General features: G+C 75.2%; 49 protein-coding genes, 3 tRNA genes and 2 pseudogenes (1 of these 54 only partly in view). 40 read left to right on the forward strand and 14 right to left on the reverse strand.

From position 1 onward, the window contains the following. The 3 genes in view from gatB to AB0J00_RS05215 are tightly spaced (at most 33 nt apart) and all read left to right on the forward strand, a layout consistent with a single transcriptional unit that may run on beyond the window. On the forward strand, positions 1 to 1315 hold the 3' portion of the coding sequence (gene gatB, locus AB0J00_RS05205) for an Asp-tRNA(Asn)/Glu-tRNA(Gln) amidotransferase subunit GatB (protein WP_357741139.1). 191 nt of this gene lie to the left of the window's left edge; 1315 of the gene's 1506 nt are visible here — the last part of the coding sequence; its start codon lies off the left edge, out of view; its stop codon occupies positions 1313 to 1315. Between the two features lie 33 nt (positions 1316 to 1348). Further along, a complete protein-coding gene (locus AB0J00_RS05210) occupies positions 1349 to 1930 on the forward strand; it encodes a GNAT family N-acetyltransferase (RefSeq protein ID WP_357741142.1) in 582 nt (193 codons plus the stop codon). Positions 1931 to 1962: 32 nt separating this feature from the next. Next, entirely contained in the window at positions 1963 to 2418 is a 456-nt protein-coding gene (locus AB0J00_RS05215; protein WP_357741145.1) for an SRPBCC family protein, read from the forward strand. Here the strand turns inward: AB0J00_RS05215 and AB0J00_RS05220 are convergent. Beyond that, entirely contained in the window at positions 2407 to 3579 is a 1173-nt protein-coding gene (locus AB0J00_RS05220) for a PQQ-dependent sugar dehydrogenase (protein ID WP_357741148.1), read from the reverse strand. The two genes, AB0J00_RS05215 and AB0J00_RS05220, sit on opposite strands and share 12 nt — an antisense overlap. Before the next feature lie 43 nt (positions 3580 to 3622). Between AB0J00_RS05220 and AB0J00_RS05225 the strand changes: the two genes are divergently transcribed. Then, complete coding sequence (locus AB0J00_RS05225; protein ID WP_357741150.1) at positions 3623 to 4576, forward strand: 2-hydroxyacid dehydrogenase; 954 nt, start codon at positions 3623 to 3625, stop codon at positions 4574 to 4576. A gap of 71 nt (positions 4577 to 4647) precedes the next feature. Here AB0J00_RS05225 and AB0J00_RS05230 read toward each other — a convergent pair whose 3' ends face one another. Continuing rightward, the gene (locus AB0J00_RS05230) at positions 4648 to 5484 is read right to left on the reverse strand and encodes a PaaX family transcriptional regulator C-terminal domain-containing protein (protein WP_357741153.1); all 837 of its coding nucleotides are present in this window, start codon (positions 5482 to 5484) and stop codon (positions 4648 to 4650) included. Positions 5485 to 5651: 167 nt separating this feature from the next. Here AB0J00_RS05230 and AB0J00_RS05235 point away from each other — a divergent pair, with 167 nt between their 5' ends. The 6 genes and pseudogenes from AB0J00_RS05235 (at position 5652) to AB0J00_RS05260 (ending at position 10602) form a co-directional block, all read left to right on the forward strand. Beyond that, positions 5652 to 6911 carry an ABC transporter substrate-binding protein gene (locus AB0J00_RS05235; RefSeq protein WP_357741156.1) on the forward strand — a complete coding sequence of 420 codons (1260 nt, stop codon included), beginning with the start codon at positions 5652 to 5654 and terminating at the stop codon, positions 6909 to 6911. Between the two features lie 85 nt (positions 6912 to 6996). Beyond that, positions 6997 to 7725 (forward strand): annotated as a pseudogene (locus AB0J00_RS05240) (ABC transporter ATP-binding protein); the annotation flags it as partial. A 144-nt stretch (positions 7726 to 7869) separates the two neighbouring features. Further along, positions 7870 to 8331 (forward strand): annotated as a pseudogene (locus AB0J00_RS05245) (ATP-binding cassette domain-containing protein); the annotation flags it as partial. 117 nt (positions 8332 to 8448) lie between these two features. Continuing rightward, complete coding sequence (locus AB0J00_RS05250) at positions 8449 to 8571, forward strand: hypothetical protein (RefSeq protein ID WP_357741372.1); 123 nt, start codon at positions 8449 to 8451, stop codon at positions 8569 to 8571. Further along, positions 8568 to 9458, forward strand: coding sequence for a branched-chain amino acid ABC transporter permease (locus tag AB0J00_RS05255; RefSeq protein ID WP_357741159.1), 891 nt, complete (start codon positions 8568 to 8570; stop codon positions 9456 to 9458). The genes AB0J00_RS05250 and AB0J00_RS05255 overlap by 4 nt, the downstream gene beginning before the upstream one ends. Next, positions 9451 to 10602: a branched-chain amino acid ABC transporter permease gene (locus tag AB0J00_RS05260; RefSeq protein WP_357741162.1), complete on the forward strand. Its 1152-nt coding sequence runs from the start codon at positions 9451 to 9453 to the stop codon at positions 10600 to 10602. The genes AB0J00_RS05255 and AB0J00_RS05260 overlap by 8 nt, the downstream gene beginning before the upstream one ends. Positions 10603 to 10615: 13 nt before the next feature. On the opposite strand, the gene AB0J00_RS05265 is transcribed toward AB0J00_RS05260, so the two are convergent. Next, entirely contained in the window at positions 10616 to 10990 is a 375-nt protein-coding gene (locus tag AB0J00_RS05265) for a PH domain-containing protein (protein WP_357741165.1), read from the reverse strand. A gap of 96 nt (positions 10991 to 11086) precedes the next feature. Between AB0J00_RS05265 and ilvD the strand changes: the two genes are divergently transcribed. From ilvD to ilvC, 6 genes are all read left to right on the forward strand, one after another. Next, positions 11087 to 12811, forward strand: coding sequence for a dihydroxy-acid dehydratase (ilvD, locus tag AB0J00_RS05270; RefSeq protein ID WP_357741168.1), 1725 nt, complete (start codon positions 11087 to 11089; stop codon positions 12809 to 12811). An 87-nt stretch (positions 12812 to 12898) separates the two neighbouring features. Further along, on the forward strand, positions 12899 to 15520 hold the full coding sequence (locus AB0J00_RS05275; RefSeq protein ID WP_357741170.1) for an EAL domain-containing protein: 2622 nt from the start codon (positions 12899 to 12901) through the stop codon (positions 15518 to 15520). Further along, positions 15517 to 18252, forward strand: a complete 2736-nt coding sequence (locus AB0J00_RS05280; protein WP_357741173.1) for an EAL domain-containing protein — start codon at positions 15517 to 15519, stop codon at positions 18250 to 18252. The genes AB0J00_RS05275 and AB0J00_RS05280 overlap by 4 nt, the downstream gene beginning before the upstream one ends. A gap of 288 nt (positions 18253 to 18540) precedes the next feature. Beyond that, positions 18541 to 20457 (forward strand): acetolactate synthase large subunit, encoded by a 1917-nt coding sequence (locus AB0J00_RS05285; protein ID WP_357741175.1) that lies wholly within the window; start codon positions 18541 to 18543, stop codon positions 20455 to 20457. Between the two features lie 4 nt (positions 20458 to 20461). Then, positions 20462 to 20989 carry an acetolactate synthase small subunit gene (gene ilvN, locus AB0J00_RS05290; protein ID WP_357741178.1) on the forward strand — a complete coding sequence of 176 codons (528 nt, stop codon included), beginning with the start codon at positions 20462 to 20464 and terminating at the stop codon, positions 20987 to 20989. A gap of 64 nt (positions 20990 to 21053) precedes the next feature. Then, a complete protein-coding gene (gene ilvC / locus AB0J00_RS05295) occupies positions 21054 to 22079 on the forward strand; it encodes a ketol-acid reductoisomerase (protein WP_357741181.1) in 1026 nt (341 codons plus the stop codon). Positions 22080 to 22136: 57 nt separating this feature from the next. On the opposite strand, the gene AB0J00_RS05300 is transcribed toward ilvC, so the two are convergent. Further along, positions 22137 to 22769 carry a hypothetical protein gene (locus AB0J00_RS05300; RefSeq protein WP_357741184.1) on the reverse strand — a complete coding sequence of 211 codons (633 nt, stop codon included), beginning with the start codon at positions 22767 to 22769 and terminating at the stop codon, positions 22137 to 22139. Positions 22770 to 22971: 202 nt separating this feature from the next. Here AB0J00_RS05300 and serA point away from each other — a divergent pair, with 202 nt between their 5' ends. The 4 genes from serA to AB0J00_RS05320 all read left to right on the forward strand — a co-directional run bounded on the left by serA (position 22972) and on the right by AB0J00_RS05320 (position 30126). Next, on the forward strand, positions 22972 to 24573 hold the full coding sequence (gene serA / locus AB0J00_RS05305) for a phosphoglycerate dehydrogenase (RefSeq protein WP_357741187.1): 1602 nt from the start codon (positions 22972 to 22974) through the stop codon (positions 24571 to 24573). 444 nt (positions 24574 to 25017) lie between these two features. Further along, on the forward strand, positions 25018 to 28398 hold the full coding sequence (locus AB0J00_RS05310; protein WP_357741189.1) for a S8 family serine peptidase: 3381 nt from the start codon (positions 25018 to 25020) through the stop codon (positions 28396 to 28398). A 94-nt stretch (positions 28399 to 28492) separates the two neighbouring features. Then, entirely contained in the window at positions 28493 to 29515 is a 1023-nt protein-coding gene (locus AB0J00_RS05315; protein ID WP_357741192.1) for a 3-isopropylmalate dehydrogenase, read from the forward strand. Then, entirely contained in the window at positions 29515 to 30126 is a 612-nt protein-coding gene (locus tag AB0J00_RS05320; RefSeq protein WP_357741195.1) for a maleylpyruvate isomerase N-terminal domain-containing protein, read from the forward strand. The genes AB0J00_RS05315 and AB0J00_RS05320 overlap by 1 nt, the downstream gene beginning before the upstream one ends. A gap of 14 nt (positions 30127 to 30140) precedes the next feature. On the opposite strand, the gene AB0J00_RS05325 is transcribed toward AB0J00_RS05320, so the two are convergent. Then, on the reverse strand, positions 30141 to 30536 hold the full coding sequence (locus AB0J00_RS05325; protein WP_357741198.1) for a hypothetical protein: 396 nt from the start codon (positions 30534 to 30536) through the stop codon (positions 30141 to 30143). A 245-nt stretch (positions 30537 to 30781) separates the two neighbouring features. On the opposite strand from AB0J00_RS05325, the gene cimA reads away from it, so the two are divergent. Then, the gene (gene cimA / locus AB0J00_RS05330) at positions 30782 to 32356 is read left to right on the forward strand and encodes a citramalate synthase (protein WP_357741201.1); all 1575 of its coding nucleotides are present in this window, start codon (positions 30782 to 30784) and stop codon (positions 32354 to 32356) included. A 33-nt stretch (positions 32357 to 32389) separates the two neighbouring features. On the opposite strand, the gene AB0J00_RS05335 is transcribed toward cimA, so the two are convergent. After that, entirely contained in the window at positions 32390 to 32767 is a 378-nt protein-coding gene (locus AB0J00_RS05335; protein ID WP_357741204.1) for a VOC family protein, read from the reverse strand. Between the two features lie 8 nt (positions 32768 to 32775). Further along, positions 32776 to 33459 carry a hypothetical protein gene (locus AB0J00_RS05340; RefSeq protein ID WP_357741206.1) on the reverse strand — a complete coding sequence of 228 codons (684 nt, stop codon included), beginning with the start codon at positions 33457 to 33459 and terminating at the stop codon, positions 32776 to 32778. Between the two features lie 121 nt (positions 33460 to 33580). Here AB0J00_RS05340 and AB0J00_RS05345 point away from each other — a divergent pair, with 121 nt between their 5' ends. The 8 genes from AB0J00_RS05345 (at position 33581) to AB0J00_RS05380 (ending at position 39962) form a co-directional block, all read left to right on the forward strand. Further along, a complete protein-coding gene (locus AB0J00_RS05345) occupies positions 33581 to 34393 on the forward strand; it encodes a fumarylacetoacetate hydrolase family protein (RefSeq protein ID WP_357741209.1) in 813 nt (270 codons plus the stop codon). Beyond that, on the forward strand, positions 34390 to 35892 hold the full coding sequence (gene gltX, locus AB0J00_RS05350; RefSeq protein ID WP_357741212.1) for a glutamate--tRNA ligase: 1503 nt from the start codon (positions 34390 to 34392) through the stop codon (positions 35890 to 35892). Before AB0J00_RS05345 ends, gltX begins: the two co-directional genes overlap by 4 nt. 13 nt (positions 35893 to 35905) lie before the next feature. Continuing rightward, a complete protein-coding gene (locus AB0J00_RS05355; RefSeq protein ID WP_357741215.1) occupies positions 35906 to 37213 on the forward strand; it encodes a type II CAAX endopeptidase family protein in 1308 nt (435 codons plus the stop codon). Between the two features lie 95 nt (positions 37214 to 37308). Then, positions 37309 to 37380 (forward strand) — tRNA-Gln (locus AB0J00_RS05360). Positions 37381 to 37417: 37 nt separating this feature from the next. Beyond that, positions 37418 to 37490 (forward strand) — tRNA-Glu (locus tag AB0J00_RS05365). Positions 37491 to 37612: 122 nt separating this feature from the next. After that, a tRNA-Glu gene (locus AB0J00_RS05370) sits at positions 37613 to 37685 on the forward strand. 245 nt (positions 37686 to 37930) lie between these two features. After that, positions 37931 to 39634: a sodium:solute symporter family protein gene (locus AB0J00_RS05375; RefSeq protein ID WP_357741218.1), complete on the forward strand. Its 1704-nt coding sequence runs from the start codon at positions 37931 to 37933 to the stop codon at positions 39632 to 39634. 25 nt (positions 39635 to 39659) lie between these two features. Beyond that, positions 39660 to 39962, forward strand: coding sequence for a hypothetical protein (locus AB0J00_RS05380; protein ID WP_357741221.1), 303 nt, complete (start codon positions 39660 to 39662; stop codon positions 39960 to 39962). 76 nt (positions 39963 to 40038) lie between these two features. Here the strand turns inward: AB0J00_RS05380 and AB0J00_RS05385 are convergent, their stop codons facing one another. Continuing rightward, complete coding sequence (locus AB0J00_RS05385) at positions 40039 to 40740, reverse strand: IclR family transcriptional regulator (protein WP_357741222.1); 702 nt, start codon at positions 40738 to 40740, stop codon at positions 40039 to 40041. 85 nt (positions 40741 to 40825) lie between these two features. On the opposite strand from AB0J00_RS05385, the gene leuC reads away from it, so the two are divergent. Both leuC and leuD read left to right on the forward strand, forming a co-directional pair. Next, positions 40826 to 42250, forward strand: a complete 1425-nt coding sequence (gene leuC, locus AB0J00_RS05390; RefSeq protein WP_357741225.1) for a 3-isopropylmalate dehydratase large subunit — start codon at positions 40826 to 40828, stop codon at positions 42248 to 42250. A 5-nt stretch (positions 42251 to 42255) separates the two neighbouring features. Next, the gene (gene leuD / locus AB0J00_RS05395) at positions 42256 to 42855 is read left to right on the forward strand and encodes a 3-isopropylmalate dehydratase small subunit (RefSeq protein ID WP_357741228.1); all 600 of its coding nucleotides are present in this window, start codon (positions 42256 to 42258) and stop codon (positions 42853 to 42855) included. 105 nt (positions 42856 to 42960) lie between these two features. On the opposite strand, the gene AB0J00_RS05400 is transcribed toward leuD, so the two are convergent. The 4 genes from AB0J00_RS05400 to cofC are packed head-to-tail and all read right to left on the reverse strand — an operon-like array spanning position 42961 to position 47985. After that, positions 42961 to 43884 carry an NUDIX domain-containing protein gene (locus AB0J00_RS05400; protein ID WP_357741231.1) on the reverse strand — a complete coding sequence of 308 codons (924 nt, stop codon included), beginning with the start codon at positions 43882 to 43884 and terminating at the stop codon, positions 42961 to 42963. Then, entirely contained in the window at positions 43868 to 45940 is a 2073-nt protein-coding gene (locus AB0J00_RS05405) for an RNA degradosome polyphosphate kinase (RefSeq protein ID WP_357741234.1), read from the reverse strand. The genes AB0J00_RS05400 and AB0J00_RS05405 overlap by 17 nt, the downstream gene beginning before the upstream one ends. 36 nt (positions 45941 to 45976) lie before the next feature. Next, positions 45977 to 47365 carry an MFS transporter gene (locus AB0J00_RS05410; protein WP_357741236.1) on the reverse strand — a complete coding sequence of 463 codons (1389 nt, stop codon included), beginning with the start codon at positions 47363 to 47365 and terminating at the stop codon, positions 45977 to 45979. After that, on the reverse strand, positions 47362 to 47985 hold the full coding sequence (cofC, locus tag AB0J00_RS05415) for a 2-phospho-L-lactate guanylyltransferase (RefSeq protein WP_357741239.1): 624 nt from the start codon (positions 47983 to 47985) through the stop codon (positions 47362 to 47364). The genes AB0J00_RS05410 and cofC overlap by 4 nt, the downstream gene beginning before the upstream one ends. A 69-nt stretch (positions 47986 to 48054) precedes the next feature. Here cofC and AB0J00_RS05420 point away from each other — a divergent pair, with 69 nt between their 5' ends. From AB0J00_RS05420 to AB0J00_RS05445, 6 genes are all read left to right on the forward strand, one after another. Then, a complete protein-coding gene (locus AB0J00_RS05420; RefSeq protein WP_357741242.1) occupies positions 48055 to 49476 on the forward strand; it encodes a serine hydrolase domain-containing protein in 1422 nt (473 codons plus the stop codon). 176 nt (positions 49477 to 49652) lie between these two features. Then, positions 49653 to 50429: a lysophospholipid acyltransferase family protein gene (locus tag AB0J00_RS05425; RefSeq protein WP_357741245.1), complete on the forward strand. Its 777-nt coding sequence runs from the start codon at positions 49653 to 49655 to the stop codon at positions 50427 to 50429. Further along, positions 50426 to 51421, forward strand: coding sequence for an NAD(P)H-dependent glycerol-3-phosphate dehydrogenase (locus AB0J00_RS05430; protein ID WP_357741247.1), 996 nt, complete (start codon positions 50426 to 50428; stop codon positions 51419 to 51421). Before AB0J00_RS05425 ends, AB0J00_RS05430 begins: the two co-directional genes overlap by 4 nt. A gap of 42 nt (positions 51422 to 51463) precedes the next feature. Continuing rightward, positions 51464 to 52642, forward strand: a complete 1179-nt coding sequence (locus tag AB0J00_RS05435) for a cystathionine gamma-lyase (RefSeq protein WP_357741250.1) — start codon at positions 51464 to 51466, stop codon at positions 52640 to 52642. 31 nt (positions 52643 to 52673) lie between these two features. Continuing rightward, entirely contained in the window at positions 52674 to 53834 is a 1161-nt protein-coding gene (locus tag AB0J00_RS05440) for a D-alanine--D-alanine ligase family protein (RefSeq protein WP_357741252.1), read from the forward strand. After that, the gene (locus tag AB0J00_RS05445; protein ID WP_357741255.1) at positions 53831 to 54472 is read left to right on the forward strand and encodes a hypothetical protein; all 642 of its coding nucleotides are present in this window, start codon (positions 53831 to 53833) and stop codon (positions 54470 to 54472) included. The genes AB0J00_RS05440 and AB0J00_RS05445 overlap by 4 nt, the downstream gene beginning before the upstream one ends. 7 nt (positions 54473 to 54479) lie before the next feature. Here the strand turns inward: AB0J00_RS05445 and AB0J00_RS05450 are convergent, their stop codons facing one another. Then, positions 54480 to 55133 carry a DUF3515 domain-containing protein gene (locus AB0J00_RS05450; protein WP_357741258.1) on the reverse strand — a complete coding sequence of 218 codons (654 nt, stop codon included), beginning with the start codon at positions 55131 to 55133 and terminating at the stop codon, positions 54480 to 54482. A gap of 5 nt (positions 55134 to 55138) precedes the next feature. Further along, positions 55139 to 55372 (reverse strand): Lrp/AsnC ligand binding domain-containing protein, encoded by a 234-nt coding sequence (locus tag AB0J00_RS05455; RefSeq protein ID WP_357741261.1) that lies wholly within the window; start codon positions 55370 to 55372, stop codon positions 55139 to 55141. A gap of 107 nt (positions 55373 to 55479) precedes the next feature. On the opposite strand from AB0J00_RS05455, the gene AB0J00_RS05460 reads away from it, so the two are divergent. Genes AB0J00_RS05460 through AB0J00_RS05470 form a run of 3 tightly spaced genes read left to right on the forward strand, consistent with a single transcriptional unit; the run spans position 55480 to position 57639 of the window. Beyond that, a complete protein-coding gene (locus AB0J00_RS05460) occupies positions 55480 to 56517 on the forward strand; it encodes a thiamine-phosphate kinase (protein ID WP_357741264.1) in 1038 nt (345 codons plus the stop codon). Then, positions 56501 to 57028, forward strand: a complete 528-nt coding sequence (locus AB0J00_RS05465) for a GNAT family N-acetyltransferase (protein WP_357741267.1) — start codon at positions 56501 to 56503, stop codon at positions 57026 to 57028. Before AB0J00_RS05460 ends, AB0J00_RS05465 begins: the two co-directional genes overlap by 17 nt. After that, positions 57016 to 57639 (forward strand): cytidylate kinase-like family protein, encoded by a 624-nt coding sequence (locus tag AB0J00_RS05470; RefSeq protein WP_357741270.1) that lies wholly within the window; start codon positions 57016 to 57018, stop codon positions 57637 to 57639. The genes AB0J00_RS05465 and AB0J00_RS05470 overlap by 13 nt, the downstream gene beginning before the upstream one ends. The last annotated feature ends 32 nt before the right edge of the window (positions 57640 to 57671 follow it).

A 57671-nucleotide genomic window follows, 5' to 3' on the forward strand; every position in this document is an offset into this window, starting at 1 on the left:
GGCCAACGCCGCCGCGATCGAGGCGACCATCCGGATCGGCCTCGCGCTGGGCTGCCGGATCGCCAGCTGGTGCCGCTTCGCCCGGAAGAACTACTTCTACCCGGACATCCCCAAGGGCTTCCAGACCAGCCAGTACGACGAGCCGCTGTGCACCGCCGGGCACCTGGACGTCGAGGTCGACGGCGAGACCTACCGCGTGGAGATCGAGCGGGTGCACCTGGAGGAGGACACCGGCAAGAACCTGCACGTCGGTGGCTCGACCGGGCGCATCCAGGGCGCCGACCACTCGCTGGTCGACTACAACCGCGCCGGCATCCCGCTGGTGGAGATCGTCACCCGGCCCATCCCGGGCACCGGCGCGAAGGCCCCCGAGGTCGCCCGCGCGTACGTCACCGAGCTGCGGGAGATCCTGCTCGCGCTGGGGGTCTCCGAGGTGCGGATGGAGCAGGGCAACCTGCGCAGCGACGTCAACACCTCGCTGATGCCGGTCGGCAGCCTCGAGTGGGGCACCCGCACCGAGACCAAGAACGTCAACTCGCTGCGGTCGGTGGAGCGCGCCGTCCGGTACGAGATGCGCCGGCAGGCCGCCCTCCTCGACGAGGGCACGCGGATCCTGCAGGAGACCCGGCACTTCCACGAGGACACCGGGTCGACCGCCCCCGGTCGCAGCAAGGAGGAGGCGACCGACTACCGGTACTTCCCCGAGCCCGACCTGGTGCCGCTCGCGCCCGACGCCGACTGGGTGGAGGAGCTGCGCGCCGGGCTGCCCGAGCTGCCCGCCGCCCGCCGGGTGCGGCTGACCGAGGAGTGGGGCATCTCGGCCACCGAGATGCAGTGGCTGGCCAACGCCGGCGCCCTCGGCCTGGTCGAGCAGACCGTCGCCGCGGGTGCCACCCCCGCCGACGCCCGCAAGTGGTGGCTGGGTGACCTCGCCCGCCGCGCCAACGAGTCGGGCGCCGAGCTGACCGAGCTCGCCATCACCCCGGCGCAGGTCGCCGAGCTGGCCGGGCTCGTCACCGCCGGCACGATCAACGACAAGCTGGCCCGGCAAGTCCTGGACGGCGTGCTGGCCGGTGAGGGCGACCCGGCGAAGGTGGTCGAGGTCCGCGGGCTGGCCGTGCTGGGCGAGTCCGACGAGCTGGTCGCCGCCGTCGACGCGGCGATCGCCGGGGCGCCCGACGTCGTGGAGAAGGTCCGCGGCGGCAAGGTGCAGGCCCTGGGCGCCCTGGTCGGGGCGGTCATGAAGACCACCCGGGGCAAGGCCGACGCCGGCACCGTGAAGCGGATGCTCGAGGAGCGCGTGCTCGGCAGCTGACCCGGCGGCGCCGCGGGCCCCTACCGTGGGCCCGTGGCGCTGCCGCCGGTCGAACTCCGCCCGCTCACCCGGGCCGACCTCCCGCTCGTCTCGCGCTGGCTGGCCGAGCCCCTGGTGGCCCGGTGGTGGCACGACGACCCGTCGCCGGCGGCGGTCGAGGCGCAGTTCGGCCCGAGCATCGACGGCACCGACCCGACCCGGGTGTACCTGGGGGTGCGGGACGGCGAGCCGTTCGGGCTGGTGCAGGTGTACCGCTTCGCCGACGAGCCGGGGTACACCGCCGAGCTGGCCACCGTGTGCCCGGTGCCCGACGGCGCGTTGAGCATCGACTACCTGGTCGGCGAGCCCGGCGCCCGGGGCCGCGGGCTCGGGACGGCGATGATCGCCGCCGCCGTCGCCCGCGGGTTCGCCGACCACCCGGACGCGCAGGACGTGCTGGTGCCGGTGGCGCTGGGCAACGAGCGGTCCTGGCGGGCGCTGGAGCGGGCCGGGGCGACCCGGTACGCCGTCGGCGAGCTGGTGCCCGACAACCCGGTCGACCCCCGCGACCACGTCGTCCACCGGTTCACCCGTGCCCGCGGGGACGCCGCTGCAGCGCCGGCCGTGCCAGATTGAGCGGACCACCCGAGCGCAGGGGAGCGTGCCGCATGAGCGAGCCGTCGTCCATCGACCACCAGGCGCCGGTGCTGGCGCACCACGAGATCGACGTCGCGGCGCCGCTGGACGTCGTGTGGAGCCTGCACACCGACGTCAACGCCTGGCCCGGCTGGCAGACCGACATCACCGAGGCCCACCTCGAGGGCCCGCTGGAACGCGGGACGTCGTTCGCCTGGAGCAGCTCCGGGCTCCGGGTGACCTCCACCGTCTACGCGCTCACCGACCGCGCGCGGGTGCTGTGGGGCGGCACGGCGAACGGCATCACGGGCATCCACGAATGGCTGTTCGAGGAGACCCCCGCGGGCACGCACGTGGTGACGAACGAGTCGTTCAGCGGCGGCCTGGTGTCGGCGAACCCCCAGATGGCGCAGCAGATGCTCGACGCCTCGCTGGCGGGCTGGCTCGACTCCCTCAAGCGGGCCGCCGAGGCCCGGTCACAACGGTGAGCCGGAGCCCGCGTTCGGGGGCAGGATCCGCAGCACCTTGTCGTCGCGCTCGAGGGGCGTCCCGATGCCGTCGCGGTTCGAGGTGGTGATCCACAGCGCCCCGGCCTGGTCGACGGCGACGCTGCGCAGCCGGCCGTAGCGGTCGGCCACCAGCGACGTCGGGTCGCCGTCCGGCGCTCCCTGCGGGTCGAGCTCGACGGCGGTGACCCGTTTGCCGTCCAGCGCGCCGAGGAACACCGACGGGCCGCCGACCGCGCAGCCGCCGAGCCCGGCCTCGGCATCGGCCAGCTCGACGAGCGGGCGGGTGCCGCCGGGGGAGTAGTCGCGGCCGCTGGTGAGCGCGTCGAGCTCGTCGGGTCCCGAGCGGACCGCGTCGCTGGCGTACACCTGGTTGCTCGCGCCGACGCAGAGCCCGGTGACGTCGGAGTGCCCGCGGGTGAACACCGGCGACGGCCCGGCGGGGGTGCCGAACGCGTCGACGGCCAGCACCTTGCCGGCGAGCGACGCGGGGTCGGCGGCCAGCGCCGCGTCGCCGGTGTCGCCGGTGCCGATGTACAGCGTGCCGCCGGGGCCGAACAGCAGCCCGCCGCCGTTGCCCACCTCGCCGCGCGGGATGCCGGTGAACACCGGGTTCGGGGTGCCGCCGACCGGGAAGCGGACCACCCGGTTGTCGGTGGCGGTGGAGATGTAGGCGTAGACCAGCCGGTCCTCGACGTAGGTGGGCGAGACGGCCAGCCCGAGCAGGCCGCCGTCGCCCGCGGTGTCGATCCCGGGCACGGTCATGAGCACCCGGGCCGGGGAGCGGTCGGGGAACACCTGCAGCAGCCGGCCGGTGTCGCGCTCGCCGACGATCGCGGTGCCGTCGGGGAGCACCGCGATGCCGGTCGGCACCTCGAGGTCGGTGGCCAGCACGTTCGGGTCGTCGTCGCCCTGCTCCTGCTCGGAGCCCGGCGTCGACGGCTGGGTCGGCACCGGCGCCGGCGCGCTGGGCGCCGGGGGCGCCACCTGCGGCGGCTGGCCCTGCGGGACGTCGCGGAACGGGCCGGCGGGGGAGTAGCCGCCCCCGCACGCGGTCACCAGCGCCGCGACCGGCACCAGCGCCGCGAGCGCCGCCCGGCGCGCACGGCGGTGCGGACGCTGTGCCGCGGCCCGACGTCCCACCCCGACCACAGTACGGGGGCCGCGCGCCCTAGGGTCGGGAGCCGTGCCCGACGCAACCCCCGCCCCCGTGCTCCCGCTCGGCCCCGACGACACGCTCTCCGTGCTGGTGCCCTCCCGGGCCATCGCCGCGGCGGTCGAGGCGCTGTCGCCCCGGGTCCGCGCGCACCGCCTGGACCGGGAGACCGGCCTGCCCTCCGGCGACGCCACCGGGGCCCAGGTGCTGGTGCCCGCGGGCCCGCCGGCCGACGGGCTGTTCGACGCGCTGCCCGAGCTCCGGCTGGTGCAGCTGCTCAGCGCCGGCGCCGAGCAGTACGTCGGCAAGCTGCCCGAGCGGGTGACGCTGTGCAACGCCCGCGGCGCGCACACGCCGGCCACCGCGGAGTGGGCCGTGACCGCGCTGCTGGCGGCGCAGCGGGGCATCCCGTACTTCGTCCGCGAGCAGGACGCCGGCCGCTGGTCGCCGCGGACCGAGCACAGCCTGGCCGGCGCGCGGGTGCTCGTGGTGGGTGCCGGGGACATCGGGCAGGCCATCGGCCGGATGCTCGGCGGGTTCGGCTGCGAGCTCACCTGGGTCGCCCGCACCGCGCGGGACGGCGTGCACGGCACCGACGAGCTGCCCGCGCTGCTGCCGCACGCCGACGTGGTGGTGCTCATCCTGCCGGTCACCCCGGAGACCACCGGCCTGGTCGACGCCGCGTTCCTGGCCGCGATGAAGGACGACGCGCTGCTGGTGAACGCCGCCCGCGGGGTGGTCGTGGACACCGACGCGCTGGTGGCCGAGCTGCAGTCGGGCCGGCTGCGGGCCGCGCTGGACGTGACCGAGCCCGAGCCGCTGCCGGAGGGCCACCCGCTCTGGTCGGCGCCGGGCGTCCTCATCACCCCGCACGTGGGCGGCGCGGTGCCGGCCACCCAGGAGCGGGCGACCGCGGCGGTCACCGACCAGCTGCGCCGGGTGCTCGCCGGTGAGCCGCTGCAGAACGTCGTCCACGACTACTAGGAGGACCCCCTCGCCCCCACCGCTCGCAGGCTCGCGGCGGGCCCCTGCGAGCGGGCCGTGCCAGCACGTCCCTAGCCGAGCTCCGCGTCGAGCTGGCGCCGGGCGGCGGGCAGCAGGGCGGCCGCGCAGCGCTGGTAGGCGGCCGTGCTGCGGGTCGCCGGCCAGTCCGCGGGCAGGTGCGCCGCCGGGAGCCCCGGATCGGCCCGCAGCACCTGCAGCCAGTCGGCGCCCAGCAGGGTCATCTGGCTGAGCGCGTCGGCCTCCCCGGGGCCGGCCGCCCAGCGGCGGATGAACGCCTCGTGCTGCTCGCGGATCCGGTCGACCGGCCAGGCGCGGTGCACCAGCGCCGCCATGTCCACCCCGGGCAGCGGTGCGGCCAGGAACCACTCGGCCAGGCCGGCCACCTCGGTCAGCCCGGCGTCGGCGAACACGGCGGCGACGTCCACCGTCCCGGGCGCGATCCACAGCCCGTCGCGCACCCCGCCGAACCCGGCCCAGGTGAGCGCGGCACGCAGCTGGTGCCGCAGGTCCCGGCGGCTCTCCGGCATCGAGTAGCTGAGCAGCGTCCACTCCCCGCCGGGGTGGTCGAACGGCGTCCCGGCGTTGACCCGCGCCCCGGCCTTCGCCAGCAGCGTCTCGGCGGCCGGGGTCAGCGTGTAGGCGACGGTCCGGCCGGTCGGCGTCCGCGCCAGCAGGCCCTTGCGGGACATCCGGCTCAGCGTGGCGCGGGCCGCCGCCTCGGCCACGCCCAGGCTGCCGAGCAGCCGGAGCAGCACCGCGGCCGGCACCGGCGGGAGGTCGCGGCCCTCCACCAGCCCGCCCAGGAACGACAGCAGGAGCGCCTGCGGCCGGTGCCCGGCGGAGGCGTGGCCGGCCGGGGCCTGCTCGAGGTCGGGACCTGCGGTCACGCTGCCTCCTCCCGCCTGCCGGAACTGCTCGCGGTCACGGATGTGCCACGACGATGGACAGAGTCTTGACGCTCGTCACAGCTACTTCTACGTTGCGCGTGACCAGGCTCACAACCCCTTCCCGCCTCCTCTCGGGACCTTCTGTCATCGACGACAAGGAGCTCGCCATGAAGCACCGGACCAGGACCGCGCTGGCCGTCGCCGGCTGCGCCGCCCTGCTGGCGGCCTGCAGCACCCAGGCGCCGGAATCGAGCAGCGGCAGCGGTGGGGGTGCGGACGACGTCCGCACCGGCAACGGCGTCACCGACGACACCATCAACGTCGGCATCCTCACCGACCTCTCCGGCCCGTTCGCGGTGAGCGCGCCGCTGCACGTCACCCAGATCCAGGCCTACTGGGACCAGGTCAACAAGGACGGCGGGGTCTGCGGCCGCGACGTGAAGGTGCAGGTGCAGGACCACCAGTACGACCCGCAGCGGGCGGTCGCGCTGTACCGGAGCATGGCGCCGAACGTCGCGGCGCTGCAGCAGGTGCTCGGCTCGCCCGTGGTCGCGGCCCTGCTGCCGCTGGCCCAGGAGGACGACCTCTACGTCGGCGGCATGGGCTGGTCGAGCGTCGCGCTGAAGTACCCGAACGCGCAGATCCCCGGCTCGACCTACAGCATCGAGAGCGCCAACGGCATCGACTACCTCGTCGACGAGCTGGGCCTGAAGAAGGGCGACAAGGTCGGCGTCGTCTACTACGAGGGCGACCTCGGCGGGGACTCGCTGGCCGGCGCCGAGTACGCGGCCAAGCAGCGCGGCCTGGAGATCGTTCCCCAGCAGATCACCCCGCGGGACACCGACCTGTCCGCCCAGGCCTCGGCGCTGAAGCAGGCCGGCGTCTCGGCGGTGATCCTCGGTGCGGCGCCCGCGCAGCTGGCCTCGCTCGCCGGCGTCCTGGTGTCCCAGGGGCTCGACGTCCCGCTGCTGGGCAACTCGCCCACCTACGCGCCGTCGCTGCTGCAGGGCCCGTCCGGCCCGGCGATCCTGAAGAACTTCTACTTCCTGTCCAGCATCGCGCCCTACAGCGGTGACGAGCCGGGCGTGAAGGAGGCCGCCGCGCTGCACGAGGCGGCCGCGCCCGACAAGCCCAAGGGCTGGGAGATCCCGGCCGGCTCGGCCGAGGCGCTGCTGCTGAAGACCGCGATGGACAACGCCTGCAAGGACGGCGACCTCACGCCCGCGGGCATCGTGGCCGGGATCAAGAAGACCAAGGACCTCGACACCAAGGGCATCATCTCGGCGCCGCTGGACTACAGCAAGGAGGGCCAGCCGGCGACGCGGTCGATCTACCTGCTCCGCCCCGACGCCCAGGCCCCCGGCGGCCTGCGCATGGAGGCCACCCTCGAGGGCCCCAGCGCGAAGAGCTACACCTTCGGCGGCTGACGCCCGCTGCCCCGGCCCGGGCGCCCGCCCGGGCCGGGGCACCGCCGTGCCCGCCCGCCCCCGACCCCATCGCAGAGAGGCCCTCGTGCCCGATCCCCTCCTGACGGTCGACGACCTCGCCGTCAGCTACGGCGGCGCCGTCCAGGCGCTGCGCGGCGTCTCGCTGCACGTCGACGCCGGCTCCGTCGTCGCCGTGCTGGGCAGCAACGGCGCCGGCAAGACGACCCTGCTCCGCGCGGTGTCCCGGTCCCTGGCCAGCGTCGGCGGCGCGGTGACCGGCGGCCGGATCCGCTTCGACGGCGACGACCTCGCCCGCCGCGACGCCTCGTGGGCCGTGCGCGCCGGGCTCGTGCAGGTGCCCGAGGGGCGGCGCATCTTCCGCGACCTCACCGTCGAGGAGAACCTGCAGGCCGGCGGCTACACCGTCCGCGACGCCCGGGCCCGCCAGCAGGCGCACGACCGGGTGCTGGAGCTGTTCCCGGTGCTCGCCCGCCGCCGCAGCCAGCGCGGCGGCCTGCTGTCCGGCGGTGAGCAGCAGATGCTCGCCATGGGCCGGGCGCTGATGACCGCGCCCAAGCTGCTGCTGCTCGACGAGCCCTCGCTGGGGCTCGCGCCGCAGCTGGTCGAGCAGATCGGCGACATCATCACCCAGATCCACGCCCAGGGGACGTCGGTGCTGCTCATCGAGCAGAACGCGGCGATGGGCCTGCGGGTCGCCGACCGCGCCTACGTGCTGGAGACCGGCGCGGTCACCGCCTCCGGCCCGGCCGACGAGCTCGCGACCACCGACGAGATCCGCAGCCGCTACCTCGGCGTGGCCGAGTCGCCGCCGGTCGCCGGCGACCAGCGCGCCGCGGTCGTCGCCGGCGGCGCCGGCACCGGGAGGGGCACCGCGCGGCAGCTGACCATCGACGGGCTGACCGTCCGCTTCGGCGGGATCACCGCGCTGTCCGACGTCTCGTTCACCGTGGAGGCCGGCACCGTCCAGGCGCTGATCGGGCCCAACGGGGCGGGCAAGTCGACCTGCATCAACGTGCTGGGCGGCGCCTACCGGGCGACCAGCGGCACGGTCCGGTACGGCGACGTGGAGATCACCTCGAGCCCGCCGCACCGGCTGGCCGGGCTCGGCGTCGCCCGCACCTTCCAGAACATCTCGCTGGCGCTCGAGCAGACCGTCGAGGAGAACCTGCTCGTCGGCCGGCACCACCTGATGCGCTCCGGCGCGGTGTCCGACGCGCTGCGGCTGCCCCGCGCGCGCCGGGAGGAGCGGGAGCACCGGGAGGTGGTGCACCGGACGGCGGAGCTGCTGGGCATCGAGCGGCTGCTGCAGCGCGAGGTGCACACGCTGTCCTACGGCGACCGCAAGCGCGTGGAGCTCGGCCGGGCGCTGACCGCCGAGCCGAGCCTGCTGCTGCTGGACGAGCCGGTCGCCGGCATGACCCACGGGGAGTCGGTGGACATGGCCGCCGCGATCAAGGCGGTGCAGCAGGAGCTGCGGCTGTCGGTGCTGCTCGTCGAGCACGACATGCCCTTCGTGATGGGCCTGGCCGACCGGGTCACGGTCCTGGACTTCGGCAAGCGCATCGCCGACGGCACCCCGCAGGAGGTCCAGCAGGACCCCGAGGTGCTGCGCGCCTACCTCGGGACGGAGGCGGCATGAGCTACTTCCTCACGCAGCTGGCCAACGGCATCTCCTACGGGCTGATCCTCGGCCTGATCGCCGTCGGCTTCGTCATCGTGTTCACCGCGACCGGGGTGCTGAACTTCGCCCACGGCTCGGTGCTGCTGACCGGCGCCTACCTGGTCGCGGTGCTCAAGGACCCGATCGGGTTCTGGCCCGCGGTCGTCGTCGGCGTGGCCGGTGCCGCACTGCTCGCGGTGCTGGTCAACGCCCTGCTGGTGCGCCACCTCGCCGAACCCGACCCGGGGACGGCGGCGATCCTCACCCTCGCCGTCGAGGTGCTCGTGCTGACCGAGCTGACCCGGCGGATCGGCAACCGGGTGCTCAGCATCGACGCCCCGTGGGGCGCGGACACGGTGAGCATCGGGCCGGTCAGCCTGCCCACCAGCCGCGCCGTCGCCGCCGGGGTGGCCGTGGTCGCGTTCGCCCTGCTGTGGTTCCTGTTCGCCCGCACCCGGGCCGGCGTGGGCATGCGCGCGGCGGCCGCCGACGGCGACACCGCCTCGCTGATGGGCATCCGGCTCTCCCGCACCGGTGCGACCGGCTGGGCGCTGGCCGGCGCGCTCGCCGCGCTGGCCGGCATCTTCCTCACCTCGTTCCCCGCGCCCGGGGTGGCCCCGAGCGTCGCGCTCACCGCGCTGGCCGCCATCCCGGCCTGGGTGCTGGGTGGCTTCGACTCCGTGGTCGGGGCGATCGTCGGCGGCCTGGTCATCGGCATCGCGGTGGCCATGGTGGTCGGCTACGAGTCGCACCTGGACTTCCTCGGCCGGGGCCTCGGCGAGGTCGTGCCGTACGTGGTGATGATCCTCGTCCTGCTCATCCGGCCCCAGGGGCTCTTCGGCCGCAAGGAGGCCGTCCGTGTCTGACCTCGTCCGGCGGGTCCCGGTGCTGCTCGCGCTGCTGCTCGCGCTGGCCTGCCCGCTGTTCTTCAACGACTTCTGGCTGCAGACCGGGCTGTTCTCGATGGCGGCGATCGTCGCGGCGATCGGCCTGACGCTGCTGGTCGGCACCGCCGGTCAGCTGTCGCTGGGGCACGCGGCGTTCGCCGCGGTCGGCGCCTACACCTACGCGTGGGCGGCCGGCCCCAGCGACGGCGAGGCGGCCGGGGCCGGGCTGCCCCCGCTGCTCGCGCTGGTCCTGGCCGGCCTCGTCGCCGCGGCGGCCGGTGCGCTGTTCAGCCCCATCTCGGGTCGGCTGCGCGGCATCTACCTGGGCCTGGCCACCCTGGGCCTGGTCTTCATCGCCCGGCACCTGATGCTCAACGCCGAGGACCTCACCGGCGGCTTCAACGGCCGCAGCGTCGAGCCGCTCGCCGTCCCGGGGTTCAGCTTCAGCAACCACGACCCCGACTACCTGGCGGTGGCCGGCGTGCAGTTCTCCGGGCTGCACCGGCTCTGGTACGTCTTCCTCGTCATCGCGGTGGCCGCGGCGTGGATCGGCCGCAACCTGCGGGCCAGCCGCACCGGCCGCGCGTGGGCCAACGTCCGCGACAGCGAGACGGCGGCCGCGGCGATGGGCGTGCACGTCGCCCGGTCCAAGGCCACCGCGTTCGTCGTCTCGTCGGCCTACGCCGGCATCGGCGGGGCGCTGATGGCGCTGGCCTACGGCCGGATCGCGCCGGACGTGTTCACCTTCCAGCTCTCGATCGACTTCCTCATCATGATCGTGCTCGGGGGGCTGGGCACCATCACCGGCGCGGCCATCGGCGCGGTGTTCGTCGTGACCCTGCCGCTGGTGCTGGTGCAGTACAGCGGCGAGCTGCCGTTCCTGGCGCTGCCCGGCTCCGGCGGGGTCGACGCGGCCACCCTGGCCCGCTTCCTCTACGCCGGCGCGATCATCGCCGTCCTGCTGTTCCTCCGCGGTGGGCTGATGGGCGGTCTGCGCCGGCTGCGGCGCCGCCCGGCGCCGCCGGGGGCGGGGCTGCCGCCGGTGGCCGGGCCGGCCACCGGGGCCGACGCTGCTCCCGAGCCGGTGCGGCCGGGGGTGCCCACGGCGTCGGAGTCCGGCTGAGCGGGGGAGGGGGTCAGGGAGCGGGGATCCGCCCGCCGGACACCGAGCTGAGCAGCGGCAGGTCCCGCACCCGCAGCGAGGGCAGCCGCAGCTCGGTGCCGGCGGTGGTGACCAGCCACAACTCCGAGCGCCGGCCGACCCGCAGGCCGGCCACCCGGTCCCAGGGCACGGTGCGCGTACCGGCCAGCGACCGGGCGGTCACCCCGGCGTCGTCGACGTCCACGCCGGTGCGCAGCACGCCGGCCGCCAGGACGGCCGGGACCACGAGCACGAGCAGCAGCCACGGGGTGGCCGCCGACAGCGGCAGCAGGCAGACGGCGAACGCCCAGACCGGCAGCAGCCAGGTGCGGTTCATCCGCAACCGGGCGGGCGTGCTCGGCGGGGTCACGCGACCATCCTCCCAGAGTCCCGCGGTCTCCCACTGGATGGGACGCCCGTACCAGTTCCGGGACCCGGACGCGACCGCGGCATAGCATCGCCCGACGTGACGACCGTCGAGAACCGACCCGACAGCTCCGCCTCCGGTGCCGCCCCCGGCGTGGACATCAAGCCGCGCAGCCGGGACGTGACCGACGGCGACGCCAAGGCGCCCGCCCGGGCCATGCTCCGCGCGGTGGGCCTCGGCGACGACGACTTCGCCAAGCCGCAGATCGGCGTCGCGTCGTCCTGGAACGAGATCACCCCCTGCAACCTCTCGCTGGACCGGCTGGCCAAGCGGGCCAAGGAGGGCGTGTTCGCCGCCGGCGGCTACCCGCTGGAGTTCGGCACCATCTCGGTGTCCGACGGCATCTCCATGGGCCACGAGGGCATGCGCGCCTCGCTGGTCTCCCGCGAGGTCATCGCCGACTCGGTCGAGACGGTCATGTTCGCCGAGCGGCTGGACGGCTCGGTGCTGCTGGCCGGCTGCGACAAGTCGCTGCCCGGCATGCTCATGGCCGCCGCCCGGCTGGACCTGGCCAGCGTCTTCCTCTACTCCGGCTCCACGCTGCCGGGGAAGCTCGGCGACAAGGACCTCACGCTCATCGACGTGTTCGAGGGCGTCGGCGCGTGCGCCGCCGGGAAGATCACCCGCGACGAGCTCACCGCGATCGAGAAGAACGCCTGCCCGGGCATGGGCTCCTGCGGTGGCATGTACACCGCCAACACGATGGCCAGCGTCGCCGAGGCGCTGGGCATGAGCCTGCCCGGCAGCGCCGCCCCGCCGGCGCCCGACCGCCGCCGCGACGAGTACGCGGTGAAGTCCGGCGAGGCCGTCGTGGAGCTGCTCCGCCGCGGGATCACCGCCCGGCAGATCATGACCAAGGAGGCGTTCGAGAACGCCATCACCATCGTCATGGCGCTGGGCGGCTCGACCAACGCGGTGCTGCACCTGCTGGCCATCGCCCACGAGGCGGAGGTCGAGCTGACCCTCGACGACTTCAACCGGATCGGCGACCGCACGCCGCACCTGGCCGACGTCAAGCCGTTCGGCCGGTTCGTGATGACCGACGTCGACCGGGTCGGCGGCGTCCCGGTCGTGCTGCGGGCGCTGCTGGACGCCGGCCTGCTGCACGGCGACACGCTCACCGTGACCGGGAAGACGATGGCCGAGAACCTGGCCGACATCGCCCCGCCGGACCTCGACGGCACGATCATCCACGCGATGAACGACCCGATCCACCGCACCGGCGGGCTGACCATCCTGCGCGGCTCGCTGGCCCCCGAGGGCGCGGTCGTGAAGAGCGCCGGGTTCGACACCGACGTCTTCGAGGGCACCGCCCGGGTCTTCGACGGCGAGCAGGGCGCGATGGACGCCGTCACGGAGGGCACGCTGGAGGCCGGCGACGTGGTGGTCATCCGCTACGAGGGCCCCAAGGGCGGGCCGGGCATGCGCGAGATGCTCGCCGTCACCGGTGCCATCAAGGGTGCCGGGCTGGGCAAGGACGTCCTGCTGCTCACCGACGGCCGGTTCTCCGGCGGCACCACCGGCCTGTGCGTCGGCCACGTGGCCCCCGAGGCCACCGACGGCGGCCCGATCGCGTTCGTGCGGGACGGCGACCGCATCCGGCTGGACCTCGCCGCCCGCACCATGGACCTGCTGGTCGACGACGACGAGCTCGCCCGCCGCAAGGAGGGCTGGACGCCGCCGCCGCCGCGCTACACCAAGGGCGTGCTGGCGAAGTACGCCAAGCTGGTGAGCTCCGCGGCCACCGGCGCCGTCTGCGGCTGACCCCCGCCACCGCGCCGTACCGCCCTTCCGGGTGAGGTGCGGCGCGGTGGCCTGCGGTCGGGGGCCCCGGCGGCCGACATCTCCGGGGTGGAGCAGAGACGCCGGTACGCCGCCGCGGGGTGGTTGCCGGCCGCACCGGCGCTGACCGGGGCGGCCGGTGGCACCAGCCCGCTCGCCGCCGACCTCCTGCTGCTGCTCGCCGCCGTGCTCACCGCCGGCGTCCTCTGGCGCCGCGGCCGCCGGGTCTGCCGCGGTCTGCGCGGGTGGACGCTGCTGGCCGTCGCGGTGGTCGTCGGCGTGCTGTCCCACGCCCTCGCCCAGTGGCTGTGGCCCGGGCCGAGCGGCGTGCTGCTGGCCCCCGCCCGGCTGCTGGTGCCCCTGCCGGCGCTGCTGCTCGCCCTCGCCGGCGTGCTGACCCTGCCCAGCGGGGCCGCCCTCCGCCGCGCCGGCGGCCGGCTGCTCACCGGCACCGCGCTCTTCGGCAGCGCCACCGTCGTCCTCGGCCAGGTGCTGGTCGTCGGCCCCGCGCTGCACGGCGACGGCTCCCCGCCCGTCTCCCGCCTCGCCCTCGAGCTCTCCTGCGGCGCCACTGCCGTGCTGCTGACCGCCGTGCTGGTGGTGGTCACCGTGTCCGCCGGACCCCGGCGGACCTCCGGTGCGCTGCTGCTGGCCGCGGCCGGCGCCGAGGCCACCGCGCACGGGCTGGCCGTGGTCGGCGCGCAGCGCGACGTGCCCGGCCTCGCCGTCCTCGTCCCCGCCGCCCAGCTGGCGGCGCTTCTCCTGCTGTCCCTGGCCGCGCGGCGCGACCCGGGCCGGGCGGCCGTCACCCGGCGGACCGGGCCGGGTCTGGCCGGCCAGCTGCTGCCGCACCTGGTGATGGCGGCCGCGGTGCTGCTCTACGCCGGCGCCGCGCTGCTCGGGGCCGCCCCCACCGGGGTCGCCGCGCTGGCGGCGTCCGCCGCCGTCGTGCTCACCGCCGTGCACCGGGTGCTCAGCGCCCGGCACGAGGCCCGGGTCGCGACCCGGCTGCGCAGCAGCGAGGCCTACTTCCGCTCGCTGGTGCGCGCCAGCACCGACGCGGTGCTCATCCTCGACCCCGACCTGACCGTCACCTGGGCCCCGCCGTCGCTGGCGGGCGGCCCGGCGCTCACCGGCGCCCCGCTGCCGGACGCCGTCCACCCGGACGACGCCGCCGCGGTGCGCGACTGGCTGACCGGCGCGGCCCCCACCGGGCTGCGCACCTTCCGGCTCCCCGGCGGCACCGGCTCCTGGCGCGTGCTCGAGGCGGGGGTGACCGACCTGCGCGACGACGCCGACGTGCGCGCCCTGGTGCTGCACTGCCGCGACGTCACCGCCCGGCTGCACCGCGAGGGCGAGCTGCGGTCCCTGGCCTTCACCGACCCGCTGACCGGGCTGCCCAACCGCGCCGCGCAGACCGCGGCGCTGACCGCCCGGCTCGCGCAGCCGGCGCCCGCCGCCGGCGGCGGGCTGCTGGTGCTCGAGCTGTGCGGCCTGCGCGAGGCGCAGGCCGACGCCGGCCGCGACGTCGGCGAGGTGGCCCTGACCGAGGTGGCCCGGCGGCTGCGCGCGACCGTGCGCGGCGACGACCAGGTCGCCCGGGTCGGCACCGAGCTGTTCGGCGTGCTGGCGGAGGGGGCCGACGACGAGCTCGACCGGCTGGCCGCCCGCTGCCTGTCGGCCATCGAGCAGCCGCTGGTCACCGAGCTGGGCCTGCTGGACCTCACCGCCGTCGTCGGCCTCGTGCCGCTGACCGCCGGGCTGACCGCCGCGGACGCCGTCGACCGCGCCGAGCTCGCCGTCGCCGACGCCCGCACGGCCGGGCCGGGGGCGGTGCGCCGCTGGCGCCTGGAGCTCGGCGCCGCCCGCGACCGCCGCGAGGCGCTGCGGCGCGACCTGGTCGGCGCCCGCGAGCGCGGCGAGCTGAGCGTCGTCTGGCAGCCCGTGGTCGCGCTCGCCGACTCCCGGGTGACCGGGGTCGAGGCGCTGCTGCGCTGGCAGCACCCCACCCTGGGCGAGGTGCTGCCCGAGGAGTTCCTCCCGGTCGCCGAGCAGGCGGGCCTCGTGCTCGACCTGCAGCGCTGGGTGTTCGCCGAGACCACCCGCGACGCGCTGACCCTCCCGGAGGTCGAGGGCCCGCTGACGCTGGCCGTCAACGTCTCCGTGCGGCACCTGGCCGCCGGCACCCTCGTCGGCGACGTCGGCGCCGCGCTGCGGGCGAGCGGCCTGCCCGCGCAGCGGCTGCAGATCGAGATCACCGAGTCGGCGCTGCTGACCGAGGGCGCCGCCGCCGACGCGGTCGCCGCCGACGTCGCCGCGCTGCGGCTGATGGGCGTGCGGGTCGCGCTCGACGACCTGGGCCGCGGCTGGGCCGCGCTGCCGCAGCTCGCCCGGGTACCGGTCGACGTGGTGAAGCTCGACCCCGGTTTCCTGGCCCGGATCGACCGGGACGCCGTGGTGCGCGCGCTGTGCGAGTCGGTGGTCCGGCTGGCCGACGGGCTCGGCATGGACGTCGTCGCCGAGGGCATCGAGTCGACCAGCCAGCTGGCCGCCGTCCAGGCCGCCGGCTGCACCGCCGCCCAGGGCTTCCTGCTGGCCCGGCCGCTGCCGCTGCCGGCGCTGCGCACGCTGCTGGTCGACAACGCCGGGCTGCTGTGGCCCGGCCTGGCCGGCCGGGTCGGCGCCCGGTGACCGGCACCGCCCAGGGCCCCGACGACGACGCGCGCTGGCGGACCGGGCGGCTGACCGCCGGCCTGGCCGCGCTGGCCGGGGCCGGGGGTGCCGCGGTCCTGCTGGTGCCCGGCTGGTCGGCGCACGGCGGGCCGGTCGTGCTCAGCGGGGCCACCGCGGCCGTCGCCGTCCTGGCCGCCCGGCACGCCCGCCGGCTGGACGCCGCGGCGCGGCCCGTGTGGCGTTCCTCCGTCGTCGTCCTCGGCATGCTGGCGCTCGGCCAGCTGGTCCGGGGCCTGCTCGGCGCCGGGGTCGACCCGGTCGCTACCGGCCCTGCCGACCTGGTGCTGGCCGCCACCGGCCCGGCCACCGTGCTGCTGTGCGCCCAGCTGGTCCGGGGCAGCGGCGGCCGGCTGCGCGCCCCGGTGGTGCTGGACGCGACCGTCGCGCTGCTCGCGCTCGGCGTGCTCGTCGAGTTCCTCGTGCCCGCCGCGCCGGCGACCGATCCGCTGCTGACCGTCGGCTACCCGGCCGTGACCGCCGTGCTGCTGGCCGTCGGGCTGGTGACCTTCGCCGGCGTCGGGCCGGCCCGCCGGGCCTCGGCCGGCTGGCTGCTGCTGTGCTTCGCCGCGCTGGCCGTCGTCCTCGCCAGCGGCTCGCTGGCTGCGGTGCACCCGGCGCCGGTGCTGGACCTGGTGACCTCGACGGCCTACCTGGCGGTGCTCGGCGCGGGCGCCCGGGCCCTCGCCAGCCACCCCGGTCCCCGCCGCCCCGGCGAGGAGCGCGAGCCGGCCGCCATGCCGCTGGCCGGGGTGGTGGTCAGCTACTGCCTGGCCTTCGGCGTCGTGGTGCTGCTGATGGCCGGCTGGGCCGCCGGCCGGCCGGTCGGCGCGGTCGAGTCCGCGGCGACCGTCGCGCTGCTGGTGCTCACCCTGCTGCGCACCCTGCTCTGGGCGGCCGACACCGCCCGGCTGACCCGCCAGGTGCAGCGCACCGAGAGCTACTTCCGCGCGCTCGTCGACACCGGCGCCGACCTGACCATCGTGCTCGACGCGGAGCACCGCTTCACCTGGGTCTCCAGCGCGGGTCGCACGCCGGCCAACTGGACGGCGCGCGAGCTCCAGGGGCGCCCGCTGGTCGGCAACGTGCACCCCGACGACCGGGGCGACCTGCTGCGCGCGCTCGACCGGGCCGGGGAGCCGGGCGCGGCGCGCGGGGAGGGCTTCCGGCTGCGCACCCGGGACGGGGGGTGGCGCGCCTTCGAGATCGTGCACGTCGTGACCGGTGCGGCCCTGCGGCAGGCGGGCGCGGACGCCGGGCTCGTACTGCACCTGCGCGACGTCGACGGCCGGCGCAGCAGCCGGCAGGAGCTGGAGCGGCTGGCCTACACCGACTACCTCACCGGCCTGCCCAACCGCGCCCGGCTGATGGAGGCGCTGGCCACCGCCCGCGGCCGCGCCCAGCGCGGCGCCCCCTCGTGCCTGCTGATGCTGGACCTCGACGGCTTCAAGGCGGTCAACGACGTGGCCGGCCACGAGGCCGGCGACCTCCTGCTGGTCGAGGTGGCCGAGCGGTTGCGGGTCACCGTCCGCGACGTCGACCTGGTCGGCCGGCTCGGCGGCGACGAGTTCGCGGTGCTGGTCGGCGCGGACCTGGACGAGGCGACGGCGCTGGGGGAGCGGCTGATCGCCGCGCTCGCCGGCGTGCACCGCGCCGTCCCGACCGCGGGCCCCGACCCGGACCTGGTCTTCGACGTCTCCTGCAGCGTCGGGGTGACCGAGCTGTCGCCGGCCGACGACGTGGCCACCACGATCCGGCAGGCCGACCTGGCGCTGCGCGCGGCCAAGGCCGCCGGCAAGGGCCGGGTCCGCCGGCACGGCGACACCGCCGACGCGGCCACCGCACGGCGCACCCGCCTGGCCCGCGACCTGCCCGAGGCGCTGGCCACCGGCCAGCTCCGGCTGGTCTACCAGCCGGTCGCCGGGCTGCTGGAGCGCCGCGTGCTGGGCATCGAGGCGCTGGTCCGCTGGGACCACCCGGTGCTCGGCCAGGTCTCGCCGGAGGAGTTCGTGCCGCTCGCCGAGGACGACGGCCTGATCGTCCCGCTGCAGCGCTGGGTGCTGGAGACCGCCACCACCGAGCTCGCCGGTCTGCTGGCCGAGGGCCGGGACCTGCGGCTCGGCGTCAACATCAGCGTCCGCCACCTGCAGGCCGGGTGCCTGGTGCCCGACGTCGCCACGGCGCTGTCCCGCTCCGGGCTGCCGGCCGACCGGCTGATGCTGGAGGTCACCGAGTCGCTGTTCATCGGCGAGCTGGACCGGGCCGACGGCGACCTGACGGTGCTGCACGACCTGGGCTGCGTCATCTCGCTGGACGACTTCGGGCGCGGCTACTCGACCTTCGCCTACCTCGCCCGGCTGCCGGTCGACGTGCTGAAGATGGACCGGGAGTTCCTCGCCGGCATCGGCACCGACCCGCGCAGCGCCGCCCTGGTGCGCAGCGTCATCGAGCTGGGCCGGTCGCTGGGCATCGACGTGGTCGCCGAGGGCGTCGAGACGCCGACGGAGCTCGCCGCGCTGCGCACGCTGGGCTGCCGGTTCCTGCAGGGCTACCTGCTGGGCCGGCCGACGCCGCCGGACCGGCTGCGGGCCGTGCTGGACGGCTTCGACGCCGGCCTGCTGGACGCCGGGACGCCGCCCGCGACGCTGCTCGCGGCGCCCGGTGAGCGGGTGGCGGAGCAGGCGTCGGCCTGACCCGTCCCAGGTTCTGCGCATCGCTGTCCCAACACGTGGAACGCAGATGTTGACGCACCCCGGTCGGGAGGCGCACAGTGTGGGCGTGCTGCGCGCCCGCCTGCTCTCCACCCCCGGACTCCCCGTCCTGGGTCTCGTAGTCCTCGCCTAGCGCGCCGGTCACCACCGACCGACGCGCCACCCCTCCGTGCCAGCGGCACGAGGGGTTTTTTGTTGGCCGGGGACCCGCCCGGCCGCCCCGGCAGACGTGCGCACCGCACTCCACCCGCGCCCAGGGAGACCTCGAAGATGAGCACCACCAGCAGCGTCGGCCGCTCCGGTCAGACCACGGCCCCGGCCACCACGCCCGAGTCCGCCGGCCCCACCGCGGCCGCCGCCCAGTCCACCGCCGGCGTCGAGTCCACCGCCCGCTCGGTCGCGGCCGCCGCCCACCGCCCGGCCACCGGCATCACCGGCGCGCAGAGCCTCGTGCGCTCGCTCGAGGCGGTCGGCGTCGACGTCGTCTTCGGCATCCCCGGCGGTGCGATCCTCCCGCTCTACGACCCGCTCTTCGACTCCTCGGTCCGGCACGTGCTGGTGCGGCACGAGCAGGGGGCCGGCCACGCCGCGACCGGCTACGCGCAGGCCACCGGCCGGGTCGGCGTCTGCATGGCCACCTCGGGGCCGGGCGCCACGAACCTCGTCACCCCGCTGGCCGACGCCTACATGGACTCGGTGCCGGTGGTCGCGATCACCGGTCAGGTCGCCAGCTCGCTGATCGGGACCGACGGGTTCCAGGAGGCCGACATCCGCGGCATCACGATGCCGATCACCAAGCACAGCTTCCTGGTCACCTCGGCCGACGAGCTCCCGCAGCGGATCGCCGAGGCCTTCCACCTGGCGAGCACCGGGCGGCCGGGGCCCGTGCTGGTCGACGTCCCCAAGGACGTCCTGCAGGCGACCACCGACTTCAGCTGGCCGCCGCGGATCGACCTGCCCGGCTACAAGCCGACCACCCGCCCGCACGGCAAGCAGGTCCGGGAGGCGGCCGCGCTGATCGCCGGCGCCCGGCAGCCGGTGCTCTACGTCGGCGGCGGCGTGCTCAAGGCCCACGCCACCGACGAGCTGGCCGAGCTGGCCGAGCTGACCGGCGCCCCGGTGGTCACCACGCTGATGGCGCGCGGCGCCTTCCCCGACAGCCACCCGCAGAACCTGGGCATGCCCGGCATGCACGGCACCGTCGCGGCGGTCACCGCGCTGCAGAAGGCCGACCTGCTCATCACCCTGGGCGCGCGCTTCGACGACCGGGTGACCGGCCAGCTGTCCAGCTTCGCCCCCGACGCGGCGGTCATCCACGCCGACATCGACCCGGCAGAGATCGGCAAGAACCGCCGGGCCGACGTCCCGATCGTGGGCGACGCCAAGGCGACGATCGCCGAGCTGGTCACCGCGGTGCGGGCCGAGCACGACGCCGGCCGCACCCCGGACCTCACCGCCTGGTGGGCGCAGCTCGACGACTGGCGGGCGCGGTACCCGCTGGGCTACGACTGGCCCGAGGACGGCTCGCTGTCCCCGCAGTACGTCATCGAGCGGCTGGGGAAGATCGCCGGCCCGGACACCATCTACACCTCCGGCGTCGGCCAGCACCAGATGTGGGCCGCGCAGTTCATCGACTACGAGAAGCCGGGCACCTGGCTCAACAGCGGCGGCCTCGGGACCATGGGCTACTCGGTGCCCGCGGCGATGGGCGCCAAGACCGGCTGCCCGGAGACCACGGTGTGGGCGATCGACGGCGACGGCTGCTTCCAGATGACCAACCAGGAGCTGGCCACCTGCGCGATCGAGGGCATCCCGATCAAGGTCGCCGTGATCAACAACGGCAACCTCGGCATGGTCCGGCAGTGGCAGACCCTCTTCTACGAGGGCCGGTACTCCAACACCAAGCTGCACCCCCAGAACCCCGACGGCACCCCGAAGCCGGTGCGCATCCCCGACTTCGTCGCGCTCGCCGAGGCACTGGGCTGCGTGGGCCTGCGGTGCGAGAGCAAGGACGACGTCGACGCCGTGATCGAGAAGGCCATGGCGATCACCGACGCCCCGGTCGTGATCGACTTCATCGTCGGCTCGGACGCGCAGGTGTGGCCGATGGTCGCCGCCGGCGCGAGCAACGACGACATCCAGGCCGCCCGCGGGCTGCGCCCCGACTTCAACGACAGCCAGGTGTGAACCGATGACCCGACACACGCTCTCCGTCCTGGTCGAGAACAAGTCCGGCGTGCTCGCCCGGGTCTCGGCGCTGTTCAGCCGGCGCGGGTTCAACATCGAGTCCCTCGCCGTCGGCCCGACGGAGAACCCGGACCTCTCCCGCATGACGATCGTCGCCGACGCGGAGAGCCAGCCGCTGGAGCAGATCACCAAGCAGCTGAACAAGCTGATCGAGGTGATCAAGATCGTCGAGCTCGACACCGTGGCCGTGCAGCGCGAGCTGCTGCTGGTGAAGGTGCGGGCGCCGCTGGCCGAGCGGGCGCAGGTGCTGCAGACCGCGGAGCTGTTCCGCGCCCGGGTCATCGACGTCAACACCGAGACGGTCACCCTCGAGGCGACCGGCACCTCGGAGAAGCTGCAGGCACTGCTCGCGGTGCTGGCCCCCCTGGGCATCAAGGAGATGGCCCAGTCCGGCACCGTGGCACTCGGCCGGGGACCCCGGTCGATGAGCGGCTCCGGCGGGCTCCGCCCCGTCGAGCAGCGCTCTGCTTGAGTTCGCACCACCACCCCAACCGCTTTATCGCGATAGAGCACCGACCGAAGGAGTGCACAGCCGCATGGCCGCCGAGATCTTCTACGACGACGACGCCGACCTGTCGATCATCCAGGGGCGCACCGTCGCCGTCCTGGGCTACGGCAGCCAGGGTCACGCCCACGCGCTGTCGCTGCGCGACTCGGGCGTCGACGTGCGCGTCGGCCTGCCCGAGGGCTCCAAGAGCCGCCCCAAGGCCGAGGCCGAGGGCCTGCGGGTCGTGACGCCGGCCGAGGCGGCCGCCGAGGCCGACCTGATCATGATCCTGGCGCCGGACCACGTGCAGCGGAAGCTGTACGCCGAGTCGGTCGAGCCGAACCTGCAGGACGGCGACGCGCTGTTCTTCGGCCACGGCTTCAACATCCGGTTCGGCTACATCAAGCCCCCGGCCGGCGTCGACGTCGCGATGGTCGCCCCCAAGGGCCCCGGCCACCTGGTCCGCCGCGAGTTCAGCGACGGCAAGGGCGTGCCCTGCCTCATCGCCGTCGAGCAGGACGCCAGCGGCAACGCCCAGGCGCTCGCGCTGTCCTACGCCAAGGGCATCGGCGGCACCCGGGCCGGCGTCATCAAGACGACGTTCGCCGAGGAGACCGAGACCGACCTGTTCGGTGAGCAGGCCGTGCTCTGCGGCGGCATGTCCGCGCTGGTGACCGCCGGCTTCGAGACGCTGACCAACGCCGGCTACCAGCCCGAGATCGCGTACTTCGAGTGCCTGCACGAGCTGAAGCTGATCGTCGACCTCATGTACGAGGGCGGCATCGCCAAGCAGCGCTGGTCGGTGTCGGACACCGCCGAGTACGGCGACTACACCACCGGCCCGAAGATCGTCGACGACCACGTCAAGGCCGCGATGAAGGACGTGCTCACCGCCATCCAGGACGGCTCGTGGGCCGCGGCCTTCATCGCCGACCAGGACGCCGGCGCGCCGGACTTCAAGCGCCGCCGGGCCGAGGCCGAGGCGCACCCGATCGAGGCCACCGGCCGGGAGCTGCGCGGCCTCATGAGCTGGGTGTCCTCGGACGACGACTACACCGGCACCGCCGCCCGCTGATCCACGCAGACGGCCCCCGCAGCGAGCTCGCTGCGGGGGCCGTCTGCGTGCGGGGGGCTAGAGGGACTGGCCCCGGGAGGCGAACCAGTGCCGGCTGGCCGGGTTGCGCAGCAGGCCGAGCACCACGGCACCGGCGACCAGCGTGAAGAACCCGCTGAAGGCCGCGGCGCCGGAGACCAGGGCGATCACGAACGTGACCAGCCAGAGCACCACCAGGCCGAGGCCCGCCTGGTTCAGCAGCCGGGGGTCGCGCCCGGCGAGCACCCGGATGCCACCGACGGCCAGGGCCACCGAGAGCGCGACGACCACGATCGTGATCACCACCTCCGCGATCCCGAAGTCGACGTCGAGGGTGCCGGCCGCGAGCAGCCCGACGAGGTTGAGCACGCCGACGAGCGAGCCGAACACGATGCCGACCACGGCGGCGCCGGTCACCGAGCCCGGACGCCGGGCGGGCGGGTCGCCCCAGCCGCCGCCGGGCTGCGCGGCGTTGCCCCACTGGGGTGCGTTGCCGTACTGGGGTGCGTTGCCGTGCTGCGGGCCCCAGCCGTACTGGGGCCCCGAGCCGTACTGCGAGCCCGGCGCGTAGGGCGAGCCGGGGCCCGGCTGGGGCGACCCGGCACCAGGCCCCGCGGCTCCCGGCGGCGGGCCCCAGGGCTGCTGCTCCGGTCCGGGGGTGGGGCTGGACATGGGTCCTCCTGACGTGCGGACGGGGGAACCGGTGGACCCGGCCCCGCAGCGTCCCAACGCCCGGGCCGCCGGGCGTGTCCCCGCCGCGCCGGTGGTGGCGCAGCCCGGGCCCGGGTGCTCCCCGGCCGGTGCGGCGTCCACCTGCTGGAACGCCGGACACCCGGGCTCCCGGGAGCGGCGGCGGCCCCTAGGCTCAGCACTCGTGACCACGACTGCGCCCGTCGTCCTGATCGCCGAAGAGCTGGCCCCCAGCGTGCTGGCGGTGCTGGGGTCCGACGTCGAGATCCGGCACGTCGACGGAGCCGACCGCTCCGCGCTGCTGCCGGCCCTGGCCGACGCCTCCGCCGTGCTGATCCGCTCGGCGACGCAGGTGGACGCCGAGGCGCTGGCGGCGGCGCCCCAGCTGAAGGTGGTCGCACGCGCGGGCATCGGCCTGGACAACGTCGACGTCGCCGCGGCCACCGCCCGCGGCGTGCTCGTGGTCAACGCCCCCACCTCCAACATCGTCAGCGCCGCCGAGCACGCCATCGCGCTGATGCTCGCCGCCGCCCGGCACGTGGCCGCGGCCGACGCGTCGCTGCGCCAGGGGACGTGGGCGCGGTCGAAGTTCACCGGCGTCGAGGTGGCCGACAAGACCGTCGGTGTCGTGGGCCTCGGTCGGATCGGCGTGCTGGTCGCGCAGCGGCTGGCCGCCTTCGGGGTGACCCTGATCGCCTACGACCCCTACATCCAGCCCGGTCGTGCCGCCCAGCTCGGCGTCCGGCTGGTGAGCCTGGACGAGCTGCTGCGCGAGTCGGACTTCATCACCGTCCACCTGCCGAAGACGCCGGAGACGCTGGGCCTCATCGGTGCCGAGCAGCTGGCCGCGACCAAGCGCGGCGTGATCATCGTCAACGCGGCGCGCGGCGGCCTGGTCGACGAGGCGGCGCTGGCCGACGCGCTGCGGTCGGGCCAGGTCGGCGCGGCCGGCATCGACGTCTACGCCAAGGAGCCGTGCACCGACAGCCCGCTGTTCGGCCTGCCCAACGTGGTCGTCACCCCGCACCTGGGGGCCTCCACCACCGAGGCGCAGGACAAGGCCGGCACCGCGGTCGCCCGGAGCGTCCGGCTGGCCCTGCAGGGCGACTTCGTGCCCGACGCGGTCAACGTCCAGGCGGGCGGGGTCGTGGCCGAGGACGTGCGGCCGGGCCTGCCGCTGGCGGAGAAGCTCGGCCGGGTGTTCACCGCGGTGGCCGGCGGCCTCGCCCAGTCCGTGCACGTCGAGGTGCTCGGCAAGATCGCCGAGTTCGACGTCTCGGTGGTCCAGCTGGCCGTGCTGCGCGGGGTGTTCACCGACGTCGTCGAGGAGCCGGTGACCTACGTCAACGCCCCGCTGCTGGCCCAGGAGCGCGGGCTGGAGGTGTCGCTGACCAGCGACGTCGAGAGCCCCGACTACCGCAACCTGGTGCGGGTCCGCGGCGCCATGGCCGACGGCACCGAGATCACCGTCTCCGGCACGCTGTACGGCAAGAACCAGGTGCCCAAGCTGACCGAGGTCAGCGGCTTCGAGATCGACCTGACCGCGGACGGCTACCTGCTGTTCTTCGTGTACGCCGACCGCCCGGGCATCGTCGGCACCGTCGGCGCCGCGCTGGGGGAGGCCGGCGTCAACATCGCCGGGGCCCAGGTCGGCCGGGCCAACGAGGGCGGCGACGCCCTCATGGCGGTCACCGTCGACATGCCGGTCTCCGGTGAGCTGCTCACCACGATCGCCGACCGGATCGGTGCCCGGCTCGCGCGCTCCGCGGACCTGAACCCCGCCTGACCGGCCCGCCGCCCCTCCCGGCGGCCCGACGCGCGTCCCCGGGGCCGCGCCGACCCCAGCGGCCGGCGCGGCCCTCGGCGTCCGGTCGGCCGGCACCGCCCATGGCAGCCCGTGGTCGTTGAACTCCGCAGCGTCGCGCCGTTCGCCGCCGCGGTGTCCGCCGGATGCGCGCCGCCCCGCGCGTGTCCGGGCCGGGTGCGCGGCACCCGCGTGTCCTTCCGGCCCCGGGTGCTCCGTCGGCGCGCCGGACCGGGCCCGACTGAGCCGATCGGCGGGCAGACGCACAGCGTTGACCCAGGAAACGGTTGACTCCCTCGCACCCGGCGACCGGACCCGACCGGCCGGCCGCCGGACCGGGGGGACGGAGCGCCTCCCCGGGCGGGCTCGCGCACGGTCCGTGGACAGGGGGAGCACGTGGGTTCGAGCAGAGCAGTTCCACCGCGGGTGGCGCGCCGTCGCCGCCTCGCCCGGGGCGGGGTCGTCGCGGTTGCCGCGGCACTCGCCGCCACCGGCGGGACGGGCAGCGCGGTCGCCGCGCCGGCCGGCACCGGCACGCACGGCACCGCCACGCTGACGGCGCAGCAGTTCCAGCAGCTCCAGGACGCCGTCGCGGCGCGCGCCTCGACCGCGCGGTCCGGCCGGCCCGCGGGGCTGCCGGCGAGCGGGCCGGCGTCCTTCTTCCTCGAGCTGGCCACCCCGGCCACCGCGCAGGTGTACACCGACACGCTGGCGTCGGGGACCGCCGCGCAGGCCGACCGGGCCGCGCAGGTGGCCAAGCCGGCGGTCGAGGCGGCCGCCGGCCGGGTGGCGTCGCAGCTGCCGGCCGCGGTGCCCGACGCCCGGGTGCTCTACACCGCCTCGACCGTGCTGTCCGGTGTCGCGGTGACCGCCGACGCCGGGGACTACGACGCGCTGACCGCGATCCCCGGCGTCAGCGCGGTGCACGCCATCACGCCGAAGAAGGTGGCGAACACGGGGGCCGCGGCCGTCGTGCAGGCCGTCCAGGCCTGGCAGGACCTCGGCAACACCGGGCAGGGTGTGCGGGTCGGCGTGATCGACACCGGCATCGACTACACGCACGCCGACTTCGGCGGCAGCGGCGACGTCGGCCAGTACACCGCGCTCACCGCCGCGGAGAAGGCGCCGGCCCCCGCCGGGGTCTTCCCGAGCACCAAGGTCGTGGGCGGCTACGACTTCGTCGGCAACGACTACAACGCCGACCCGGCGACCACCTCCACCGCCCACCCGTACCAGCCGGTCCCGCACGGCGACCCCAACCCGCTGGACTGCAACGGGCACGGCTCGCACGTCTCGGGCACCGCCGCCGGCTACGGCGTCAGCGCCGACGGCAGCACGTACCGCGGCGGCTACGGCGCCGGCTTCGACGCCGACGCGCTGCGGATCGGCCCGGGCATGGCGCCCGACGCCTCGCTGTACGCGCTGAAGGTCTTCGGCTGCGAGGGGTCCACCGACGTCACGGTGCAGGCGCTCGAGTGGGCCATGGACCCCGACCGGGACGGTTCGATCGCCGACCACCTGGACGTCGTCAACCTGTCGCTCGGCTCGGACTACGGGCTGGCCGACGACGCCGACGCCATGGCCGCGGACCGCGCGGTCGCGAGCGGCATGGTCGTGGTCATGTCGGCCGGCAACGCCGGGGACGCCTACGACGTCGGCGGCTCGCCGGGCAACGCCCCCCGGGGCATCGGGGTGGCCGCCTCGAACGACGGCTACGGCGTCTTCGACGGCTGGCGGGTCGACTCGCCGGCCGGCGTCCTCGACGGCGTCCGGCCCGGGCTGCGCTCGCAGGCCTACACCACCCCGGGGGACGTGACCGCCCCGCTGGCGCTGCCGGTGGCCGGTGACGACCCGACCGCCTGCGCACCGCTGGCGGGCAGCTACGCCGGCCGCATCCTGGTGGTCCAGGCGGCCGGCTTCACCTGCGGCTCGGTCACCAAGGGCGCCAACGCCCGGGCAGCCGGCGCGGCCGGCTTCCTCGTCATCGGGGACGACGACCTCCTGGAGACCGGCATCACCGGCGACCCGGTCGTCCCCGGCATCCTGGTGACCCGCACCGACGGCACCAAGGCCGCGACCGCCGCCGCGTCGGCGACCGTGACCGTCACCTTCGGCGACAGCCTCAAGGACGCCGCGCTGTTCACCGACCCGGCGCAGGTCGACCTGCTCGGCTCGTTCTCCTCGCGCGGCACCCGGCAGGCCGGCGGCCTCAAGCCGGACGTCGCGGCGCCCGGCGTGACGCTGTTCTCCGCGGCGGTCGGCACCGGCAGCCAGGGGGTCAGCGAGTCCGGCACCTCGATGGCCAGCCCGACCACGGCCGGTGTCGCGGCGCTGGTCCGGGCGGCGCACCCCGGGTGGACGCCGGAGGAGGTCAAGGCCGACCTGATGAACACCGCCGCCCACGACGTGCACACCGCCACCGGCACCGCCTACGGCCCGAACCGCCAGGGCGCCGGCCGGATCGACGCACGCGCGGCGCTGGCCAACCAGGTGCTCGCCTACGCCGACGCGGGCTCCGGGGTCGTCTCCGCCTCGTTCGGGGTGGTCGAGGTCGACCGGCCGGTCCAGGTCGAGCGGCGGACGATCACCGTCGCCAACACCTCGGGGGAGCGGGCCGGCTACCGGGTGCGCTACGAGCCGGTCGTCGAGCAGCCCGGCGTCCGGTACGCCGTCGTCCCGCCGGTGGTGGTCGTCCCGCCGGGCGGGAAGGCGACCGTCGACGTGGTGATGACGTCGGTCCGCAGCCAGCTGCGCAAGGTCGGCGACCCGACGGTCGCGCTCACCGGAGCGGCCGAGGGGCGGCAGTTCGTGGGGGAGGCCAGCGGCCGGGTGACGCTGCAGCCCACCGGCGGCAAGGCCCCGACGCTGCGGGTGCCGGTGCACAGCAACGCGAAGCCCGCGTCGACGCTGCGGGCGACCGCCGCCCCCGACGGCCGGAGCATCGCGCTGACCGGGCAGGGCGTCGCGAACGGCACGCCGGGTGAGCTGACCAGCTACACCTCGCTGGCGTCGGCCTTCGAGCAGCTGGGCAGCAGCCCGCAGCTGCCGCGGTGCACCACCGCCGCCGCCCCGGACTGCTGGAAGTCCGAGCTGGAACGCTCGGTCGACCTCGACCGGGTCGGCGTCGCCTCGGACGTGGCCACCGACCCGCAGGACCCGTACCTGTACTTCGGGATCTCGGCGCACGGGCGGTTCACCTCGGCCGAGACCGCGGTCAACTACGGCGTCTACATCGACGCCACCGGGGACGGCCGGTGGGACTACCAGGTCACCACCTACCGGGTCGAGAGCCTGGACGCCCCGCTGGTGGTCGTCACCGACCGGGAGTTCGAGCTGCTCCCGAAGGGCGCGCCGTGGATCGGCTACATGAACGTCGCCGACGGCCGGGTCGACACCAACGCCCTGGACAGCGACGTGCAGGTGCTGCCCGTCCCGCTGTCGGTGATGCCGCTGCTCACCCCGGCCGCCAGCCGGATCGGCTTCGGCGTCCAGGCGGTCAGCGCCTACGGGACGGTCGACGGGGTGGGTGCGGTCAGCGGTCCCGACGGCACCGAGCTCGACGCGCAGCGGATGAGCTTCGACCCGCTGCACCCCGGCCTGTCGTTCGGCTCCGGCGGGCAGCCGGCGGTGCTGCTCGCGGCGACCGGGCGCACCACGGTCGACGTCGCGCAGGACCCGGCGTCCTATGCCGCGGACACCGCGGTCGGGCCGGCGCCGAAGGGCGCCATGGTGGTGTTCTCGCACAACAGCACCACCGCCGGCCGCACCCAGTCGGTGCCCGTGCGGGAGCAGCCGGCCAGCCCGTGACCCCGCGCCGGACGCCCCCGCGATCACTCCTCGCGGGGGCGTCCGGCCTGGAGGTGTGCAGAACCCGCCCCGCCGCCCACTAACCTCTGGCCTCATGCGCCTGGCAGTGGTCCCTGGAGACGGTATCGGTCCCGAGGTGGTGGCGGAGGGGCTCAAGGTCCTCGGCGCCGTCGCCCCCGACGTGGAGGCGACGCCCTACGACCTGGGCGCCGCCCGCTGGCAGCGCACCGGTGAGCTGCTGCCGGACTCGGTGCTCGACGAGCTGCGCCAGCACGACGCCATCCTGCTCGGCGCCGTCGGCGACCCGGGGGTGCCCGCCGGCATCCTGGAGCGCGGCCTGCTGCTCAAGCTGCGCTTCGAGCTCGACCACCACGTCAACCTGCGCCCGGCCAAGCTCTACGACGGGGTGCGCAGCCCGCTCGCCGCCCCCGGCGACATCGACATGCTCTGCATCCGCGAGGGCACCGAGGGTCCCTACGTGGGCAACGGCGGCGTGCTCCGCCGGGACACCCCGCACGAGGTCGCCACCGAGGTCAGCCTCAACACCGCTTTCGGCGTCGAGCGGGTCGTCCGGTACGCCTTCGAGCGCGCCGTCGCCCGGCCGCGCAAGCACCTCACGCTGATCCACAAGACCAACGTGCTCACCCACGCCGGGTCGCTGTGGTCGCGCACCGTCGAGGAGGTGGCCGCCGAGTTCCCCGAGGTCACCGTCGCCTACCAGCACGTCGACGCGGCCTCGATGTTCTTCATCACCGACCCGGGCCGGTACGACGTGATCGTCACCGACAACCTCTTCGGCGACATCGTCACCGACGTCGCCGCTGCGGTGACCGGGGGCATCGGCCTGGCCGCCAGCGGGAACCTCGACGTGTCGGGCACCAACCCGAGCATGTTCGAGCCGGTGCACGGCTCGGCGCCGGACATCACCGGCCAGGGCATCGCCGACCCCACCGCGACCGTGCTGTCGGTCGGGCTGCTGCTGGACCACCTGGGCCGGCCGGAGCTGGCCAAGAAGGTCAACGCCGCGGTCGCCTTCGACCTGTCCACCCGCGACCCCAAGGCGCAGGTGCGCACCACCGAGGTCGGCGACCGGCTCGCCGCCCTCGCCGGCGGCTGATGACCGGCTCCTGGGCCGGGTCGCGGCGGGCGTTCGCCGACGCCGCGGGCTCCTTCGTGCGCACGGTCGCCCGGGTGGGCGACCGGTGGGCGGAGCCCGGCCTGGGGGAGTGGGACGTCCGGTCGCTGGTGGGCCACACCAGCCGCTCGCTGCTGACCGTCGAGACCTACCTCGCCCGGCCCGCCGCCGCGGTCGAGGTGGGCTCGGCGGCCGGCTACGTCCGGGCCACGCGGGCGATCGCGGCCGGCCCGGACGTCGCCCAGCGGGGGCGGGACGCGGGCACGGCCCTCGGCGAGGACCCCGCCGCTGCGGTGGCCGCGATCGCCGCCCGCGTCGTCCCGCTGGTCGACGGCCGGGACGGCGGGGAGCTGCTCACCACCGTGGCCGGTGGCATGCGGCTGGCGGACTACCTGCCCACCCGGACGTTCGAGCTCGTGGTGCACACCGCCGACCTCGCCGCCGCGCTGGACCTCCCGGCGGAGGTGCCGCCGGCGGCGGCGGAGGAGGCGCTGGCCGTGGTCTGCGCCGTCGCGGTCGCCGACGGCACCGCCGGCCCGCTGCTGCGCGCGGTCACCGGGCGCGGCGCCCCCGCCGGCTTCTCCGTGCTCTGAGCGACCGGGTCCGGTCAGCCCGGCTCGGTGCGCAGCAGGTCGCCCACCGGCACCGGGAGCTGCGCGCGGGCCCGCAGCTCGGCCGGCTCGGCGAACTCCGGCCGGACCGTGCAGCCGGCCGGCGACACCTCGACCAGGACGACGGACCGCCAGTCCCAGTCCGCGGGCGGGTCGGCGGCCGAGAGGACCCCGCCGGGCAGCCGGTCCGGCAGCCGGCACCACCACCGCCGGTCCAGGGCGCGCAGCCCCTGCTCGACCAGCAGCTGCGCGGCCGCCGCGCGGTCCTGGGCCGGGCCCAGCGGGGTGCCGACCAGCGTGGCCGGCACGACCAACCGCCCGGCCGGCACCAGCCAGCCCACCCGCTCGCCGTCGGCCGGCCGGCGCACGGGCTCCCACCCGGTCGGCAGCATCGCCCCTCCTCCCGCCGGCGGAGGATGCTGCCGCAGTGGGGGTGGGGCCGTCATCCGGACTACACGTCCCACCCAGTGGACGGGGCGTTCCAGATCGCGCGCGCCCGTGCTTGACTGGTCGTGATGCACACCACCGGCTCGATCATCATCGCCTAGCGCGCAGTCAGCTCCCCGACTGCGCGCCGACCCTCCGTACCCCGGGGGGTTTCTTCATGTCTGGGCCCAGAACACACCGGGAGACCCTCGTGGACACCACCGACTTCCACGTCTTCGACACGACCCTGCGCGACGGCGCGCAGCGCGAGGGCGTGAGCTACTCCGTCGCCGACAAGCTCGCCGTCGCCCGGCTGCTCGACGAGATCGGCGTCGGCTTCATCGAGGGCGGCTGGCCGGGGGCCCTCCCGAAGGACACCGAGTTCTTCGCCCGCGCCCGCACCGAGCTGCAGCTGCAGCACGCGCTGCTGGTGGCCTTCGGTGCGACCCGCAAGGCCGGGGTGCGCGTCGAGGACGACCCGCAGGTGCGCGCGCTGCTCGACTCCGGTGCCCCGGTGGTCTGCCTGGTCGCGAAGTCCGACGTCCGGCACGTGCGCGACGCGCTGCGCACCACGCTGGAGGAGAACCTGGCGATGGTCGCGGACACCGTCGCGTTCCTCGTCGGCCACGGACGCCGGGTGTTCGTCGACTGCGAGCACTTCTTCGACGGGTACGCCGCCGACCGCGACCACGGCGTCGCCGTGCTGCAGGCCGCCTTCGACGCCGGCGCCGAGGTCGGCGTGCTGTGCGACACCAACGGCGGGATGCTGCCCATGGGCGTCGGCCGGGTGGTGGCCGAGGTGCGCGAGCGGGTGACCGGCCGGCTGGGCATCCACTGCCAGGACGACACCGGCTGCGCCGTCGCCAACACCCTGGCCGCGGTCGAGGCCGGTGCCACCCACGTGCAGGGGACCGCCAACGGCTACGGCGAGCGCGCCGGCAACGCCGACACCTTCGTGCTCATCGCCAACCTGGTCACCAAGATGGGGCTGCCGGTGGTGCCGGCGGAGTGCCTGCCCGAGCTGAAGCGGGTCAGCCACGCGATCGCCGAGCTCGCCAACATCGCCCCCGACGACCACCAGCCCTACGTCGGCGCCTCGGCGTTCGCGCACAAGGCGGGTCTGCACGCCAGCGCCATCAAGGTCAGCCCCGAGCTGTACAACCACCTCGAGCCCGAGCGGGTCGGCAACGACATGCGCATCCTGGTCACCGAGATGGCCGGCCGCGCGTCGGTCGAGCTCAAGGGCCGCGAGCTGGGCGTCGACCTCACCGGCCACGCCGACGCGATCGGCCGGGTGGTCGACCAGGTGAAGGTGCTCGAGGCGGAGGGCTGGTCGTTCGAGGCGGCCGACGCCTCGTTCGAGCTGCTGCTGCGCGGCCAGCTGCCCGACGCGCCCCGGCCGCTGTTCGAGCTGGAGAGCTACCGGAGCACCGTCGAGCACACCGCCGGTGGCGCGGTGGTCAGCGAGGCGACGGTCAAGGTGCACGTCGACGGCGAGCGGGTCATCTGCACGGCCGAGGGCAACGGGCCGGTCAACGCGCTGGACAACGCGCTGCGGCAGGCCCTGGTCGGCCGGTACCCCAAGCTCGCCGAGGTCTCCCTGGCCGACTACAAGGTGCGCATCCTCGGCTGGGCCGGCGGCACCAGCGCCACCACCCGGGTGCTGGTCGAGACCACCGACCGGGCGGGGGAGTGGACGACCGTCGGCGTGCACGACAACATCGTCGAGGCCTCCTGGCACGCGCTCGTCGACGCGCTCACCTACGCCCAGCACTGCCGGTCGTGAGGCGCGGCCGCGGCCCCGCGACCGGGGCCGCGGTCACGCCGGGACCGTCGACTGCAGCAGGCAGAACTCGTTGCCCTCGGGATCGGCGAGCACGACCCAGTTGACGTCCCCCTGCCCCACGTCCACGGGCCGGGCGCCGAGCTCCAGCAGCCGCTGCAGCTCGGCGTCCTGGTCGCGGTCGGTGGCGTTGAGGTCCCAGTGCAGCCGCAGCTTTCCCGGCGTCGGCTCGGGCACCGGGGCGAACAGCAGGGTCGGCACCGGGCCCTTCGGCGCCTGGCCGGGCGGGCCGATCTCGACCGCGCCGTCGTCCTCGGTGCCGACCACCTCCCAGCCGAGCACCTCGGCCCACCACCCGGCCAGGGCGACCGGGTCGCGGCAGTCGAGCACCAGCTCGGTGATCCGGGCGGCCACCGGCGGGATCAGCGCTGCGGGGTGTCGGGGGCGCCGGCGCGGGTGGCCCCGCCGCCGGAGGAGAGCCCGCCCGGCCCGGTCCGGTCGCTGTCGCGCCCGACGGCCACCGTGTCGCGGTCCTGCGCCGCCGTGCGGTTGCCGGCGAACGCGTGGCGACGTCCGGTGGCGTCGTCGTCGCGGCCGCGGGCGTGCCGTTCGGCGGCCCGCACGTCGCGCAGCGACCGCACCGTGAACCGGCCCAGGGCCAGGGCGGCGAAGAACAGGATCACCGCGCCGAGCCCGTCGAAGAAGCTGATCTGCTCCCAGACCTGGCGGCTGGTCGAGCCCACCGGCGTGCCGGCGGCCCCCTCCGGTCCGCCCCACAGCCGGCCCAGCGTCGGGCCGACCACGAACCAGGCGCCGGCCGCGGCGGCCAGGTAGCCGGCGAAGACGCCGACCGCCCGGTTGGCCGTGGTGAGCAGCAGCAGGCCGCCGACGACCGCGGCGGCGCCGGGCAGCACCTCCAGCCAGAACCGGCCCGACGTCCAGGTCCAGGCCCGGTCGGGGGTGTAGGCGAAGTCGAACAGCGGTCCGATGAACGGGGCGAGGGCGCCCCAGGCGCCCAGCACGACGAGGACCAGGCCGCTGACCGCCCCACGGCTGCGGGCGACGCGCATCCGGCTGGCGCGCGGGGCGGAGGTGGTGTCGGTCATGACGACCTCCCGGGACGACGGACGGTGCCGCGGCGGGCGCCGCCCCCGGTCCACTACCCCTGGTGACCGCCGCGTACACCGGACGGCGGCCGCTCCCGGGCCCGCCGACTAACCTCACGACGTGCGCATCGTCCGTTTCGCCCACCCAGCCGGCATGTCGTTCGGGGTCCTCGACGGGGACGGCCAGGTCGCCCAGATCGACGGCCACCCGTTCGGCCAGATCTCCTTCACCGGTCAGCGGTTCGCCGCCGCCGACGTCCGGCTGCTGTCGCCGATCCTGCCCAGCAAGGTGGTCGCCGTCGGGAAGAACTACGCGGCCCACGTCCAGGAGATGAACACCGGCGACGCCCCGAAGGAGCCGCTGCTGTTCCTCAAGCCGTCCACCTCGGTGATCGGCCCGGGCGATGCGATCCGCATCCCGGCGGGCAGCACCAACGTGCAGCACGAGGTCGAGCTCGCCGTCGTCATCGGCGCCCGCGGCGCCCGGCAGGTGAGCCCGGAGCAGGCGATGGCCAGCGTCTTCGGCTACACGATCGCCAACGACGTCACCGAGCGGGACATGCAGCGCAGCGACGGCCAGTGGACCCGCGCCAAAGGCTTCGACTCGTTCTGCCCGCTCGGCCCCTGGATCGAGACCGACCTGCCGGGCCTGGGCAAGGACGCCGCCGACCTGGAGATCACCTGCCGGGTCGACGGCGAGGTGCGGCAGTCCGGCCGCACCAGCCAGCTGCTGTTCGGCATCCCGACCCTGGTCTCCTACATCTCCCAGGTGATGACGCTGCTGCCCGGTGACGTGGTGCTCACCGGCACCCCGTCCGGCGTCGGCCCGATCGCCCCCGGCCAGCGGGTCGAGTGCGAGATCGAGGCGCTCGGCACGCTCACCAACTCCGTCGCCGGTGCCGACCCGACGTCCACCGCGGGGAGCGCCCGATGACCTCGCTGCGCGCCCCCGAGGTCCCGGCGGGCGTCGTCCGCACCCGGTTCTGCCCGTCCCCGACCGGGATGGTGCACGTCGGGCTGATGCGCACGGCGCTGTTCAACTGGGCGCACGCCCGGCACACCGGCGGCCAGCTGGTGTTCCGGGTCGAGGACACCGACGCCTCGCGCGACTCCGAGGAGTCCTACGAGCACCTGCTGGGCAGCCTGCGCTGGCTGGGCATCGACTGGGACGAGGGCCCGGAGGTCGGCGGCCCGAACGGCCCGTACCGGCAGTCGCAGCGGCACGACGTCTACCGCGAGGTGGCCGCGGCGCTGCTGGAGTCCGGCCACGCCTACGAGTCGTTCTCCACCAACGAGGAGGTCGACGCCCGCCGCCGGGCGGCCGGCCAGGACCCCAAGCTCGGCTACGACAACGCCGACCGGTTCCTCACCGACGCGCAGAAGCAGGCCTTCCGCGACGAGGGCCGGGCCCCGGTGCTGCGGCTGCGGATGCCCGACGAGGACCTCGTCTGGACCGACCTGGTCCGCGGTGAGGTGCGCTTCGCCGCCGGGTCGGTGCCCGACTTCGTGCTGGTGCGCGGCAACGGCGTCCCGCTCTACCCGTTCGTGAACCCGGTGGACGACGCGCTGATGGGCATCACCGACGTGCTGCGCGGTGAGGACCTGCTGCCCTCCACGCCCCGCCAGCTGGCGCTCTACGCCGCCCTCACCGAGATCGGCGTGGCCAACGGGACACCGCGGTTCGGCCACCTGCCCTACGTGATGGGCGAGGGCACCAAGAAGCTGTCCAAGCGCGACCCGCAGGCGAACTTCGACGTCTACCCCGAGCGCGGCTTCCTGCCCGAGGGGCTGACCAACTACCTGGCGCTGCTGGGCTGGTCGATCGCCGAGGACCGGGACGTGTTCTCGCCCGCCGAGATGGTCGAGGCGTTCGACGTGACCCGGGTCAGCGCCAACCCCGCCCGCTTCGACGTCAAGAAGGCCGAGGCGATCAACGCCACCCACCTGCGCGACCTGCCGCTGCCCGAGTTCACCTCCCGGGTGACGCCGTTCCTGGTCGGCGCCGGGCTGGTCGCCGACCCGCCGACGGCCGACCAGCAGGCGGTGCTGGAGGCGATCGCGCCGCTGGCGCAGGAGCGGATGATCGTGCTCTCCGACGCGGTCGGGCTGCTCGGCTTCCTGTTCACCGACGAGGTGGAGATCGAGCCGGCCGCCGCGGACAAGCAGCTCAAGGCCGGGGCCGGGGCGGTGCTCGACGCCGCCACCGCCGCGCTCACCGCCCTCGGGGACTGGACGACGGCCGCCGTCGAGACCGCGCTCAAGGAGGCGCTCGTCGAGGGCCTGGGCCTGAAGCCGCGCAACGCGTTCGGCCCGGTGCGCGTGGCGGTCAGCGGCCGCACGGTGTCCCCGCCGCTGTACGAGTCGATCGAGCTGCTCGGCCGGGAGCGCACCCTGGCCCGGCTGGCCGCCGCGCGCCGGCAGGCCGCCGACTGAGCGCGCGCCGCCGATGACCGCGCCCTGGGGTGCCGGACCGCCGCCGGGTCACGGCCCGGCCCCCTACGGGCCACCCGGCTACGGGCCGCCCGCGTACGGCCCGCCCGGCTACGGCCCGCCCGGGTACGGGCCGCCGGGGTACGGCGTGCCCGGCTCCGGCGTGCTCGCCCCGCAGCCGGCGCCCCGGCCGGTCCTGCCGCCCGGGGCACCGCCGCACGACGTCCCGCAGCCCTACCCGTCGCTGATGCGCTCGCGCACGTGGCGCTGGTGGCGGCCGCTGGTGGGGCTGGTGCTGTTCGCGGTCGTCTACACGGTGGCCACCGTCGTCCTGGTGCTGGTCGCCGCGGTGAGTGGGGTGGTCCCGGACCTGCAGCTCGCCGACCTCACCGACCCGGCCGTGCTGATCGTCACGAACATCTCGCTGATCGTGGCGATCCCCCTCGTGTGGCTGTGCTGGGTCGCCGCCCACCAGATGCGCATCGGCTGGTCCTCGTCGGTGCTGGGGCGGTTGCGCTGGCGGCTGCTCTGGCCGCTGACCTGGCGCGCGCTGGCCACCCTGGGCGTCTGGATCGCCCTGCAGGTCGTCCTGGAGGTGGTCTCCGGGGGCGAGGTCGACGGTCCCGCCGACGACTACCTCTGGCTGGTGCTCGTCGTCGTCCTGACCACGCCGCTGCAGTCGGCGGCCGAGGAGTACGTCTTCCGCGGCTACCTGACCCAGGCGATCGCCGGCTGGATCCGGGCACCCCGGGCCGGGGCGGTGGTCGCCGCGGTGGTCACCGCCGCGCTGTTCTCGCTGGCCCACGCCCCCTCGGACGTCGGCCTGTTCCTCGACCGGTTCGCCTTCGGGCTGGCCGCCTCCGCCGTCGTCTGGCTGACCGGCGGGCTGGAGGCGTCGATCGTCCTGCACGCGGTCAACAACGTGCTGGTCTTCCTCCTGGCGGGGGCGCTCGGCCAGACGGTCGACGACGACGCGTCCGGCGGCGTCGGCCTGCTCGTGGTGCTGCTGGACGTCGTGGCGATGGGGGCCTACGTGGCGGTCGTGGCCGTCTCCCGCCGGCGGCTGCGCACCGAGCAGGTGAGCCCGGCGCTGGACCTGCGGAGCGCCCCGCCGCCGCCCGGGTGGGGACCACCGCCCGGGGGAGGCCCCGCGTTCCTGCCGCCCGGCTGGTACCCGCCCCACCCGGCCGGCCCCGGCTGGGCACCGCCGGCGTACGGGCCGGGCTGGGCACCGCCCGGGCCGGGCTGGGCACCGCCCGGTCCGCCCGCCCCGCCACCGGACCCGCGCTGGGCGCGCCCCGGACCAGGGCCGGGACCCGGCTGACCCGCCGGGGAGGGGGGTGCTGCAACACCCCTCCCGGGCATCGGGTACAGTTCTCTCCCGGCGCCAGTTGATGGCGCCGACAAGTGAACAGCCCATGGGGTATGGGGTAATTGGCAGCCCGACGGTTTCTGGTTCCGTTAGTCTAGGTTCGAGTCCTGGTACCCCAGCGAGGAAGCACCACCTCCTCCAGCACCACCGAGTTCTGGCCCCGTCGTCTAGCGGCCCAGGACGCCGCCCTCTCACGGCGGTAGCGAGGGTTCGAATCCCTTCGGGGCTACACCGCAGCGAGAGCCCCCGACCCACCCGGGTCGGGGGCTCTCGTCGTTCCCGGGCCCGGTCCGGTCGCGGGGTGGGTGCGCGGCCCGCGCCGGGCGTTTGGCATCATGGACCGTGCAGCACGGCCCCGTCGTCTAGCGGCCCAGGACGCCGCCCTCTCACGGCGGTAGCGAGGGTTCGAATCCCTTCGGGGCTACACGGAGCGAGAGCCCCCGACCCACACCGGGTCGGGGGCTCTCGTCGTCACGGAACGTGTCGCGTGTCGCCTCGCGCTGCGTCACCCGAACCGGTGATGCTCAGCAGGTGAGCGTGCCGGGAGCCGGTGTAGCGTCCAACTGTTGATCACCACCCACCACCGTGGGTGATGACGTCCCAGCAGGGGGACCGGGCCAGCGACATGCTCCGGCGCCCCTGACACCCGTGACCTGGAGGAGACCCCCGGTGGTCCTCGCTGCGGACGACACGTTGCGCCTCGACGCCCAGTTCGTCGACTACGCGCTCGTCGCCGTCTACTTCGCCGTCGTCCTGCTCATCGGCTTCGCCGCCCGCCGCCGGGTGTCCGACAGCCTCGACTTCTTCCTCTCCGGCCGTTCGCTGCCGGCGTGGGTGACCGGCCTGGCGTTCGTCTCGGCGAACCTCGGCGCGGTCGAGATCATCGGCATGGCCGCCAACGGCGCCCAGTACGGGTTGCCGACCATGCACTACTACTGGATCGGCGCCGTGCCGGCCATGCTGTTCCTGGGCGTCGTGATGATGCCCTTCTACTACGGCTCGAAGGCCCGCAGCGTCCCCGAGTTCATGCGCCGGCGCTTCGGCACCGGGGCGCACCTGGTCAACGCGATCAGCTTCGCGGTCGCCCAGGTCCTGATCGCCGGCGTGAACCTCTACCTGCTGGCCAGCGTCGTCAACTCGCTGCTGGGCTGGCCGCTGTGGCTGGCGCTGATCCTCGCCGCGATCATCGTGCTCAGCTACATCACCCTCGGTGGCCTCTCCGCGGCCATCTACAACGAGGTGCTGCAGTTCTTCGTGATCGTCGCGGCCCTGCTGCCGCTGACCCTCGTCGGCCTGCACAAGGTCGGCGGCTGGGACGGGCTGAAGGACAAGCTGGTCGCCTCGCCGGCCTCGAGCGTCGGCGAGCAGGCCAGCTCGTGGCCGGGCACCAACCTGACCGGTTTCGACTCGCCCTTCTGGTCGGTCGTCGGCATCGTGCTCGGGCTGGGCTTCGTGCTGTCCTTCGGCTACTGGACGACGAACTTCGTCGAGGTCCAGCGCGCGATGGCGTCGAAGAACATCTCCGCGGCCCGCAGCGCGCCCATCATCGCCTCGTTCCCGAAGATGTTCATCCCGTTCATCGTGGTGGTCCCCGGCATGATCGCCGGCGTCCTGGTCGGCTCGATCAGCGAGGGCAAGGCCAGCGGCGCGAGCGTCGACTACAACAACGCGATCCTCGAGCTGATCCGCGACACCCTGCCCAACGGCCTGCTGGGTGTGGCGCTGGCGGGTCTGCTGGCCGCGTTCATGGCCGGCATGGCGGCCAACATCTCCGCGTTCAACACGGTGTTCAGCTACGACATCTGGCAGCAGTACGTCAAGAAGGACCGGCCCGACGGCTACTACCTGAACGTCGGCCGCTGGGCCACCGTCGGGGCCACGGTCGTCGCGATCTTCACCGCCCTGCTGGCGTCTGGCTACAACAACCTGATGGACTACCTGCAGACGCTGTTCGGCTTCTTCAACGCCCCGCTGTTCGCCACGTTCATCCTGGGCATGTTCTGGAAGCGGATGACGGCGACCGCGGGTTGGGCCGGTCTGGTGTCGGGGACCCTGGGCGCCGTCCTGGTCGCCATCCTCAGCGAGGACGCGCTCGGCTCGCTGTCGACGGGGGCGCTGCCGCTGAGCGGCCAGGGTGCCAGCTTCGTAGCCGCGGGCGCGGCCTTCGTGGTGGACATCGTCGTCAGCGTCGCGGTCACCATGGTGACCCAGCCGAAGCCGGTGGAGCAGCTGGTCGGGCTCGTCTACTCGGAGACCCCGAAGGCCGACCTGCGCGACCCGGACGCCCACAAGCTGCACTGGTACCAGTCGCCGACCAAGCTGGCCGGCATCTCGCTGGTGCTCGTCATCGTCCTCAACATCCTCTTCCGCTGAGCCGGCTGAGCAAGGGAGCACAGGCATGAGCAACTCGAGCACCCAGCAGTCGGGCACCGGCACGAAGCACACCGCCGGGGCCTACGACGTCCGCACCGTCATCTCCGCGCTGATCGGCGTCTTCGGGATCGTGCTGGTCGTCATGGGCCTGATCAACAACTCCGGCGAGGAGATCGAGAAGGCCGGCGGCGTCAACGCCAACCTCTGGACCGGGATCGGGATGGTCGTCTTCGCCGTCCTCGTCGCGCTGTGGACCTGGCTGCGCCCGGTGACCGTCGACCCCTCGACGATCGAGCACGCCGACGACGTGACCAGGGCGAACCACTAGCACGACCAGCACGTCACCAGGGCCCCTCCCGGCAACCGCCGGGAGGGGCCCTGGTTCGTTCAGCGGGCGGGCTCGTTCAGCGGGCGGCGCGGGAGATCGCGACGGCGGCCTCGAGGACGGCGGTGACCACCTCGGGGCTGGGCCGGCGGCCGAGCCGCTCGACCGGGCCGGAGATCGAGACGGCGCCGAGCACGCCGCCGGCCGGGTCGCGCACCGGGGCGGACAGCGACGCCACCCCCGGCTCGCGCTCGGCGACGCTGTGCGCCCAGCCGCGCCGCCGGACGTCGAGCAGCGTGCGGGCGGTGAAGCTGGCCGCCGGCAGCAGCGGCGTGACCTCCTCCGCCGGGGCGAACGCCAGCAGCGCGTGCGCCGCGGAGCCCGCGGTCATCGGCAGCCGGGCACCCACCGGCACGGTGTCGCGCAGGCCGCTGACCCGCTCGGCCGCGGCGATGCAGACCCGGCTGGCGCCGTCGCGCACGTAGAACTGCGCGCTCTCGCCGCTGGCGTCGCGCAGCGCGACCAGGTGCCGGCCGGCCAGGTCGCCGAGGTCGGCACCGCCGCGCCCGAGCTCCGCGAGCGCCGGACCTGGTGCCCAGGCGCCCGCGGCCGTGCGGCGGACCAGGCGGTGGCCCTCCAGCGCGGTGGCCAGCCGGTGCGCGGTCGCGCGCGGCAGGCCGGTGCGGTTCACCAGCTCGGCGAGGCTGGCCGGCTCGTCGGCGACGGCACGGAGGATGGCGACCGCTTTGTCCAAGACGGCAACGGGGTTAGGCTGTCCCACGCAGCAATACTGGCATCCCAGCATGTGAGACGGCAAGCTCCATGCCGGGAACGCCCGTCGAGAACCGTCCCCGAGGAGGAGAGCCGTGGGCACGACCCTGGCCCAGAAGGTCTACGAGCAGCACGTCGTCCGCCGCACCGCCGGTGAGCCCGACCTCCTCTACATCGACCTGCACCTCGTGCACGAGGTGACCAGCCCGCAGGCGTTCGACGGGCTGCGCGCGGCCGGCCGCAGGGTCCGCCGTCCCGACCTGACGATGGCGACCGAGGACCACAACGTCCCGACCCTGGACATCCTCAGCCCCATCGCCGACCCGGTCAGCCGGGCGCAGGTCGACGCGCTGCGCCGCAACGCCGCCGAGTTCGGCATCCGGCTGGCCCCGATGGGCGACCGCGACCAGGGCATCGTGCACGTCATCGGCCCGCAGTTGGGGCTCACCCAGCCGGGCATGACGATCGTGTGCGGCGACAGCCACACCTCCACGCACGGGGCGTTCGGCGCGCTGGCGTTCGGCATCGGCACCAGCGAGGTCGAGCACGTGCTGGCCACCCAGACGCTGCCGCAGTACCCGGCCAAGCAGATGGCGGTCACCGTCGACGGCGAGCTGCCGCCGGGCGTGAGCGCGAAGGACGTCATCCTGGCGGTCATCGCCGAGATCGGCACCGGCGGCGGGCAGGGCCACGTCATCGAGTACCGCGGCAGCGCGATCGAGGCGCTGTCGATGGAGGCCCGGATGACGATCTGCAACATGTCGATCGAGGCGGGCGCCAAGGCCGGGCTGATCGCCCCGGACGACACCACGTTCGCCTTCCTGGCGGGCCGCCCGCACGCCCCGCAGGGTGCCGACTGGGACGCCGCCGTCGAGCAGTGGCGCACGCTGCGCACCGACGACGACGCCGTGTTCGACCGCGAGGTGCACATCGACGCCGCGTCGCTGACCCCCTACGTCACCTGGGGCACCAACCCGGGCCAGGGGCTGCCGATCGGTGAGCGGGTGCCCGACCCGGCCGACTTCGCCGACGAGTCCGACCGCGAGGCCGCCGAGCAGGCGCTGGCCTACATGGGCCTGACCGCCGGCACCCCGCTGCGGGAGATCAAGGTCGACACGGTGTTCCTCGGGTCGTGCACCAACGGCCGGATCGAGGACCTCCGGGTCGCCGCCGCGATGCTGCGCGGCAAGCGGATCGACCCGGACACCCGGATGCTCGTCGTCCCCGGCTCGGTGGGCGTGAAGAGCCAGGCCGAGGCCGAGGGCCTGGACCAGGTGTTCCTCGACGCCGGTGCCGAGTGGCGGGGCGCGGGCTGCTCGATGTGCCTGGGCATGAACCCCGACCAGCTGAAGCCGGGGGAGCGGTCGGCGTCGACGAGCAACCGGAACTTCCAGGGCCGGCAGGGCAAGGGCGGGCGCACCCACCTGGTGTCGCCGGCCGTCGCCGCGGCCACCGCGCTGACCGGCAAGCTCACCGCCCCCGCCGACCTGTCCGACGCCCCCGCGACCGCTGGAGTCTGAGCCCGATGGACGCCTTCACCACCCACACCGGCACCGCGGCGCCGCTGCGGCGCAGCAACGTCGACACCGACCAGATCATCCCGGCCGAGTACCTCAAGCGGATCACCCGCACCGGGTTCGAGGACGGGCTGTTCATCGCCTGGCGCACCAACGAGCCCGACTTCGTGCTCAACCGGCCGGAGTACGCGAACGCCTCGATCCTGGTCGCGGGCCCCGACTTCGGCACCGGCTCGTCGCGCGAGCACGCCAACTGGGCGCTGCTGGACGGCGGCTTCCGGGTGGTCATCAGCTCCCGGTTCGCCGACATCTTCCGCAACAACTCGACGAAGTCCGGCCTGCTGACCGTGATCCTCCCGCAGGACCAGGTCGAGGCGCTGCAGACCGCGATCGAGGCCGACCCGGCGCTGCCGGTGACCGTCGACCTGCAGGCGAGGACGGTCTCCTACGGCGGCACGGTGGTGCCGTTCGAGATCGACGACTACGTGCGGTGGCGGCTGCTCGAGGGCCTGGACGACGTCGGGCTCACCGAGCGGCACCTGGACGACATCGAGGCGTTCGAGGCGCAGCGCCCGTCCTGGAAGCCGCAGGCCCTCCCCGCTCGCTGACCTCTGCCCGCAGCTGTTGACCAGGTGACCTGATCACAGGCCGTCCCCCCGCACCAACGCCGGTGCGGGGGGACGGTCGTTGCTGCGGGGGGACGGCCCCCGGGCTCACCTCGGCTCGGCGGCGAAGTCCCGGTAGTAGTCGGCGACCAGCGCGCCCGGGCGGCCGGCGAGGGCCCACACGCTGCCCTTGGCCGACGGCGGCCACAGCGCACCGGCGGTGCCGGCCCAGCGGACGCCGAGGCTCATCAGCACCGACGGGATCGCCCCGCCCTGGCTGCAGACCACCGTGGGCCCGGCGTCCCGGCCGTCGGCGAGCAGCCGGTCGACCAGCGCGAGCCCGGCCTGCGGGTCGTCGCCGTAGGCGTCCTCGCCGAGCTCCGGCGCCGCACCCAGGGGCAGCCCGGTGGCCGCGGCGAGCGGCTCGAGGGTCTCCCGGCAGCGCACCGGCGGGGCGGCGAGCAGCCGGGACGGCGCGAACAGCGGCAGCACCGCGCGCAGCCGGAGCGCCTCGCGGCGGCCCTGGGAGTCCAGCGGCCGCTCGTCGTCGGACCCGTCCCAGTCCGACCGGCTGCCGGCCGAGGCGTGCCGCACCAGCAGCAGCCGCGGCATGCGGGGGACGTCGGTGCGGCCCAGGTCGCCGATCACCGCCCGGTCGTGCTCGTGGGTGACCAGCGCGGACGCCGCCTCGAGCGGCAGCCAGCGCAGCTCGTCGACCTCGTCGTTGGGCGTGAACGAGCCGCCGACCGCCTGCATCACCCAGTAGTCGACCCGCTTGGGCCCCTGCCGGGTCGGGTAGCGGGTCTGCACGCTGCGCCGGCCGACGACGACCTGCAGGCCGGTCTCCTCGTCGACCTCCCGCACGGCGGCGCTCAACGGGTGCTCGCCGTCGTCGAGCTTCCCCTTGGGCAGCGACCAGTCGTCGTACCTCGGCCGGTGCACCAGCGCGGTCATCAGCTCGCCGTCCGGGCCGGTCCGCCAGAGCGCCCCGCCGGCGGCGGGCACGACCCGTTGCTCAGGCAGCGTGCTCACCCCGGCCGGCCACCAGCTCCTCCTGGTAGTCGCGCTCGCCGGTGCGGGTCCAGCTGCCGTCGGCGGCCAGCTGCCAGCTGCGCACGTCGGGCGCCATGCCGTCGCGGAAGATCCGGTCCAGCTCGCGCTGGGCGCCGGCGTCCCCGACCCGCAGCAGCACCTCCACCCGCCGGTCCAGGTTCCGGTGCATGAGGTCGGAGCTGCCGATCCACCACTCCGGCGACCCGCCGTTGGTGAAGCACACCGCCCGCGAGTGCTCCAGGAACCGGCCGACGATCGACCGCACCCGGATGTTCTCGCTCAGCCCCGGCACCCCCGGCCGCAGCGCGCAGATGCCGCGGATCAGCAGCTCCACCTCGACGCCGGCCCGCGAGGCCTCGTAGAGGGCGTCGATGAGCTGCTCGTCGACCAGCGAGTTCACCTTGATCCGGATGCCGGCCGGGCGGCCCTCGGCGGCGTTGCGGGCCTCGCGGCGGATCCGCTCGACCAGGCCGGTGCGGATGCCGTTGGGCGCCACGAGCATCGTGCGGTACGTGGTCTGCCGGCTGTAGCCGGTCAGGGTGTTGAACAGGTCGGTGAGGTCGGCGCCCACCCGCGGGTCGGCGGTCAGGATGCCGAGGTCCTCGTAGATGCGCGCCGTCTTCGGGTTGTAGTTGCCCGTGCCGACGTGGCAGTAGCGGCGGATCAGGCCGCCCTCGCGGCGCACCACCAGCGCCGTCTTGCAGTGGGTCTTCAGCCCGACCAGCCCGTAGACGACGTGGCAGCCGGCCCGCTCCAGCGAGCGCGCCCAGCTGATGTTGGCCTCCTCGTCGAACCGCGCCTTGATCTCGACCAGGACGACGACCTGCTTGCCCGCCTCCGCGGCCTCGATGAGCGCGTTGACGATCGGCGAGTCACCCGAGGTCCGGTAGAGCGTCTGCTTGATGGCGAGCACGTTCGGGTCGGCGGCGGCCTGCTCGATGAACCGCTGCACGCTGGTCGCGAACGAGTCGTACGGGTGGTGCACCAGCACGTCGCCCTCGCGCAGCGTGGCGAACACGCTCTTGGGCGTCTCGCCCTCGGAGAGGCGCGGGTGGGTGGCCGGCACGAACGGCTCGTCCTTGAGCTCGGGCCGGTCGCAGTCGTACAGCGACATCAGCGCCGACAGGTCGAGCAGGCCGGGCACCGACACGACGTCGGAGGCGCTGATCTCCAGCTCGGACACCAGGACGTCGAGGATCTGCGGGTCGATCGACTCGGCGACCTCCAGCCGCACCGCGGGGCCGAACCGGCGCCGGGCCAGCTCCCGCTCCAGCGCCTGCAGCAGGTCCTCGTCGCGGTCCTCCTCGACCTCCAGGTCGGCGTTGCGGGTGACCCGGAACAGGTGGTGGTCGAGCACGTCCAGGCCGGGGAAGAGCATCGGCAGGTGGGCCGCGATGAGGTCCTCGAGCGGGAGGAACACCGACTCGTCCGGGCCGCCCTCGACCGGCACGAACCGCGGCATGTTCGAGGGCACCTTCAGCCGGGCGAACCGCGGCGTCCCGCTCTCCGGGTCGCGCACCGAGACGGCGAGGTTCAGCGACAGCCCGCTGATGTAGGGGAACGGGTGCGCCGGGTCGACCGCCAGCGGGGTGAGCACCGGGAACACCTGGTCGCGGAAGTGCTCGCGCAGCCGCGCGGTCTCGCCGTCGTCGACCTGGTCCCAGTGCACGATGCGGATGCCGGCGGCCTCCAGCCGGGGGACGACGTCCTTGTCGAAGACGTTGCCGTGCCGGTGCACCAGCTGCTGGGTGCGCTCGGTGACGCGGGCCAGCTGCTCGCGGATGGTGAGGCCGTCGGGGGAGCGCACGGACAGGCCGGTGCTCAGCCGCCGCTTCAGCCCGGCGATGCGGACCATGAAGAACTCGTCGAGGTTGCTGGCGAAGATCGACAGGAACTTGACCCGCTCCAGCAGGGGCAGGGTCTCGTCCTCGGCGAGCTCGAGCACCCGGGCGTTGAAGTCGAGCCAGGACAGCTCGCGGTTGAGGAAGCGGTCGGCGGGCAGCGTCGTCTCGCTGCTCGGGGTCTCTCGGGGCACCCGCGCATGGTGCCCCAGCAAGGTGAACGGCGAACGTCAGCGCCGGCCGGTCACCGCCGCGCCCGCGGTGCGCGGCAGGCGGGCGGCCGCGACCACCGGCACCAGCAGCACGGCGGCCAGCGCGGCGAAGGCCACCCGGTAGGCGTCCCCGCCCTCGCCCACCAGCCCGCCGGCGCGCACCAGCAGCGCGCCCAGGGCCACCCCGAGCCCGCCGCCGAGCTCCTGCAGCGTCGAGAACAGCGTGTTCGCCGAGGTCAGCCGGTCCGGCCCGACGTCGGCGAACGCGACGGTGTTGTAGGCGGTGAACCCGATCGACCGCGCGACCCCGCTCGCGGCGAGCACCACGACGAGCACGGGCACCGCCGTCGACGCGTCGAAGGCGGCCATCGCGGCCAGGCAGGCGATCGAGCCGGCGAGCGCGCCCAGCAGCACGCCCCGGATGCCGAAACGGCGCAGCAGCGGGGTGGTGGCGGGCTTGATCCCGACGTTGCCGAGGAACAGCGGCACCAGCGCCAGCCCCGCGGCCGCCGCGGACCAGCCCGCCACCAGCTGGAGGAACAGCGGCACCAGGAACGGGACGGCGGTGATCACCGCGCGGAAGACCGAGCCGCTGGCCACCGTCAGCCGGTAGGTGGCCACCCGCAGCACGCGCAGGTCCAGCAGCGGCCGGGGCGCCCGCAGCAGGTGCCGGGCGGCCAGCGCCAGCACGGCAGCGGCGGCGGCGAGGGCGGGCGCCCACACGGCGGCGGAGGGCGTGGCCGACCCGACGTCGGTCAGGCCGACGACCAGCGCGCCGACCCCGACGGCGGTGAGCGCGAAGCCGCGCGCGTCCAGCGGTGCCGCGTCGGCCGCCCGGACGTCGGGCACCAGCCGCCGCGCCGCCGCCCAGGCGAGCACGCCCAGCGGCAGGTTGAGCACGAAAACCCAACGCCAGCTCGCGTAGCTGGCCAGCACCCCGCCGAGGGCCGGCGCGACCACGGGCGCCAGCAGCGAGGGCCAGGTCAGCCAGGCGACCGCCCGGATCAGGTCCGACTTCGCGGTGCCGCGGAGCACCGCCGCCCGGCCGACCGGCACCATCATCGCGCCGCCGATCCCCTGCACGACCCGGGTCGCGGTGAGCACGGCCAGGCTCGGCGCGAGCGCGCACCCGGCCGAGGCGACGGTGAAGACCGCCACCGCGGCGCCGAAGACCCGGCGCGCGCCGTACCGGTCGGCGAGCCAGCCGCTGACCGGGACGAGGACCGCCAGGGTGAGCACGTAGGCGGTGACCAACCCGCCGACCGACAGCGCGGGCACGCCGAGGTCGCGGGCGAGGGCCGGGGCCGCGGGGGCGATGACCGTCGCGTCCAGGTTGCTCATGAACAGCGCGCCGGCCACCAGCAGCGCGAGCCGCCGGTCGACGCTCCCCGGTGCCGGGGTGCTCACGCGAGCAACCGGGCGGCCAGGGCGGCGGTCCGCGGGCCCAACCCCAGCACGGCCGCCGCGGCCAGGTCGGCGGCGGTGTCGACGTCGCGGCGCAGGCCCGGCCAGCCGCCGTCCAGCGGCACCGCCCCGGACGCCGCGTGCGCGGCCGCCGAGCCGCGGCCGAACCGCGGGTCGAGGTCGCCGCCGGTGACGGCCAGCAGCGTCGTCCCGGTGCCCTCGGCGTCGGCGACGAAGCTGCGGGGGTGCCCGGCGGCCCGGTCCAGCGCCGCGGTCAGCTCGGCCGTGCGCAGGGCGGCCAGGTCCGACGACAGCGCCGCCACCCGGGCCGCGCCGGTGCTGCGGGCCCCGTGGGCCAGCGCCGGGTTGAGGCCGGCGTCCGGCTCGTCGGGCACCGTCCGCGCGCCGAGCGCGGTGACCACCGCGGCCGCCCGCGGGTCGTCGGTGACCACGACCAGACCGGCCACCGCGGGGCTGGCCACCGCGGCGGCGACGGTGTCGGCCAGCAGCGCGAGCACCAGCTCGGCGTGCGGCAGCCCCGGCGCCGCGTCGGTCAGCGGGGTGAGCCGGGACTTGGCCTGGGCGAGCACCTTCGCCGGCACCACGACCGCCCACCCCGACACCGGGTCATGTGAGCACACCGCGGTGGACGAGGATCGCAGTCCCCCCTCCACCGAGCCCCGGGAGCGTCCGTGCCGCCCACCCCGCCCGATCCCGCCGCCGTCGCCGAGGTGGCCGCCGCGGCGGCGCCGTACCTGGAGAGCTGGCTGGAGCTGCAGCGCCGGCGCGGCCGGGTGCCCGGCGTGCAGGCCGCGGTGCGGGTGGGCGACCGGCTGGTGCTGTCGACCGCCCTCGGCGTCGCCGACGTGACCTCCGGGGAGCCGCTGACCACCGGGCACCTGTTCCGGATCGCGTCGCACTCCAAGACGTTCACCGCCGTGGCGGTGCTGCAGCTCGTGGAGGCCGGCCGGATGCGGCTGGACGACCCGATCGCCCGCTGGGTGCCCGAGGTGCCCGCGCCGCTGGCCGCGGTCACGGTCCGCGAGCTGCTCGGCCACCAGGGCGGCGTCGTCCGCGACGGCCGGGACAACGACCACTGGCAGCTGCTGCACGCCTTCCCGGACGCCGACGAGCTGCTGGAGCTGGCCGGCGACGGCGGCGCGGTGTTCGGCCGCAACGAGCACTTCAAGTACTCCAACATCGGCTACTCGCTGCTGGGCCTGGCGATCGAGGCGGTCACCGGCACCGGGTACGGGGCGCACGTGCAGGTCGCCGTCGTCGACCGCCTGGGGCTCAGCGACACCGGGCCGGAGCTCGACCCGGCCCGGGCCGGCGAGTACGCGGCCGGGCACACCGGCCTGCTGGACGGCGAGGACGCCCGGCTGACGATCCCGCACGTCGACACCCGGGCGATGGCGGCGGCCACCGGCTTCCACTCCACCGCCGAGGACCTCACCCGGTTCGGCGCCGCGCACGTCCGCGGCGACGAGCGGCTCCTCACCGAGGGCAGCAAGCGGCTGATGCAGCGCGCCGAGAGCGAGATCAGCGCGCACGGCGAGGAGGTGCGCCGCTACGGGCTCGGGCTGGACCTGCTGCGGCTGCGCGAGCGGCAGCTGGTCGGCCACAGCGGCGGCTACCCCGGGCACATCACCCGCACCTGGGTCGACCCGGTCGGCCAGGTGGTGGTCAGCGTGCTCACCAACGCGATCGACGGCCCGGCCGACGTGCTGGCCCGCGGTCTGCTCGCGCTGCTCGACCTGGCGCTCGACGCGCCGTCCCCGGCGGCCGACCCGGCCGGGGAACTGGCCCGGTACACCGGCCGGTTCGCCAACCTGTGGGGAGTGCTGGACGTCGTCGAGCTCGGCGGCCGGCTGGTCCTGCTGCACCCGGCGTCCCCGGCGCCGACCGAGGGGTACGTGGAGCTCACCGTCGAGCGGCCGGACGTGCTGCGGCAGGAGGCGGTGGCCGGGTTCGGCTCGGCGGGAGAGACCGTGGAGTACGACCGGGCCGCCGACGGCCGGGTGACCGCCGTCCGGTTCGGCGGGATCACGGCCTGGCCGGTGGAGGAGTTCCGCGCGCGGCGCGCGGGTCAGGTGGCCGCGCCGGGCGCGTGACCGGGGGCGCCTGCTGGCCGGCGCGGGCGGCCAGGCACGATCATGAGCTGGCTCACCCCGGCGCGGGCGGGCGACGGTCGAGGAAGAGGTGCGGGGTGGCGCGAGACGGGCACGGGCCGGCAGCGGCCGGCACGGCGGGGTCCCGGCGGCCACCGCACTGGCAGACCCGGCGGCCGGTGCCGTGGGCCCTGTGGCTGTGCGTGGTGTTCATCTACCCGGTCACGCTCCTCGTGTTCCGCACCCGGTACCGCAACGCCGACCGGATCCCGCCGACCGGCGGCGTGCTGGTGGTGGCCAACCACGTGTCGGTGCTGGACCCGCTGGCCTGCGCCCGGCTGCTGTGGGACAGCGGCCGGTCGCCGCACTTCCTGGCCAAGGCCTCGATCTTCAAGGGGTTCGTCGGGTTCGTGCTGCGCGGCGCCGGCCAGATCCCGGTGTCGCGGGGCACCAGCGCCGCCCGCTCCTCGCTGTCCGAGGCCCAGCAGGCGCTGACCGACGGGCACGCGGTGGTCATCTACCCCGAGGGCTCGGTGACCCGCGACCCCGACTGGTGGCCGATGCAGGCGCAGACCGGGGTGGCGCGGCTCGCGCTCACCACCGACGCCGTCGTGCTGCCGGTCGCCCAGTGGGGGCCGCAGCGGATCCACGACTACCACGCGAAGAAGCTGCACCCGCGGCTGCGCACCCGCTCGGAGTACCTGGTCGGCGAGCCGGTCGACCTGTCCGCGCTGCGGGCCGAGGTGCGCGCCGGGCGGCCGCTCACCGGCGACCTGCTGCGCGAGGTGACCGACCTGCTGATGACCCAGGTGCGCAGCCAGCTGGGCGAGCTGCGCGGCGAGGAGCCCCCGGCGGCCTTCCACCCGCGGCCGGGCCGGCCCGCACCCGGCACCGACCGTCCCGGCGACCTCGTCGGCGAGCGGCCCGGCGACTTCCCCGAGGACGGCGCCGCGTGACCCGCGCCGCGGTCCTGGGGGCCGGCAACTGGGGCACCACCTTCGCCAAGGTGCTCGCCGACGCCGGCAGCGACGTCGTCCTGCACGCCCGCCGCACCGACCTGGTCGAGGGCATCACCGCGACCCGGGAGAACGCCGAGTACCTGCCGGGCATCCGGCTGCCGGAGCCGGTGCGGGCCACCACCGACGCGGCCGAGGCGCTGGACGGCGCGGACGTCGTCGTGCTCGCCGTCCCGTCGCAGACGCTGCGCGGCAACCTGGAGACCTGGGCGCCGCTGCTGCCCGCCGGCGCCTCGCTGCTGTCGCTGATGAAGGGCGTGGAGCTCGGCACGACCAAGCGGATGAGCGAGGTCATCTGCGAGGTCACCGGCGCCGGCGCGGACCGGGTGGCGGCGCTGTCGGGCCCCAACCTGGCCCGGGAGATCGCCGAGGAGCAGCCGTCGGCGACGGTGATCGCCTGCGCCGACACGGCCCGCGCGGCGGCGCTGCAGGCCGCGTGCCACACCCGCTACTTCCGCCCGTACACCAACCCGGACCTGATCGGCTGCGAGCTGGGCGGGGCGGTGAAGAACGTGATCGCGCTGGCCTGCGGCATCGCCGAGGGTCTCGGCTACGGCGACAACACCCGCGCCTCGCTGATCACCCGCGGCCTGGCCGAGACCGCGCGGCTGGGGGCGGCGCTGGGCGCGGAGCCGGCCACGTTCGCCGGCCTCGCCGGGCTCGGTGACCTGGTGGCCACCTGCTCCTCGCCGCTGTCGCGCAACCGGACGTTCGGCGAGCGGCTGGGCCGCGGCATGTCGCTGGCCGACGTGCTGGCCACCACCCGGCAGGTCGCCGAGGGCGTGAAGACCTGCGAGTCGGTGCTGGACCTGGCCCGCGCGCACGGCGTCGACGTGCCGATCACCGAGGCCGTGGTGCGGGTCTGCCACGAGGGCGAGTCACCGGCCCGGATGGTGCGCGAGATGATGGCGCGCGAAGCCAAGCCCGAGTAGCCGTCCCGCGCCGGGCCCCGGATCCACGAGAGGCCCGCACGCGTGAGCAGCCCCGACCCCCAGGCCCAGCACCTCGACCTCCAGCAGCTCGGCGACGGCACCCGGCTGGTGCACGCCGGCGACGAGCCGGCCGTCCCGGGCGCCCCGTTGCGCCCCTCGCCGGTCTTCGCCGCCCCGTACCACCTGGGCGACCAGGCCCCCGGCTGGCAGGGCGCCGACGGGTACGCCCGGCCGGACAACCCGACGCTGCGGGTGTTCGAGCGGGCCGTCGGCGAGCTGGACGGCGGCGACTGCCTGTCCTTCGCCACCGGCATGGCGGCGATCAGCTCCGCCGTCCTCGCGCTGGTGCGGCCCGGCGACCGGGTCGTGCTGCCCTCGGACGGCTACTACGCCACCCGGGTGCTGGCCCGCGAGGAGCTCGAGCGGCTCGACGTCCGGGTCGAGCTGGTGCCCACCCTGCAGATCGAGGACGTCGCCGCGCGGGGTGACCTCGAGGGCGCCCGGCTGGTGCTGCTGGAGACCCCGAGCAACCCGCAGCTGGACATCTGCGACATCGCCGCCGTCGCCCGGGCCACCCAGGCCGCCGGGGCGGTGCTGGCCGTGGACAACACCACGGCCTCGCCGATCGGGCAGCGCCCGCTGGCGCTGGGCGCCGACCTGACCGTCGGCTCGGACACCAAGGCGCTGACCGGGCACAGCGACGTCCTGCTCGGGCACGTGAGCTCGGCCCGCACCGACCGGGGGCGCGAGCTGCGCACCCGGATCGCGGCCTGGCGGAAGACGACCGGCAACACGCCCGGGGTGTTCGAGGCGTGGCTGGCGCACCGGTCGATGGGCACGCTGGACCTCCGGCTGGCCCGTCAGGCGGCCAACGCGGCGGCGGTCGCCGAGCTGCTGGCCGCGCACCCGGCGGTCACCGGCGTCCGCTGGCCCTGGCGGGCGCAGGACCCCTCGTTCGCGCTCGCGCAGCGGCAGATGCTGCGCCCCAACGGCGTGGTCTCCGCCGAGCTCGCCGACGAGGCCGCCGCGGCGCAGCTCGTGCGCGGCAGCCGGCTGATCGCCGCCGCGACCAGCTTCGGCGGCATCCACACCACCGTCGACCGGCGCGCGCAGTGGGGCGGGGACGCCGTCCCCGGGGGCTTCGTGCGCTTCTCCTGCGGTATCGAGGACACCGCCGACCTCGTCGCCGACCTCACCGGGGCGCTGGACTCCCTCACCTGAGCTCCCGGCGGACTCGGTTAGGGTTCCCCCGATGAGCGGGCAGGCGCGCAAGACCAGGGTCGCTGTCGTCTTCGGTGGCCGGAGCGCGGAGCACGCGATCTCCTGCGTCTCGGCCGGGAGCGTGCTGGCCGCGCTCGACCCGGACCGCTACGAGGTGGTGCCGGTGGGCATCACCCGCGACGGCCGGTGGGTGCTCACCGACGGCGACCCGGCCCGGCTGTCCATCGACGGCGGCACGCTGCCCGAGGTCACCGACGGCACCGCCGTCTCGCTGGTCGGCGACCCCGCCGGCCGCGGCCTGGCGGTGCTGGACGCCGGGCAGGCGATCGGGCGGCTCACCGAGGTCGACGTCGTCTTCCCGGTGCTGCACGGCGCCTACGGCGAGGACGGGACCATCCAGGGCCTGCTGGAGATGAGCGGCCTGCCCTACGTGGGCTCCGGGGTGTTCGCCAGCGCGGCCTCCATGGACAAGGAGTTCACCAAGAAGCTCCTGGCCGCCGCCGGGCTGCCGCAGGGCGACCACGTGGTCCTCCGCGACGCCACCGGCGCCGTGTGCCCCGACCCGGCGCTGCTGGACGACGCCGCGCGCGAGCGCCTGGGCCTGCCGGTGTTCGTGAAGCCGTCCCGGGCCGGGTCGAGCATCGGCATCACCCGGGTGACCGACTGGGCGCAGTTCCCCGAGGCGGTCGCGACCGCGGCCGCCATCGACCGCAAGGTGGTCGTGGAGGCCAGCGTGCCCGGCCGCGAGGTCGAGTGCGGCGTGCTCGCCGGCCCGGCCGGCGGCCTGCCCGAGGCCAGCCTGCCGGCGGAGATCCGGCTGCGCCCGGGCACCGACTGGTACGACTTCGACGCCAAGTACCTCGACGACGCGGTCGACTTCGACGTCCCCGCCGGGCTGACCCCGGAGCAGACCGCGGCGGTGCAGGAGCTGGCCCGCCGCGCGTTCCTCGCGCTGGACTGCCGCGGGCTGGCCCGGGTCGACTTCTTCCTGGGCACCGACCCGGCGACCGGCGAGGACCGCTGGGCCGTCAACGAGGTCAACACGATGCCGGGCTTCACGCCGATCTCGATGTACCCGCGGATGTGGGCGGCGACCGGGGTCGGCTACCCCGAGCTGGTCGACCGGCTGGTCGCCAGCGCGTTCGACGGGGACGGCAGCGCCCCGGGGACCGGGCCGCGGACCGGCGGGTGAGGTCGCTGCTGGTCCCGGTGGCCGGGGCCGTGCTGCTCCTGCTCACCGGGACCGGCTGCACCTCCGGCGGCCGGGCGCAGGACGCCGCGCCCTCGGCGCCCGCCCGGCCCACGTCGGCCGCCGGGCTGGAGCGGCTCCTGCTCACCGAGGTCCCCTCCGGGCTGCCCCGGGTGCCCGACCACGAGCTGGAGCCCGCCGCGGGCCGCAAGACGGCCGCGGACCTGGCCGGCTACGCCCCCGACCCGGCGCACCAGCGGGAGGTGCTGGAGGACTACGGCTACCAGTGGGGCTGGGAGCGGTTCTGGCGCTCGGGCGACGAGCTGACCAGCGTCTTCCTCGACCAGTTCAGCCGTGCGGAGGGCGCCGGCAACTACGCCGCGGACCTCGCCGGCAACGACGAGGAGTACTACGGCGGCGAGCTGGACACCAGCCCGGCGCGGCTGCCACCCGGCTGCACCCTGCTCACCGTCGACGACCCCGGGACGAGCGGCCGGCTCACCGGGCCGTCGGCGATGTCCTGGTGCGCCGCCGGGCCCTTCACCCTGCAGGTGGCCGCGGTGTCCACGTCACCGGAGGCCGCGCTGGCCGAGCTGGAGGCGGTCACCACCGCGCAGCTGGACCGGCTGCCGGCCGGCTGAGCCCGGGTCAGCCCGCGGGCGTCGGGTCGACGTAGGGGATCGCGGTGCCCACCAGCTTGCCCAGCGCGGTCACCGAGGCGCTGTCGGCGCTCGCGGGCACCCGCACCTGGACGGGCACGTTGCGGTCGACCGTCGTCCAGACCGTGGTGTCCTTCGTCGACGTGGTGTCGACGAACCACTGCACCTGGTCGATCTGGATCGTCGAGGACCCCACGACGTACCCGGCCGGGGGCTCGGCGCCGCAGATCATCACGACGGCCGGGTCGCCCCACGCGTAGACGTAGGGGGAGTCGGACCTCACCAGCCGCGACTGCTCGCCGTCGAGCTCCAGCGGCAGCTGCTGCATGAGCACCGGGCAGGCCAGCTCCGCCGCCGGGGTCACCGGGGGGACGTCGACCTGCAGCGTGGGCAGGTCCTCGGCGCGCTGCGGCGTCCGGCTGCCGGACAGCTGGGCGACGCCGCCGTCGCCCTTCCCGTCGTCGTCGGACGAACCGCCCAGCACGTTGATCAGCACGATCAGGACGACGACCACCGGGACGGCGACCGCGGTGGCGATGAGCGCCGCCCGGCGGGTGATGTCGTCGGGGCGGCGCGGGCCCTCGGTGCCGTCCGGGGCGGGCGGCTCGGGAGCGGGCGGACCGGGGGAGGCGGGGCTGGTCACGGACCTCAGATGTTGACGACGGGGCAGGTCAGGGTGCGGGTGATGCCGTCGACCGACTGGACCCGGGCGACCACGAGGCGGCCGAGCTCGTCGACGGTGTTCGCCTCGGCCCGCACGATCACGTCGTAGGGACCCGTCACGTCCTCCGCCTTGGTCACCCCGGCGATCTCGCTGATGGTCGCCGCGACCGCGGCTGCCTTGCCGACTTCGGTCTGGATCAGGATGTAGGCGTGGACCACGGGTTGACCTTCCTCGGGCGCTCCCATGCAGGGAACGGCGGGGGACACGAGCAGGCACCGCGACAGCGGGCCGAACGGCAACGTACCCCAGCGGCCGGAGCCGGCTCGTGACTCGGCCCCGGCCCCGGCCCGCACCCGGTGGGCAGGGTGAGGCGGCCGACACCATCGGCGCGGTCGGGGAGTTCGCGCTCATCGACCGGGTCACCGCCCGCGCCGGCGCAGCCCGGCTGGCCGAGGTCGGCCCCGGCGACGACGCCGCGGTGCTGCGCGCCCCCGACGGCCGGGTCGTCGCCTGCACCGACGTGCTGGTCGAGGGCCGGCACTTCCGGCGCGACTGGTCCTCGGCCGAGGACGTCGGGCACAAGGCGGCCGCCGCGAACCTCGCCGACGTCGCCGCGATGGGCGCCACCCCCACCGCGCTGCTCGTCGGCCTGGCCTGCCCCGCGGACACCCCTGCGTCGTGGCTGGAGGGCGTCGCCGCCGGGATGGCCGCCGAGTGCGCCCCGTTCGGGGCTGCGGTCGTGGGCGGCGACACCTCGGCGAGCGCGCCGGACTCCGCGGCCGTGGTGCTGTCGGTGACGGCGCTGGGCGACCTCGGCGGGCGGGCGCCGGTGCTGCGCTCGGGAGCCCGCCCCGGCGACGTGCTCGCGGTGACCGGCCGGCTGGGCTGGTCGGCCTGCGGCCTCGCAGTGCTCCAGCACGGCTTCCGCTCGCCGGCGGCCGCGGTCGCCGCGCACCGCCGGCCGGCCCCGCCGTACGCCGCGGGACCGGAGGCCGCCGACGCGGGCGCCACCGCGATGTGCGACGTCAGCGACGGGCTGCTCGCCGACGCCGGGCACCTCGCCGCCGACAGCATGGTGCGCATCGACCTGGACCTGGCCGCGGTGCGGGAGACCTTCCTCACCGGCCGGGGTCCGCTGCTGCAGGTGGCCGCGGCGCTCGGCGGCGACCCGCTGGCCTGGGTGCTCACCGGTGGCGAGGACCACGCGCTGGTGGCCACCTTCCCGCCCGGTGCGGCGCTGCCGGAGGGGTGGGCGAGGATCGGTGCCGTGGGCGCCGGTCAGGGGGTCCACGTCGAGGGCGTGCCGGCTGACCGGTACGCCGCGGAGAGGGGAGGGACCCCGGGGCATGTCCACTTCGGCTGAGGTGACGTTCCGGCAGGTGGGCTACGCGGACCCGGTGGCGCAGCGGCTGGTCGAGGCGGTGCAGCAGGAGTACGTCGTCCGCTACGGCGGCCGCGACGACGCCGTCGTCGACCCGGCCGAGTTCACCGCGCCGCTGGGCTGGTTCGTCGTCGCCGAGGTGGACGGCGTCCCGGCCGGCTGCGCGGGCTGGCGGGTGCACCCGTACGGCGACGACCCGGGGGTGGTCGAGCTCAAGCGGATGTACGTCGAGCCGGCGTTCCGCGGGCAGGGGCTGGCGAAGCTGCTGCTCGCCGAGACCGAGCGCACCGCGGCCGCCGCCGGTCACCACCGGGTGGTGCTCAACACCGGCCACCGCCAGCCGGAGGCGATCTCCCTGTACGAACGTGCTGGTTACCGGCCCGTTCCGGGGTACGGGGTGTACGCCGCAGCGCCGGACGCCGTGTTCCTGGGCAAGGACCTGACCGCCGGCGGGCGCGGCCCCGAGCTGGAGGAGGACGCATGGGCGTCGTGACGGTGTCGGCGTCGTTCGGAGCGGGCGGTGCGGAGATCGCCCCCGCCGTCGCCCAGCGGCTGGGCCTGCCCTTCTACGACCGGGCCATCCCGGCCGAGGTGGCCGGCCGGCTGGGGGTGCCGCTGGAGGAGGCGGAGGCCAACGACGAGACGGTCGCCCACGGGCTGTGGCGGCTGATCTCCTCGCTGGGCACCATGCCCGACATCGGGACCACGGGCGTGGGCAGCGCCCCGGACGAGCGGGCCTACAAGGTGCAGACCGAGCGGGTGCTGGCCGAGATCGCGGCCGGCCCCGGCGGGGTGGTGCTCGGCCGGGCCGCGGCGATGGTGCTGCGCGACCGGTCCGACGCGCTGCACGTGCGGCTGGACGGCGCCCCCGAGCGCCGGCTGGCCGCGGCGGTGCGGCACCTGGACGCCGCGGAGGACGTGGTGCGCAAGGAGCGGGACGCCGCCGACGCCGCCCGGGTCGCCTACGTCAAGCACTTCTACCGCTGCGACCCGACGCACGCCCGGCACTACCACCTGGTGGTGGACAGCACGGTGCTGCCGCACGACGTGGTCGTCGAGTTGGTCGTGCAGGCGGCCCGCGCCCGGGGCATCGGCGCCGTCTGACGCCGGCTCGCCGCCGTTGATCATGGGCGGAT

This window comes from Modestobacter sp. NPDC049651, assembly GCF_040659695.1.
Classification (GTDB): domain Bacteria; phylum Actinomycetota; class Actinomycetes; order Mycobacteriales; family Geodermatophilaceae; genus Modestobacter.

Excerpts from the sequence above, each read along its gene's own strand:
- AB0J00_RS05215 (WP_357741145.1), top strand. The coding sequence starts at position 1,963 with ATGAGCGAGCCGTCGTCCATCGACCACCAGGCGCCGGTGCTGGCGCAC.
- AB0J00_RS05235 (WP_357741156.1), top strand. The coding sequence starts at position 5,652 with ATGAAGCACCGGACCAGGACCGCGCTGGCCGTCGCCGGCTGCGCCGCC.
- AB0J00_RS05250 (WP_357741372.1), top strand. The coding sequence starts at position 8,449 with ATGGGCCTGGCCGACCGGGTCACGGTCCTGGACTTCGGCAAGCGCATC.
- AB0J00_RS05255 (WP_357741159.1), top strand. The coding sequence starts at position 8,568 with ATGAGCTACTTCCTCACGCAGCTGGCCAACGGCATCTCCTACGGGCTG.
- AB0J00_RS05285 (WP_357741175.1), top strand. The coding sequence starts at position 18,541 with ATGAGCACCACCAGCAGCGTCGGCCGCTCCGGTCAGACCACGGCCCCG.
- ilvN (WP_357741178.1), top strand. The coding sequence starts at position 20,462 with ATGACCCGACACACGCTCTCCGTCCTGGTCGAGAACAAGTCCGGCGTG.
- ilvC (WP_357741181.1), top strand. The coding sequence starts at position 21,054 with ATGGCCGCCGAGATCTTCTACGACGACGACGCCGACCTGTCGATCATC.
- AB0J00_RS05300 (WP_357741184.1), bottom strand. The coding sequence starts at position 22,769 with ATGTCCAGCCCCACCCCCGGACCGGAGCAGCAGCCCTGGGGCCCGCCG.
- AB0J00_RS05315 (WP_357741192.1), top strand. The coding sequence starts at position 28,493 with ATGCGCCTGGCAGTGGTCCCTGGAGACGGTATCGGTCCCGAGGTGGTG.
- AB0J00_RS05320 (WP_357741195.1), top strand. The coding sequence starts at position 29,515 with ATGACCGGCTCCTGGGCCGGGTCGCGGCGGGCGTTCGCCGACGCCGCG.
- AB0J00_RS05325 (WP_357741198.1), bottom strand. The coding sequence starts at position 30,536 with ATGCTGCCGACCGGGTGGGAGCCCGTGCGCCGGCCGGCCGACGGCGAG.
- AB0J00_RS05340 (WP_357741206.1), bottom strand. The coding sequence starts at position 33,459 with ATGACCGACACCACCTCCGCCCCGCGCGCCAGCCGGATGCGCGTCGCC.
- gltX (WP_357741212.1), top strand. The coding sequence starts at position 34,390 with ATGACCTCGCTGCGCGCCCCCGAGGTCCCGGCGGGCGTCGTCCGCACC.
- AB0J00_RS05355 (WP_357741215.1), top strand. The coding sequence starts at position 35,906 with ATGACCGCGCCCTGGGGTGCCGGACCGCCGCCGGGTCACGGCCCGGCC.
- AB0J00_RS05380 (WP_357741221.1), top strand. The coding sequence starts at position 39,660 with ATGAGCAACTCGAGCACCCAGCAGTCGGGCACCGGCACGAAGCACACC.
- leuD (WP_357741228.1), top strand. The coding sequence starts at position 42,256 with ATGGACGCCTTCACCACCCACACCGGCACCGCGGCGCCGCTGCGGCGC.
- AB0J00_RS05440 (WP_357741252.1), top strand. The coding sequence starts at position 52,674 with ATGAGCGGGCAGGCGCGCAAGACCAGGGTCGCTGTCGTCTTCGGTGGC.
- AB0J00_RS05465 (WP_357741267.1), top strand. The coding sequence starts at position 56,501 with ATGTCCACTTCGGCTGAGGTGACGTTCCGGCAGGTGGGCTACGCGGAC.
- AB0J00_RS05470 (WP_357741270.1), top strand. The coding sequence starts at position 57,016 with ATGGGCGTCGTGACGGTGTCGGCGTCGTTCGGAGCGGGCGGTGCGGAG.